Below are 55,207 nucleotides of genomic sequence, written 5' to 3'. Positions count from 1 at the left end.
TTGAAAAGTGGCCGGCGCCAAAGGGGTGGGAGCTGTGGGTTTTTGGCGCCGGCCGGCAGACATTCAGGTCCGCCGCCACTCGTATGTCGCCGATTCCCCGGCATGGCGTCATTGCGTGATCGCGGAAGGCGCTAACTGCACCAAGGCCGGCGCTTGCCGGTCCAGCGCCTCGCCAATCCCTCGGAAATCATGATCTTGCCAATGTCGCGACCGTCGACCTCGATCGTCGCCAGTGTGCGGCCATAACGGTCCTTCAGCCTTCCATCCTGCGGATCACCTGGATGAACGGTAACCGGACCGCTATTCAAGAGATCAGCCAGTCGCCGCTTCGCCAGAAGTCCAAGCCGCAACTCGGCGTCGCAATGGAAGTCATGGATCTCCGGAGCATCGATATTGGCGATCCGTATGTGAATACCATCGAGCACGATGGTGTCCCCATCAAGAACGACGGGCCATCCGGACAGCAGCAATGCAGCAAAAACGAACGGCATGGAAACCCTCAATCGCAAGCCAAAGAAGTCCAGAAAAGTTAGACACTTTCAGACCTAAGCCATTGATTTTCAATTGGGCGTTAGACAGGTGCTGGCAGACTAAGTGGTTGATTTTAAACGGATACTTTAGGAGTCAGAGTCCGTGGGTCTACCGTTAACCTATTCCCCAGCAGGCGCGGTCATGGATCGCGCGGGCCGAGCGGCTGAGCCGCTTGAGCGCTGCCTTGTAGCCGCCAGCGGAAAATAGTCAAGCCTGCTTGGCGGTTCAATCGCTCGGTTTTGTCGGTCGGTTTCAGACGCGACGCTTCGCAGTGCTCCCAGGCGCGGACATGAAATCCAATCTCGCACCTAGCTCTCTGTCCGGCTGAACTGCGACCGCTCGAAAAACAGCACCACGCCCAGGCCCAGAAACAGCGGGATGATGAGATAAAACAGCCGGAACACCAGCAGCGCCGCCAGCACGCCGACCGGGGCCATGTCGGATAGCCCGGCCAGGAACACCACCTCGAACACGCCAAGCCCGCCCGGCGCGTGCGAGATCTGGGCGACCGAGAACGAGACCAGGAAGACGCCGAGCACGACGAAATAGCCGGGATTGTTGGCCTCGGGCAGGGCGAAGAAGATGATCGCGGCCGCCGCCAGCAGCTCGATCGGGCCGATCAGCAATTGCCTGACAACGATCGGCAGTGCCGGATAGTGCAATTGAAAGCTGGCGATCTTCAGCGGGCGCAGATGCAACGCGCTGCCGAAAATATAAGCGGCGACGAGGATCAGCATCGCTATGCCGGCCGCCTCCGACAGGCCGTGATGGGCGATGCCGGAAAACCGGTCGATGATCTCAGGCTCGAACACCAGCACGAGGCCGGAGGCGAGGATAGTCGACAGCACGAAGGTGATCCAGCAGATCGCCACCAGCACGCCGACATCCTGGCCGGTCAGCCCCCTGGTGCCATAGGCGCGGTAGCGGATGACGGCGCCGGAGAACACCGAGCCGCCAATATTGTGCGACAGCGCATAGGTGGTGAAGGAGCACAGCGTCACGAACAGCCATGACACCCGCTTGCCGATATGCAGGAGCGCGATGTGGTCGTAGCCGGCGAGCGCGGCATAGGCGATGACGGAACTCACTGCCGCGAGAATCCAGCCCCGGGCTGGGATGGCGGCAAGCCCGTCCCAGACATCGTCCAGCGAAATGCCGCGCAGTTCGTGCCACAGCAGCAGCAGCGAGAAAACCACCGCGGCGATGCCGACGACCGGCCAGAAATAGCGTCTCCAGTTCATTGCCTGACTGCCATGCGTTGCCTGTCCGCTTCCTTTTCTCCTGGTGGTGGGAGACCGGCCGCCCGGATTCTTCCGCTCATTTCAGAAATGCCTCATTGAAGCCGGCTATTCAACCGCGAACACTTGTCGCGCCGCCACCGGCAAGATCCGCCCGCACCGAAAGCGGCGCAAAGGCGCCGGCAAGCGGGCATCGGTTTCGACGGGAGATCGTCTCCGCCAGCACCGCGCTAGCAATCCAGCCTTGCGGGTACATTACGCGACGGGGCGGAAAAGGCGTTTCGCGCCCCGGTCGGCAAAATTCAGATGCGGCTCTTGGTGATCGGGCACAGCGCTGTTACTCTGGCGGCAACTTGAAACATGCCAAAGCGCCTGCTGCGTCCGTCATCGGTTCGCGCGGCGCCGGAAGGAACGACAGTGGAAGACCGCGACACCGGCGCAGGCGCGCCGGAGGTGGGCGCGTCCAGCGCTTCCCTAGGGCCGTCAGGCTCGGGGACAGCCGGTTGGCAGCAACGCCGCCCGACGGAGCCTCGCTCCGCCGACGGGCAGGCGGGCGACGCAACCCATCACCAGAAGGGCAAGCCCAAGAAGCGGCGCAAGCGAAGGCGTGGGCGCAAGGTTTTTGCGCGCGACGAAGCCCCCCAGGACAATCGATCGCCAAGTGACAATCGATCGCCAGGTAAAGCGGCCATTCCGGCTTTGGAGTCGAAGCAGCCGACGGCGCCGGTGATCTCGCCCGTCGCTCCCGCACCACGCCCCGAACAGGGCGCCCGCCGGCCGCCGGCGCACGAGCTTCCTGTCTTCGCGGCGCTCGACCTCGGCACCAACAATTGCCGGCTGCTGGTCGCGGTGCCGACACGACATGGTCAGTTCCGTGTCATCGATGCCTTTTCGCGCATCGTCAGGCTGGGCGAGGGGCTCACCGCCAGTGGCCGGCTTGGCCAGCCGGCGATGGACCGCGCGGTCGAGGCGCTGAAGATCTGCGGCGACAAATTGCGCGGCCGCAAGATCAGGAAGGCCAGGCTGATCGCCACCGAAGCCTGCCGCACAGCCGAAAACGGCGTCGAGTTTCTCGATCGCGTCGAGCGCGAGGCCGGCTTGAAGCTCGAGATCATCGACCGCCAGACCGAAGCGCGGCTGGCGGTGTCCGGCTGCGGCTCGCTGGTCGAGCGCGGCACGCAAGGCGTCGTGCTGTTCGACATCGGCGGCGGCTCCTCCGAAATCGCGCTGATTGACCTCACCGGGCGCCGGTCGCCGCGGCTCGCCAACCACATCGTCTCGTGGACGTCGTTGCCGGTCGGCGTCGTCTCGTTGGCCGAGCGCTTTGGTGGCCGCACGGTGACGCGCGAAATCTTCAACGCAATGGTCGACGATGTCGCCGGCCGGCTGGCCAGCTTCGACGGTCGCGACCGGCTGAGCCACCTCAAGGCCAGCCCCAATTTCCATCTCCTGGGCACTTCTGGAACGGTGACGACACTGGCCGGCGTTCACCTCGATCTCGAGCGCTATGATCGCCGCCGGGTCGACGGGCTGTGGATGGACCGCGACAGCGTCGACCGCATGGTCGAGAGGCTGGTTGGTTGGGACTTTCAGCAGCGCTGCGCCAACCCTTGCATCGGCGCTGATCGCGCCGATCTGGTGCTGGCCGGTTGTGCTATATTGGAAGCGATCCGCGCGGTGTGGCCGTCGGAACGGCTGCGTGTTGCCGACCGTGGCCTGCGCGAAGGCATATTGAGCGAGCTGATGGCCGATGACGGCGTCTGGCGCAATGATGGGCGTGGCCGTTAAATGACCAAGAAACCGGAAAAACCAGGCTCGGCCAGCATTCGCGTGCTGAAGACGCGGATCAAGAAGAAGAGCGGCCTGAAGGAATCGTCGCGCCGCTGGCTGCAGCGCCATATCAACGATCCCTATGTCCAGCGCTCCAAGGCCGACGGCTACCGATCTCGCGCGGCCTACAAGCTGATCGAGATCGACGACAAGCATCATTTGCTGAAACCCGGCATGAAGGTCATCGATCTCGGTGCCGCCCCCGGCGGCTGGTGCCAGGTGGCGGCCGCGCGCACGAAATCGACGGCCGACAAGCCCCACGTTATCGGCATCGACTATCTCGAAATGGATGCTGTGCCCGGCGCACCGGTGTTGTTGATGGATTTCCTCGATCCCGAGGCACCGCAAAAGCTGGCCGAGGCGCTGGGTGGCGATCCCGATGTCGTGCTGTCCGACATGGCGGCACCGACGACCGGCCACAAGCGAACCGACCACATCCGCACCATGCATCTGTGCGAGGTGGCGGCCGATTTCGCGCTGTCCGTATTGAAGCCGGGCGGGCATTTCCTGGCCAAAACCTTCCAGGGCGGCGCCGAAAACGAACTGCTCTCGATGCTCAAGAAGAATTTCCGTTCGGTGCACCACGTCAAGCCGCCGGCGTCACGCGATGAATTTGTCGAGCTTTATCTCCTGGCGAAGGATTTCAAGGGGCGAGAGTCCGGTCCGCCGTCAGGCGGATCGGAACGTCCAGTGGACGTTCCGAAGGACTCGAGCGCCCGGAGCCAAAGCGACGGGCCGGGGGACGACGACAACTGACAAGGCAACTCACCGCCGGTCCGCCTCCAGATGAATCGGAACGTCCAGAGGACTCAAGCGCCCGGAGCCATAGCGAAGGGCCGGAGGACGGCGAGGACTAGCGTCGGGCGGGGTAGTTATTTCCCCGCCGTACTCACCGGTTCCAGCGTCTTGGGTGTGGTCAGCCGGCCATGACCGGACACGGCGTTGCCGGCATCGGGCGCCATCCGCATGAACGACAGCGCCGCAAGCGCCGAAATCGCGGCGACGATGAAGAAGGCGGTATGGAAATCCGCCAGCATCAGCGATCCGCCGTGAATGCTCGTCGACACTTCCAGTATGCCGCCGGCAACCGCGACGCCGAGCGCGATCGACAGTTGCTGGAAGACAGCGGTGATCGGCGTCGCCTTGCTGGTGTCCTCGGACGAAACCTCGGCATAGGAGAGCGCATTGACACCGGTGAAGAACATCGAGCGGATGAAGCCGCCGACCAGAAGCACGGCCAACATCAGCAGATAGGGTGTATCGGGCGTGAAGAAGCCGTTGATGGCGATCGACGCCGCGGCGACCAGGGAACCCACGATCAACACACGGCGAAAACCCGCGACGCGAAAGATCAGGGCGGTGACGAATTTCATGCCGATGGCACCGATTGCCGAGACGAAGGTGATCATGCCGGACTGGAACGGCGTCATCCCGAAGCCGATCTGGAACATCAGCGGCAGCAGGAAGGGCACGGCGCCGATGCCGATGCGAAACAGCGAGCCGCCAAGCACCGAAGAACGGAACACCTGGTTGCGGAACAGTTCGAGCGCCAGCAGCGGGTTTTTGGCGCGGCGCGCATGCATGAGGTAGAGCACGCCCGACACCAGGCCGACGGCCACGGTGATAAGGCCGGTCGCCGGCGGCAGATAGGGCAGGCTGACCACCGACAGGCCGAACACCACGCCGGATGCCGCCAGCCCGCTCAAGACGAAGCCGATGAAATCGAGCGGCGGCGTCTCCATCGATTCGGTCTCCGGCAGGAAACGCGTCGCCAGCCAGATGCCGATCAGGCCGATCGGCACATTGATCAGGAAGATCCAGTGCCAGGTGAAATAGGTGGTGATGAAGCCGCCGATCGGCGGGCCCACCAGCGGCCCGACCAGTGCCGGAACGGTCAGCCAGGACATGGCCGCGACAAGTTCACTTTTCGGTGTCGCGCGCACCAGCACCAGGCGTCCGACCGGCGTCATCATGGCGCCGCCGATGCCTTGCAGGAAGCGTGAAACCACGAAGGCAGGCAGCGAACCGGAAAGGGCGCAGGCGACCGAACCGGCGATGAAGACCCCGATCGCGGCGCGAAAAATGTTCTTGGCGCCGAAGCGGTCGGCCATCCAGCCGCTGATCGGAATGAAGATCGCCAGCGAGACGAGATAAGCGGTCAGCGCCAGCTTGAGCGCGATCGGGCTGGTGTGGATGTCGACGGCGATCGCCGGCAGCGATGTCGCAATGACGGTCGAATCCATGTTTTCCATGAAAAGTGCGACCGCCAGTATGAGCGGGATGGTGCGATTCACGAGTGTGCCCGTTTCAACATTTTTGTCGGCCCAATTCTCGTTCAAAACGGGGGCAAGCCGATACATGGGGGCGGTTATCACGACTGGCCACCAGTGTCGTGTTAATTTGCTGTCACTTTTGTGCGACCGCAACCTCGGGTGGCACAATCAACTGTTCTAAGAGGCCGTTGTGCAACGCAACGATCGGCTTTTCATCGGCGTCGCGACGTGGTACCAGCCAGCGCCAATCCTGAAAGGGAATAACGAGTCGGCGCTGTCCATCACGGTCCAGCGCCTTTCATGCATTCTAAGGACTGGCCATGGCAAAAATCATTGAAACGTCCACCGGCGCTCTGGCGCTGACCTTTGACGACGTGCTGCTGCAGCCGGGTCATTCCGAGGTCATGCCTGGCGAAACCGATGTGCGCACCCGCATTGCCGGCGACATTGACCTCAACGTGCCGATCCTCTCCGCCGCCATGGACACCGTCACCGAGGCGCGTCTTGCGATCGCCATGGCGCAGGCCGGCGGCATCGGCGTCATCCACCGCAATTTCTCGCCGGCCGAACAGGCCGAGCAGGTTCGGCAGGTGAAGAAATTCGAATCCGGCATGGTGATCAATCCGGTTACCATCGGCCCCGATGCCACCCTTGCCGACGCGCTGTCACTGATGCGCACTTATTCGATCTCGGGCATTCCGGTGGTCGAGAATGGCGGCACCGGTGGCCAGAAGATCGGTCGGCTGGTCGGCATCCTGACCAATCGCGACGTGCGCTTTGCCTCTGATCCGGCGCAGAAGGTGTACGAGCTGATGACCCGTGAGAACCTGATCACGGTCAAGGAGAATGTCGACCAGGACGAGGCCAAGCGGCTTCTGCATCAGCACCGCATCGAAAAGCTTGTCGTTGTCGACAAGGCGGGCAACTGCGTCGGCCTGATCACGGTCAAGGACATCGAGAAGTCGCAGCTCAACCCGCACGCCACCAAGGATGCGCAGGGACGCCTGCGCGCGGCCGCCGCCACCAGCGTTGGCGACGACGGCTTCGAGCGCGCTGAGCGCCTCATCGATGCCGGCGTCGACCTTCTGGTGATCGACACCGCTCATGGCCACTCGCAGCGTGTGCTCGATGCCGTCACGCGGGCGAAAAAACTTTCCAATTCTGTCCGCATCCTGGCCGGCAATGTCGCGACCGCCGAGGGCACGCAGGCGCTGATCGACGCCGGCGCCGACGCCGTCAAAGTCGGCATCGGCCCGGGCTCCATCTGCACCACCCGCATCGTTGCCGGCGTTGGCGTGCCGCAGCTTTCGGCCATCATGTCGGCGGTCGAGACGGCGCACAAATCAGGCGTCTCGGTGATTGCCGATGGCGGCATCAAATATTCCGGCGATCTTGCCAAGGCGCTCGCCGCCGGTGCCAGTGCTGCCATGATCGGTTCGCTGCTGGCCGGTACCGACGAAAGTCCGGGCGAGGTCTATCTGCATCAGGGCCGCTCCTTCAAGGCCTATCGCGGCATGGGCTCGGTCGGCGCCATGGCGCGCGGCTCGGCCGATCGCTACTTCCAGGCCGAGGTGCGCGATACGCTGAAACTGGTGCCGGAAGGCATTGAAGGTCAGGTTCCCTACAAAGGACCTGTGTCTGGCGTGCTGCATCAGCTTGCAGGCGGGCTAAAAGCCGCTATGGGTTATGTCGGTGGCCGCGACCTTGCCGATTTCCGCGAACGCGCCACCTTTGTGCGCATATCCAACGCCGGACTTCGTGAAAGCCACGCCCATGACGTCACGATTACCCGCGAAAGCCCGAACTATCCCGGCGGGCTCTGATATCAAAAAATTGTTGTTTTGATTTAGGTAGTTAAGGCGCACCTTGAGCGGCGCCTCAATATGTGTCAGCAGATAGTCAGCGTTTCGATCGAGAAAAGCAGTCTCTAGCGTTTGGACGTGTCCAAACCGAGCATGGATCGCTGATGGCTTGTTGGGTTACGAAACCGAAGCGCGAGCTCGACACTGCGGCGGTATGCCGGCGCTATAGGATCTCCGACGGCGCCCTGGAGCGGAGAATTGACAGCCGCACGTTGGGCTTTCCGCAACCGCACCTCCGCGGCCGGCGTCGGTTTTGGTGGGAGAGCGAACTGGACGCCTTCGATGCCAGGAGCGCCTCGGCGTCACTGGCGTTTCGTCCAGTGAGCGCCCACAACACGGCGGTTCCGTGAAGCATCAGCAAAGGGTCGCCGAGAAACCCAAAGCTACAAAACCTCCCATCGCGACTCGGGGATCACTGGTAAAACTACCAGTGAGCGGCCTTCGAGCGCGCCGCAAGCTTTACAGATTTTACGCTCGCGGGCGCGCGCGGGGGTGAAGCGTTCTCGTTACCCGTTGTCCGACCGGTGCAGATAGGCTGACGGGCCTCTTATAGACCGGGCCTCCGGCCGGCGTTCGTCAGATACAGATCGCGATTGGGAATAGACATCGCCCATTTCCTTGGCTGCCTGCTCCAGCAACCGCAGGAGCAGTTTGCCGTTGCCTACCTCTTCAGCCTTCTCCCCCAAGCGCTGCAGAGTGCGAAGGCGCACAGAACGGTGGCTGACGCCGATGAGTGCGGTTTCCTTGATGAACCTCGCTCGGGCTTCTTCAAAGATCGCCCGCCATTTTGCCGCCAGGTTCTTGCCGGCGCGCTTTGTCGGGTCGAAAAACTCAACGCTCTGGCGGGTGATCTGCTCGCCGAACTCTTTTTTGACGGCCTCGGCGACCTCCGACGGCGAGTCGAAGCATGCGAGCCGTTGGACTGTAAAGGCTTTCGCTGCTTCGGAGAGCTTTGCCGTGGCCATGTGATCTACCGATTCCGTCAGGTAAGGTCAGGCAAAAATAGCATTGTCCGGCCTATTCGGAAAGCCGACGGCTCACTGTCAATGTTGACAGTGACGTCGCCTGTGATCCGATCACAGGTGGCGCCGGCGGCATACGGTCTTAACCGGTGCCGCGAAGGAACGGGTTCTCTTATCCATGCTCACTGGCGGCGTCGCAACTACCGCCTTGTAGTGCCTCACGGTACGGGATGTCCGTACTTTTTGGGTTGACTTTCTACGGAAGTTCCGTAGTTTGGGCCATGCATACAATCGTTGAAACGCCTGCATACCTTTCCGCTGCCCACGCTGCCGGCATGTCCGAAGAGGAGCGGACAGAGGTTGTCCAGATTCTTGGAAGCGATCCTCAGTTCGGCAAGGTGATGAAGGGCACTGGCGGCTGCAGGAAGTTCCGTGTCGGCGGTCGCGGGCATGGAAAAAGTGGCGGCTATCGGATTGTGACCATTTTCGGCGGCGAGGACATTCCTGTGTTCCTCCTGACCATATTCGGCAAGGGCGAGAAGGACAATCTATCGAAGGCTGAGCGCAATGACCTTGCAAAGCTGACGAAGATCCTGGTCGACACCTACGGAAAGAAGGGAAAAACGAAATGAGCAAAAGCGCGTTCAACAAGATCAAGGCCGGCCTCGATGACGCCATCGCTTTCGCTGAGGGCGATACTGACGGGGCCGTTATCCATGTGCCTGAGAGGGTCGACGTCCGCGCGATCCGCAAAGTTCTGCACCTCAACCAAGAGGCGTTCGCATCTCGGTTCGGGTTTGGGCTCGCTCGCCTCCGCGATTGGGAGCAGGGTCGGTCCGCGCCTGATAGCGCGGTGAGAGCATACCTCACCGTCATCGAGAAGGATCCCAAGGCCGTAGAGCGTGCTCTTGGGGCCGCCGAGGAAAACTATGCCGAGGCGCGCCTAGCCGGCTGAGCGCCGCGCCGCCCTCAAGGCTCCTCACGCCCTTCACCGAATACCCTATCGATGACGCTTCGGTCGCGTGCGCCGTGCACATAGGTGGCCATCAGCAGCTGCTTGGACTTCCACCGGCCTTTGTCAGCCGTCGTGGCGACGTCGACACCATGGCGCACGATCATCTCGGTGGCGAAGCTGTGCCGGCCTGGCTGGTGCGTGCCGAGATAGGGGATGCCGGCCTTTTCGCAGGTCTTGCGGATGATCGCATAGATGGACCAACGATGCTGAAAGCCGAAGACACGTTGCCCGTCGATCGACCCGGCCCCGCCTGCGCAATTCTGCGCATGGGCGGCTTCAGCCGCGGCGCGCATGTCGCGTAACTCGAGCACCAGCTCGCTGGTGAGGTCACCCTGGCCGTCGTCACCATTTTTCATTTCGCGGAACGTCACCATCTTGCCATCGAGATCGACGTCGCGCCATTCCAGCCGGATCGCATCGCCGATGCGGGCGCCAGTCTGGAAGAGCATAAGCATCAGCGTTCCGACCTTTGGCACCTCGCAATGGGCCCGGAACGCCTCAAGGTACGATCGATCGACGGCTTGGCGCGGAGGGGTGTCTGGCCGGCGCGCATCGCGATCGCGCTTCATGAACCCCTTGATCTTGACCGGGTGGCACTTCCCGGCGTCGGCGGCGTGGTTGATGATGGCTTTCGCCGGCGTCACCACCTGGCGGTTCCAGGTCGTGTAGACCGCCGTCGGGTAAAGCACCTTCGCGGCTTCCCGCACGCCATCGCCGGTCAAGTCCGAGATCCTGATGTCGGCGAAGTGCTCCAGGATCGGAGCTATGAAGCGCTCGTCTTTACCTGCGTCGAGGTAGAGGTTCACCGCGGCGGCGAACGTGAATAGCGTCTTCGGGTCGGCATGAATGGCCTCCGCCGCGTCGGCCTCACGTCTTATGCGGATCTTGGTGGCTTCGGCTTCGTCAGCCGTGCCTGTGCTTTCATGAACTCGCGACTTGCCGGCCTTGGTGGTGACCGAACCGGTAAGCCACCAGAATCGGCCTCGCTTGTAGATCGTGAGCGGCATGCTGATTTTCCCCATTTGAATAGCTCGTCGAGCTGCTGCGGCGAGATGAGCACCTGCTTGTCGACGTAGTAGCAAAGCCCGGCGTTGATCGCCTTCGCGCGGAGCGTCCTGGAAGACATGCGGATGCCGCGCGCCGTGAAGCGCGCGGACCAATATTCCGGTGGCTGAGCAGCCATGAGAACTTCGGGCTGCAGGGCGGCCGCAGCAACGCGGGCGGCGGCCTCTGGGCCGAGTCCTTCGAGCAAGAGCGCGACGTAGGCCTCGGCCGTCCTGACCGCCTTCTCGGCGATGGTATAGCACTCCCCTAGTACGGGAGTGCTCACGAAGCGCTCCAGCCTTCCAAGTAGGGCAGCGCCTGCTTCATAAGATTGAGCATCACCGGCTCGGCGTCACTGTCCTCGCCGATCTGCAGTGCGAGCCGGAACGCCGCCAAAGCACTCTCCCGCGTTGTCGCTGGCGTGCTCCAGGCAGCCAGGACGTTGTCGGGCCCGTGCAGAAGGCTCTGCATCGCATCACGGTCCTGTTCCTCGCTCAGGTCCTCCGGCAGGTCATCGTAGGCCGCGCCGGCGAAGATGTATTGGTTGATCGCGGCCAGAAGCGGATCGCCTGTCTGGGCAACGAGGGCGGAGTTAGTTGCAGCGGCGGCCATCATGCGTCCTCCAACACGCGCGGCGCCACGGCAGCAGCGCCGAGTGGCAGGCGGGGAAACCGGACTGGAACAACGGCCGGCTCAAGGTCGGCGTCGCGCTCTCCGCGGGCCAGGAAGGCCGCGACGACCGGGTCGCGGGCGATTTGCGAGAGTGTTATACGGAGGTAAGCCATGGTCGAAAATCTCCTTTTCGCTTTGGTCAGGGCCGATCAGGTGTGCGACCACTTGATCGGCTCGCATCTTTATGACACTGTAAAGTCATGAAGTCAATTGATAACGTTAAAAAGTCGAAAATAGGCCGCCCAGCCGTCGACACCGAAGCAGTCACCTTGCGAATGGAACGCTCCGTTCTCGATCGCCTTGACGCCTGGCGCGCTATGCAGCGGCCGATTCCAACAAGGCAGGAGGCGATCAGGGGAATGGTCTCCGCGCATCTTGCCAGCGTGGATATTTTGAAGTCAGCGGACGACATTTAGCGTGCCCGCAGTGTAACCAATTTGGCACCAGCGCACCGATTTGGTGGACGTTCGACTGCGAAAGGGAACTGCCGCGATGATCCGGCTGAACGTGCAAGAAACCGAAATTGACGGCGCTATGCTCGACAATTGGAACGCTCGAATCGATGAAGAACAGCAAAAGTCGCGGGCGGCTGTCAGCGATTTCGTCATAGGGGTCGAGACCGGCGATTTGCGGCGTATCATGTCGACTCTCGGATCGCTCGATTATGGCGAGATCAGCGGTGGTGGTTGGCGCCGCGCCATGATTAAAGTGAGCAGGCTGCGAAACGTGCCTGACACCGTGCGCGCGTTCTGGCTTTCAGTATGGTTGGAGAACGGCGATCATATTCGCCAAGAGACGGGCAATGATCACGCCCTGGCGGGTGGGTTGCGCGCTCTGCTGCCTCCGTACACCGGGCCCGCGGTTCGCCTCTACCGGGGCGACAGCGCGTGGAATAGACGGCGCCGCACCTATGGTTTGTCGTGGTCGTCCGACAAGGTTGTGGCCGAAAGCTTCGCCCTTGGTGACATCTGGCGCTCCCACCAAGGCGGTAGCGTCCTTCTTGAGACGCTTGCACCTCCCGAATCTATCATTTGTGCGTCCGATGACTTCGGGGAATCGGAATACCTGGTCGATCGCCGTCTGCTGCGTGGCGTCACAGTCCTCTCGCGCCACGCGTACCTCGCCATTGGCCGGGATCGGACAGGCAACGTGTAACCAATTTGGCACCATTGGTGCCATTCTGGCTCGTCTTGCGCGCCTGCTTGCGTTGCGCGATTGTGACCTCTCCGGATGGGGGGATCTAATCTATGTGGAAATATCTGTTGCTGGCACTGCTTGCGGCATCGCCGGCCAAAGCCGAGGACGAAACCGTCAACAATGCTTTTCGGCTTTGCAAGGCGATCGACAGCATGGAGCTCGCCAGCGCGCGCTGCTCGGTGAGCGGCTGGAGCTCGTCGGTGACCACCACCATTGACATGAACAGCGAAGCAGCGCGCGAGCTGTGCGGCAAGATCGCTGGCATGGTGCACCAGAATGGCATGAGTTTCAGGAGCGGATGGACACTCCAAATCGTCTCGCCCTACAGCAATGGCAACAGCATCGCCTACTGTAATTTGTGAGCTAAGCCGCCGCCGGCCGCCTTTCGATCAGGTTATTGTGGGATTTTCCCACAATAAGAGCGACGTGCTCAATCCCAGAAATTCTGGGATTAAACTCAGGCCGGCGTCGAGATCACTATCGGAAAATCCGACAGTGAAATTTCCGTTCCTAAGCGGGAACGGTTTTGCGGACCCCTCCGGAATCCAGGCGTAATCTCTTCCGGAATGCCGCCCCGGAGGGTATTTGGAAAGACTTCGCAACGGCGGTCGCAGATTGGTCGAAGTGGGGGTCTATCCAGTTTTGGATATACCCCGCGCCGTAAATGGCGGTGCCGTGGCGACTTCTTCGCGACATTCGGAATAGGCTTCTGCGCGAATGCCATTCTCTATCCGTTCACGGTGACATTGACAGAGGTTCGCGCAAAGTTTGATCCGTTAACTGCGGAGCAGAAAACGGTGGGTCTCTTCGATTTCTTCAAAAGAGGACGCGTTCCAACGGTCGAGTTCGATCGTTCGAAAGTCACCCAGGCCGTCCGAGCCGACCTCAGGAAAAACGTCGGTGAATTGAGTGATGTCGATCGGCGGCACGCTGGGGCGCTCTATGAAGCGGCGCTCGCCTCTATCGTCAGGGGGCGCGACCTTGGTGCCCTTACCTCGGCCATCGTCAACATGGACATCCCAGGAATGTCACGACTCCGGGCCGGGCAAATTGCACTCTCTTTGAACAGCAAAGCGACGGCGCTCATGGATCGCGATACCCTGATCGCGCTCGGTATAATTCACGCAATCTGGCTACACTCTGGCGCTCCGTGCGGCCTTTCCCGGGAAGGATCGCAGAACTATGACGCAATCCTTGCAGCCTCGCATAAGGCGGCGTCTGGCGCGAAATATGAGGTTCGAAAGGGCCTTTTGATAGATGGGAAACGTCAATGGCCCGGACGCGAAGATGGCTGCAAATGTGTCGGCAAGCCGGTTATCAAGGGGTTTTCGTAGGCGAAAAGTGAAAATGCAAAGCATCAAACTGGATGCCGTGCTCTCGCCAGTTAAGTCATTGTTTTTTATCGGTCGAAAATTAGTCAGGCCCAAGCTCGGCTCGGAAAGAGGGTTCCGAGTTCGTCGCCCACGTGGCTATGATTCTCAATATGCCCCCACAGGGCACATTCAGTCCCTTTCGAGCCGATTGAGCGAGCGAACGTCAGCCCTCCCTTCCCCTTGGTGGCCGTGTAAATACGCCCCACACAGGCGTACTTGGACTTGGGCGTAGGCGATGCCGATCTGCCAGTGAGCAAACGTCTCACCGCCGAGACCGCGACCGCCGCGTTTTGGCTTATAGATGTGCCCCACGGGCACATCCAAATTCATAGCGACTGCCTCAATGAAGGGGGCGCCTGAAGGTGCCGCCGCTCGTCCTTCCAGGCGTCGCCTTTTGTAAATGTGCCCGTGGGGACACATTTAAATTCATCGCCACCGCTTCGATGAAGGGAGCGCCTTCCTTGCGTGCCCAATTCGCTGGCCGTTCCTCTGCCGCCGCGTTTCGTTTGGATATGGGCATGACCCATATTTGAACCAGCGGCGATCTCGACGCGCGGCAAAGGCGGTGCAACTTTCGCTCATTTGGCGGGTCGGTCTTAAGGGCGAAGTGGGAAAATCCCACTTCGGTCTAGTCCATGCTTCAGAGGGAGATGCACTCAAGCAGCATTTCCCATTTGCCGTTCGGCATCATCGATTCCAACTGAAAATCCATGCGGTTGACCTGCCACGTCCCGCACGCCGGCGAGAGGTCGCTCTTTATCTGGACCTTGCCCCAAAACTTGACGGCAGGATTGTAGAGTACCCGCGCTATGACCTGGGCCTCTTGGAACAGGGGATACGCTATCAGGCCCGTTTCCGGTGAAACCAGGACCGCATCGCCATCCCGCGCCTTGCCATGCGCCATGATCACCATCGTTCTTCGATCAATTGTGACACCGAAGCCGCCGTCTTGGGCGATTGCAAGGGCTTGCGTCCAGGCCGTGCCCGGATAGTACGGGTTCGAGAGCTTGACGTTCACGCCGGCATTCTCGAACGCAAATCCCATTTGGTCCGCCAGGTTTTTCATCATCTGGGCGGCATCGCCCGAGCCCTTGATGCTCAACGGCGTGACGGGCTTCACGGCGGCAAAATAGGATGGCGTCGAGCTCACCCGAAAACACGCGCCGGGCATCGCCTGGGCGTCAACGAAGGCGTAATTTATGTCGCCGGCATAGACCATGCTTAGGCCGCTCTCGGCGTCGCCGGCGAGCACGGTGATGTGGTTCTCGAACCGCTGGTTGATCTTTGTGCCGACCGTGGACAACTGATTCATCACCGAGAGCGGCATGCCCCAGATCGCGATTTCCGCCTGTCCCGAGCCATTCCCCGCGTTGACGACGTTGCACGATACGCGAAGTCCGGAGACCTCGGCGACATTGCCGCCGCCTTCAAATTGGCCGTTCGCCATCTCGAATTTGACGGTAATGAGCTTCTGCGTGAATGCCATTTCTTGCTCCCGCCCTCGTCAGTTCGACCATGTGGTGTCGAGGGGTTGATGCATCCCCAGCACGATCTTGCGCGCGCTCTCAAGTTGCTCAATCGTCATTGGATTGCCGATCGGCTCGCCTGTGACGCGGTTGTGGCATTGAGCAGCCGCGGTGCAAATGAGGATGAGATCAGCCGCCGAAAGGTCCGGCGGCTCATGAAAGAAACCGGCAAAGCCCCCCTCGACGGCCTTCGCCCAGATCCAAAGATCCTGGCTGTCGAACTTTTCAGCGGCCTCGCGAATGAAGAGAGTTAGCGGACTGGTATCGATTTCTGAAGCCATCACGCCAATCCGATATCTGACTGGTCAGAGAAAAGCCGCCGTCGCAGGGAGTTGCTGATGTCCGCTGCGATGCCGTTCGCATCGATCGCCTGGCTGTGGACCTCGACCTTGCCGATATGAGCCTCGACCGAGCTATTGGACGTCGTGGCATTGTGCGTGCTCGATATGCTGGACAGCGCAGCCGCCTTGGCACCTGTGAGCAACGCAGTTGGCGAGAGTCCGGGACGCCATCCTTCATGCCGCTGCATGGCGTCGAGCAGCCTGGCGCGCTGCTGCGGCGTGTATGCCGACATGCGCGTTCCCGAATCGCCGCCCATAGCCTTGATGTAGGCAGGCACATTATTTTCGGTTCCAGGCGCCCACCTCCCGATCGCTTGGCCGAGCGTGAGATTACGATAGCCAGGGCTGTCGAACAGCAGCGCCTCCTGGGCCTTCCGGCCGGTGTCATAGGAAGGGAAGATTGCGAAGCGACCGTCCGATCCTGTCGCACCATGGGCGCGAGCAAAGGGGCTGTATTCGACGTTGCCGGGGTTGTTGTTGCGCCAGGACCGGGAGCCGCCTTTGCGCGGCCCTGCCAAGGCGCCAACGTCGCCGCCGGCGGCGCCAGCCAGACCGCCGGTGCTGCCACCACCACCAAATGCTCTGCCGATGCCGCTGACAATGCTGCTCCAGAGGCCGCCGATGCCGCCGCCACTGTCCTGGCCGGGTCGGCGATGGTTTTGATTTTGCGGACCGCTGCCATCATAGTGTTTCATCCCTGTGATGGCGTCGATATCCCGGTCGGTATAATAAACGCCTTGCCCTTGCGGCGTGTCGCCCGACAGCGTGAGCATGGCAAGCCAGGGCGATAGCCTGCCCAGAAGGGCCGCCATGCCGGCGAGTAAACCTCCCCCTGCCGCACTGCCTGCACCGCCTACACCGGCTGCACCTGCTATCAAGCCGTAGGCAGCGGCCATCTTGTACATGTTGGCGAGCGCGCTGGTGAACTTGCTTCCAATCCAAAGGCCGAGCAGAATATCAGTCGCATTGTTGACGCCGCCGACCGCATTGACGGCCGTGGCGAGATAACCGAAGGCGGTTTTGGCTATCCCGGCTAGATGCTCCACGAAGCCGACGATGATCGGCCAGTGGCTGCTTACGAAATCGTAGACGGCCTTGAATGCATTTCCGATGCCGGTCCTGATCCACTCCTGGTTCGTGTCGACCCATTTCGACGTCTTGTCGATGATATCGAGGATGGCCGGCCCGACCTTCTCCAGGATAGCATTGCCAAGCGCTATCGCCTGCTGGGTCAACCCAACCCAGCTTTTCTGAAGCTTCTCCGACACGACGATGGCGGCATTGCTTGGATCCCGGTTGCTGATGGACTTGAGGAACGCATCGTAGCCGTTCTTCATATCCTTCAATCCGGCCTCGGTGGCCGGGTCGACGCCGAGATCCTGCGCCAGTTTGTGCGCCGTCGAAGGGTCAGTCTTTTGCAATTCCCTCAATGCATCGAGCGTCGTGGTGACGTAATTATTGATCCCGTGTTTCGTATCGATCTGCATGCCGGTCCATGCATGGAGCCTCGCCAATGAATCATTGTAGCCGCCGTGGGTGATGTCATAGAGCCCCTTGTTCATGCGCTCGAGCATGCCCGCTGCCCCTTCGGCAGACCCCCCGAACAGTTCCGCAGCGTGCTGCATCTCCGACAGGCGCTGCGGTGTTACACCGAGGTTCGAAGCAAAGCGGCCGAGCGCTGCGTCGGCATTGACGAGCGTGCTGGCGAAGTCGCTCAGCGCCCGCGAGCCGGTGAGCACGGCGAACAGTTCGAGCACCCGCCGGGTGATCAGGTTGACCGTTTCAGCAGCCCGCTTCGAGCTTTCCTCGACCTGCTTGCCGCCCTTTTGGAAGCCGACAACGGTCTTGAGCCAGGTCTCGGAGGTCTTTTTCTGCTGGTCGTTGAAATTCTTCGGGTCCAAGCCGAGTGTCACAATCAGGCTGTCAATTACGGTTGGCATCCTCGTCCCTCTTCCGCATCAGCATCATGTTGTGAGCATCGACCATCGCGACCTCGAGGAGGTCATGGACGTCCTCGATCGACAGCCACTCGTCTAGTTCCCTGTAAGAGGCGTTGCCCTTTGAGAGAACTTGACCGATTGCCCGGGAGACGTTTCCGTATTCGAGGAGTCGGACTCCGGTGACGGCGAGGTCGATGTCAATTTCGACGGCTCGCCTTTGGTAAAAAAACCGACGTGAAGGTTGATCACCTCCTGCCGCAACTGGATCAGCGTCGCGATCTCCTCGACGTCGCCCTCGATCAGCGGACGCTGGATGGCGGGATTGCGGGGATCGGGCTTGATCATCACGCATCCCATCATCTCGTCGAGCAGCGGCTCGGCCTCATCGAAGGCAATCTTGGTGAGCGCACGAATGCCGATGACGAAGACGCCCTGCATGCCCAGGCTCGCGAAATCGTCGGGAAGCTCGACGCCGGATCGCGCCACGGCGAGGAGCGCGCGCATTGCCCATTTCTCCGCCCGCGTCGCTGGCATTTCCGTGATGTGGAACGTCTTGTCCATGTCACGATCGTAGATCGTGATGTCGATCTCTTTACGCAATTTGCCTATCCTCTATGACAGTGTGACTTTGGCGGCGCACTCCGAAAGGCGGCCCCCCGAAAAAGGTCGCCCGCCAAAGTTGTGAGGAGATCATCGTCCTTTGGCGGGCTGGCGGGTGGCGACAGCAAGTCACCCGCCGGTCGGTCGCCGCGCTGCACACACGGCGACTCGATCTCGTTGTGGTTCGAAACGTCAGAGGCGAACATGGACATCGCCCCCGGACCTGCCTGTGGAAACGATCGCGACATGGTTCGCCACGATGTCGCGCATTCGGCCGTCGTAGGATTCTCCAGCGAGCGTGCCAGGCGTCATGTCGGCCCGGTACCGGTAGCTGCTCGAAAGCTCTTTCTGGCGGCCCGTTTCGATGAGCGCGATGGCAGCTCCGTCCCAGATGTTGAGGGGTGCCATGAGGTACGGCGCGACAAACTCGACGCCATCGCCGATCGAGCCGACGACGATATCGCGCGGGTGATCCGCGGCGCTGACAGGCACATGCTCAAGCAGCAAAGGCTTGCCGTTGAACGATGGTGCGGCTTTCGCCAGTTCGTCCGCATCGCGATAGAGCTTGTAGACCCGCTCGGGATCGAGGCCGAGCGCCTCGAAATCCGGGATCTCGCGGCCATAGTACGGGCAGACATTGGCCTTCGAGATCGGCGTCATCTTGACGCGCAGATGGCCGTCCTGGTCGAACGCGCGCACGCTGTTGCGGTCCATGGCCAAGATGGCGTTCATAGATTACGCCCCCCAGGGGAGCGGCGCGGAGGCGTCGCGTTTCAAGGCTTCAAAGGCCTGCACCCATTGATCATCCACCTCCGGCCTCGCCTCATCGAACAGGTCACCGTTCGCGGCGTTCATAACTCGATGGCTAGCCGGGGTCGGGAGCCCTGGAAAACATTCGCTATGCAAAAAATAGAGCTGCGCGCGAGCCTCGATCCACTGGCGATAGGCCTGCAGCGCTGCTTCGATCGTAGGCTCGATCAATGGGCGGATGACCTCGGCTGCGGCGGCCTGGAGCCGCTCGGCCGCGCGTTGTGTCGCTTGCCCCGGACTATGGTGAGCGGCCACGGAGGTGACAGCCGATCTGGCGGCATCGAGCACGTCCCGCGCCTGGTCTTCGCGACGCCGTGCCGCTGCCAGTGTTCCATCGGACGTCGCCGCGGCGCCATTCTTGGCGGCGGCGATCATTTCCTGAGTGAGGGCCTCACGGGCTCGTGCGACGCCGGCGACGGCGGCGGCAAGGTCGCTTTCGGCGGCGCGCACCATGTCCTTGGCACGGGCCAATGCCGCATCTTCGGCAGCCTGGATAGACTCAGCCTTCGCAGCCTCATCGATTGCTGCGGCAAGTCGTTGGCGCGCATCAGGTTGGCCGGCTGGATTCGGCTCGGCTATGGCAAGGGTGACCCTGGGAGATTTTGCGCTGAGCATGATTGCTTAAACCGTCCGCACCGCAGCTGCCCCAGGAAACATCGCGTAGAAACTTGCGGCGCCTTCCGCGGAGGCCCTTGGCGCAGGCCGATTGTCGCGCGGATAAGGATCCTGCTGGACCCGCGAGGCATACTGACCAATGTCCGATCGCATGAACGCATCCATAGCGGGTGCCGGGCGCTTCTCGTCGGGAAGGTCGCTGACGTTGTCTTCGGCCTCGGCGCCTTCGCCGCATAATGTCCGCTTCAGCGCCAGCCATTCGACATCGCTCAGCTCGCGTGCGAGTGCGACGAGGACGGCTCGATCCGTCGCCGGGAGGTCATCTTCGGGACTTGCATCGAATGCACCGCCCGGACCGAACTCGCTAATGGGAACGCCCTTTCGGAGGCGGGCGATGTGCGCCGGCTTCGATGATCCTGGACGCGCGCTGTCGGACGCGCCCTGGGGGTTCGGACGGATGAAGCGAGCGAAATTTCTCAGTTCGCGGTCGCTCAGCATTCGGAAAGTCATGGTGTTTCTCTCTTGGTCGGAGTGGTGAGGGAGGCCGGCGATCGCCGCCGCGCCTTTGCTTAGGCCGCTCGCGCCTCAGGCAGGCACCGCGTGAGCAGAGTTCGCAGCTGCTGCCGATCCTCGGCACTGATCCGGCCTCGTCGGATCGCTGTGGGCAGGATCGCCGCCAAGGCGATGTCGTGGCCGATTTCGGAGGCGTATTCCTTCAGCTCCGGCGTGGCCGCGAGGAAGGCATAGAGCGTCGGTCTCGATACTTGCAGCTCGCGGGCCGCGTCCGCCTTGCTGCCGCCGCATCGATCGAAGGCCGCCTTCACTGCGTCAACCGTAAGCTTGCTCATCTGGACTCAGCCTCGCTTTCAGGCAAGATGAGAAACAGATTTACACGAGATGACAAGCGAATATTTTCGCTTATCCCGGAATTTGTCAAAGATGCACAAAGTATATGTAACCAAATTGGTGGCATACTTCGAAGTGTAACCGAATTGGTTAAAGCCGATCATCCTGAACAATCCGAACACTCACGGGCGCGCGGGCGCGCGAGCACCGGAGTGCTGGTCTTGCTTCGCTGAGGCGTGCTCTTTGCAAAACCGTTGGTAGGCGGCGGCGACGCGCGCCTTCTGCTCTGGCGTTCGCGATGCGACTCGATCTTCGAAGCCATCGCGCTGACGCTGCACGGCTCGCTCTTGGGCTTGGCGGATGAATTGTGCCTGGTTCATGAGTTCTCTTCCTCCATGAGCGGGCTGCAAGTGCTGACTGTATGCTGATACGATTCGTGTTCGTCGAAAAAATGCAAGCAAAAACGGATGTTTATGCACAGGACACGCGAAATGCAGTGTTATCTGCAGCTCGCGCGTCTCCCTCCAGAGCCACTTTTTCCAATCGCTTCCGGGTCTTTGCGCGGCTCCTGCTGCACCTTGGCCGACTTGCCCCCGCAAGGTCTCGGTCTGGGTATTGGTTTTGGTCTTGGTCTTGGTGTGTAATCACCGTGTGCACACGGTGTAAAACTACCGGAAAGATGGTGTGCGCACGGTCTCGACACGGTCTCGACACGGTGTCCTCACAGTCTCACTGGCCAACACCTTTGACGATCGGCGAAGCCATTAGCCGCGCTGTTCTGCCGATCATTTGTGCGACACTCTGAGATTTGCCGGCTGCCTTGGCTGCCTTCTCCATCGCTTTTAGCGCCTCCCGTTCGATGCGAGCGGCGTTCACCTCATCGAAGGCCATTACAGCCTTCTCGCGCAGGCGGTCGCTTTCGATCGCGACGAGCCGGCGACGCGTTCCGGTTGCATGATCGTCGTTGGCTGGCGGGTTGTGCCGAAACCATCGTTCGATCAGCACCACGTCGTGATCACAGTCGATCAGTCCCGCTGCGACGAGGTTGCGGATGACAGTTTGATACGCGGGCAGCGTCCAGCTGAGATCAGCGCAAGCATAGCCAGGCGGCAGCTCGTAAACGCCAGCGCTGGAGACGTGCGCATTGGTCAACAGATAGAGGTATCCCACCTTTTCTTCATCGGACAATCCTATGAAGCGGCGAGATCGCCAAACGGCCGGCGAGACCTTGGTGAAAGTGCGCTCGCTCATTCGGCGCCTCCCGTCTTGTAGCGGATTACGGCCGGCCCCCAGACCTCCTTCATCGCCTCCGCATCGCAGACGGCCAGCTCCTCGCATTCCCACACGCGGGCGAACATCTCGTTTCCAGCGTCATCCATCATCTCGACGAGAAACCAGCCGGCCGGATCGAAAAGGCGCTCGATCACGATCTCATAGACGCCTCGGATGATCCCGGTTTCGCAGCGGGCGAAGAAGGCCGCAACAGTGGGATCGACGAACATTTCTGAGAGCTTCATTGCGCCCTCCCAACGACGTGTTCGGCGATGGCGCGTGCCAGAGCCCACGAGACATTAAACCGAAGGTGCAGGCGCCGTGCTTGCAGCCCGCCGGCATTGCCTATATCGTCGGTGCTGTCGATTTTGCCGGGAAGCAATTCGATATTCTGAAGACCCGTCGCCTTGCCCGCGGCGGGTTTTCGCGTTTCACGAGGCTGCATCGACGCCTCCTGTCCGAATGGCATTGGCCAATCTGACGGCCGCGCGATGATGGCTTTCGCGTATCGCCTCGCAGACCTCGATCGCGGTCAGGCCGAACATCGCTTTGAGCGCTGGCACCAATGGTCGCGGCCGTTCGGCTGGCGGAACGGCGCTTAGGAAGGCGGCCGCCTCGTCGATTGCTGCGCTGCTCTCGTGGTCGAGGCCGGTTGTTCCGCCCGTGGGCATGTCGAGCGCGATCATTTGCGCGCTCCGCTTCCGCGCGTCGGGTTCGGATGATGAAGGCGCTTCAACAGCCATTCGCGTGCCGTCGGCATGTGGATGATGATCTGCCGGCCGCGCTTGGCGAAGGGGAGGCCGTCGGTCCTTGACCGCATCTGGGCGACCTGGCGCTTCGTCAGGCCGTTTGCCTTGGCAAATTCGTCCTCGGTCGGCCATTCCTGGAAAATGTTGTAGTCCATGGCAAGCTCCTTTTCAGGCGCCCGCCGGAGCTCTCTCATGTGGGTTCAAAGCCGTCGGGCGCAGATCCTTCTGCGTTCCCGAGCCTCACACTGCATTCGGGCGCGCGCTTGCGCGTGCAAGCGCCCGAAAGTGCAATCAAAATCCGCATTGGACCGGTTAAGGCGCGTGTTATCCAGGCAGGTCCTCATGGGGAGGCTCCCGGGCAGGCGTGCGGCGGTTCGCTTTGATTGCCGAAATATCGGTGATAATTGATTCAAATACGTGAAAGAAACAAGGGGCATTCGTAGTTATTCACATGCGCGGGCGGAGCGCTTTCAGGCCCGCCGCTCCGGCAGTGGCAGGATCTCGGCGCCGTCGTTCACACTTGCGGCCTCGATCAGGTCGGCCGCGCGCGTCATCGCGGCGCGAAGCGGATCATCGGCGAGGTGCGCGTACCGCATGGTCGTTTTGTGGTCGCTGTGTCCCAGCGCTGCACCGATCATGGGCAAGGAAAAGCCGCCTCCGATCAGTGTGCTGGCGAAGCTGTGGCGAAGGTCGTGCACGCGAAGGCTCTTGATCTTCGCCGCCTTCAGCGCAGCGCCCCAGGCCGCCCTGATGTCGTTACGAAAGCCTTCCTTCGCGCGGCCTGGAAATACCCATTCCGAAGCCGGATCCTGTTGCTCCTGGATCGCCGACAGCACTTCCAGAACGGGAGCTGTGATCGGCAGATGGTGGTCCTTTTTCTGCTTTGTGGTGCTCGCCGGCTTGGTCCAGACTCCTCTCCGGAAGTCGAGTTGCTCCCAGCGCATCCGGCATGTTTCGCCGACGCGGGCGCCGGTCAGCAGCAACACCCGCATGATCGCTGCAGCCTGCCTGTCTTCGAGCGCATCGATCGCCCGGGCCAGGCTTTTCGTCTCTGCTGGGCTCAGATAGCGATCTCTTCCGGACAGGCTGTGTTTCTCGATCCCCGCGGCCGGGTTGTCGCCGGTGCGCCAGCGGCGATCGGGATGAGCGGCATAGCTAAAAAGCGTCGAAATGAGCGTGACAGTCTGGTTGGCCTGATGGCGCCAGCCGAGGCCCGTCAACTTCTTGAAAAGCTTTACGACGTCGGCCTGTGCGACTTCATCGATGCGCTTCTTGCCGAGCGCTGGCCGGACGTGATTCTTCATCGCGAGTCGGTAAAACTTTCGGCTTGCCGGCCGTAGCGCTGGCAAATGGTTGGCCTCGAAATCGTCGCACAGATCGTCGACGATCTTGTTGCGCTTCTTATCTTCATCAGCCTGGTGGCGTGCCACCTCAATCTCGCCCAAGGGATCACCGCCGAGGTCGACGACCTTCCGCAACCGCTTCGCCTCGAGCCGCGCCGCACTGACCTTCCAATCGCCGACGGCGCCAATAGTAAATCGCCGCTCTTTACCCGTGCCGCGTACGCGATAGTTGAAGACAAAACTGCGAGAGCCAGCCGAAGTGATGCGAACGCCGAATCCAGGGGTGTCGCCGTCCCAAACAAGGCGCTGCCCCTTTCCGGGACTCGGTAATTTCGCTATCTCTCTATCGGAACCGAGCGGTTTTGCCATTGCCTGCACTCTCCTATTCGAGCCGTGTCAGCGGTGTGTCAGCACAGGAAACGGTAGGTTGTAGCTTGTCAAAGGTAAATAGTAGAAACCATCGGCAGGGCTGCGGCACACATGAAAACAACGGTTTATAAGGATGGTGGCTCAAATCCCTTGCCGGACAAGGCTTTGATCGTGGCCGATTCCGCGAAAGCCCGAACTATCCCGGCGGAGCCTGAACAATACGGGCTCGGGCGTAGCCTGACCGCGACGATCCTGCGGCTGTCGCGTCATGCGGCGGCACTTTGTTTCCTGTCGGCGGCGGTTTTCATCGCCATGACGCTGCTGGAATTCTTCTATTTCCGCCAGTTGAGCGGCGGCTTGCCGTCGCTCGACATGCGCTATTTCGGCTTCACGCCCGACGAAGGCATGGCCTGGCTGACGGCGCTCGGCCGGCGCGGCAGTGAGATCATCCTGGTCTGGCATTATTTGACCTTCGACCTCTTGTTCCCGGCTTTGTTGTCGCTGACGCTGGTCAGCCTGATCCTGGCCACCGGCCGGCGCCTGAAGAATTTTCGGGTGCTGCCGGGGCAGGTGCAGTCGATCTTCGCGCTGGTGTTGGTGCTACCCTATACGATCGCCGACTATGCCCAGAACATCGCCGTGGCGCGGTTTCTGTCGGATTTCCTCTACGCCAATCCGGATTCGCTGTCGTTCGCCTCGGCGCTGATCGTCACCAAATTCGCGCTGTTCGCCATACCGGTCATCGTCATCGCGCTTTTCGCCTTGGTGGGCCAGAAACGCCAGGCTTGATGCCAAACAGGGCAGGGGGAATCCTATGAACCAGACCAGTATTTTCTGGCCGATGTTGGCGCATGTGCTGCTGATCTACATCGTCTACTGTGTTCTGGGCCGTCGCCGATACGGTGCGGTCAAGTCAGGCGAGGCCAAGGTCGGCCAGTACAAGGTGCGGTCGACCGAGCCGGCGTCCAGCGCCACGGTCGCAGCCAATCTCGTCAACCAGTTCGAACTGCCGGTGCTGTTCTATGTGCTGTGCCTGACGCTGCACGTCACCAATGGCGTCAACTATCTGACCCTGGCGCTGATGTGGATCTTTGTCGCCTCGCGCTATGTCCACGCCTGGGTCCACCTGACCAGCAACAATCTGCTGCTGCGCAACCGCTCTTTCGTCGTCGGCGCGGTGGTTATCCTGCTCGGCTGGATCTGGTTCGCGCTGCACCTGCTTGGCGCCGTCTGAGATAGGTTCACGCGGGGGTTGCGGTCCTCGACATCAAACGTGCCGCATAGATTTCGATCCTCCGTCGAAATCTATGCTCGACCGCCCATGCGACGAACGCAGCAACGGCCACCACGATGCAGAACGCTATGCCGATCCGGAGATACGGGGAGCCGATCCAAGGAGCCAGCCATCGTATCACCGCGACACCGACATTCTGGTGCAGAAGGTACAGGGGATAGCTGATCAAGCCGATGTAACTCACGCCTCGCCAGATCTTGATATCGCGCAACTGGACCCCAATGACACCAAGAATTGAAAGCGCCATGACCCACGCACTGAATGCTGAGCCGCCCCACAGCTTGATGACGGCCACGAGGCACCCGGCCATCACGACCATCTGTACAGCCCGGGTCGACCGCCTCGCCGCGATGCCCATCAAAAAGAACAGGCTGTAGGGGAAGAAAAAATACGGCGTGGCGATGCCCTTGAAGGGATAGATCAAGGCCTGATGGTCTCTCCACAATCCTGAAAACTGTGCAATTGCGCCCAGAACGGTAAAGCCGGTGAAAAGGGCGAGGACGCGATTTGGCCAGAGATAGAAGATGAGGCCGAACACAAAGTAGAATTTTGCTTCCTCGAGCAGCGACCAGTAGGCGCCGTCGACAAGCGGCGTTGGAACAAAAAGGCTACCCAGCTTGCGTTTTTCAGGCCATCGAGCGCTGAAACCTCTCTGCCTGGAAGACCCAAGGCCGCAACCACGACAAGTGTGATTGCGATACAGGCGATAAGCGCCGGCTCTAGCCGCGTAAATCTCCGCAGCCAGAACATCCACACGGTTCCAGCCCGCTCTGCTGTCATCGCGATGCAGTAGCCGCTGATAATGAAAAAGAGGAAGACACCAACCACCCCTTGCCACGGCAGCTCCATCTGGTGATCGAACCGGATGTAGTCGGGAGGAAAGCGCGACGTATAGTGGAAGATCAGAACCAGCATCACGGCGATTGCACGCAAGGCGTCAATCGCCTCGTATCGCCGGTTCTCGTCCTGATCCGAACCCATCGGCCAGAAGCCCCTACAGATCGAACACCGCTATCTTGCGTTTGTCGAACTTGATGCCGATCTCGCCGCGCACCAGTTTCAGCGCCTGTTCGCCGAACACGGCGCGCCGCCAGCCTTGCAGAGCCGGCACATCGGCCTCCTCGCCCTCGGCCGCGATGCGGTCGATGTCGTCGCTGGAGGCCAGCACCTTCGAGGCCACGCCCTGTTTTTCGGCGACGATCCGCAGCAGCACTTTCAACAGTTCCGCCGCGGCACTTGAGCCTTCCGGCGGCTGAAAATTCTTCGGCAGTTTCGGCATCTGCTCCTTGGGCAAGGCCAGCGCCGTATTGACCGCGCCAAGCAAGGCCGTCGCCGTCGAGGAACGCTCCCAGCCTTTTGGCGTGGTACGCAATTTGCCAAGGGCCGCCGCATCGCGCGGCGCCTGTTGCGCCACTTCGTAGATCGCGTCGTCCTTGAGCACGCGGCCGCGCGGCACGTCGCGCTCGCGCGCCTCGCGCTCGCGCCATGCCGCCACGGTCTGCACGATCGCCAGTTCCTGCGGCTTGCGCAACCGCATCTTCAGCCGCTTCCAGGCGTCTTCGGGATGTGGATCGTAGGTCTCGCGCGATGTCAGGACATCCATTTCCTCATTCAGCCAGTGGGCGCGGTTTTCCCGCTCCAGCTCGGCGCTGAGGTGCTGATAAACCTCGATCAGATGGGTGACGTCGGCCAACGCATAGTCGAGCTGCTTGTCGGAGAGCGGCCGGTGGCGCCAGTCGGTGAAGCGCGACGACTTGTCGAGCCGCGCCCCGGTGATGCGCTGCACGAGCTGGTCGTAGGAAACACTGTCGCCGAAACCGCAGACCATCGCTGCGACCTGAGTGTCGAAAACAGGGTGCGGAACGAGATCGCCGAGATGGACGATGATTTCGATGTCTTGCCGGGCGGCATGAAAGACTTTGACCACCGCCTCGTTGGCCATCAGCCTGAAGAAGGGCGCCAGGTCGATGTCTGGCGACAGGGGGTCGATAAGGGCGGTCACCCCAGGTGCGGCCATCTGGATCAGGCACAGGATCGGCCAGAAGGTCGTTTCGCGGATGAATTCGGTGTCGACGGTGACGAAATCCGACTTTTCGAAAGCGGCGAGAACGGTCTCGAGTTCTTTCTGGGTGGTGATGACGTGCATCAAATCGCTTTTGGCAGGAGTAAGGTCTTCCTAGATTTCAGCCGGCGGCGCTTTCGTCAAGCTTTGGCGGCTCCATCATCAGCTTCCTGGGCTATCGGAATCACCATTCCGCCTGGCCAGCCGCGCAAAAACGGTCGAGGTGCGCAACAGCGCGGTGAATCGGCTTCGCTTGCCAGCCGGCACACCGGACCGGGCTTGCATGCGGTATAGGATGACGGCGATGAAGACCGCATAGACCATGGCGCTGAACGCGAACAGCGCGCTCGGCCCGAAATACTGCATCGCGGTGGAGGCGGCGAAAGGGCCGCCAATGGCGCCGAAGGAATAGAACAGCATCAGTGCCGCGTTGATCAGCACGAACTCGCCGGTGTCGGCGCGGTCGTTTGAATGCGCCGCCGACAAGGAATAGAGCGGCATGGCGAAACAGCCGAAGATGAAGATGATGATGAAGTTGAGCAGTGGATTGCTGCCGGCGATGAACACCAGCGCCAATGCTGAAAGCATCGCGCAGCAGGTTGTGATCAACAGCACCCGGCGCCGGTCCCAGCGGTCGGAGAGATAGCCGAGCGGATACTGGATGATGGCGCCGCCAAAGATGCCGACGCTGACGAAGGTGACGACATCGGCGACCGACATGCCGATCTGCTCGGCATAGACCGGCGACAGCGTGCGGAATGCGCTGTTGGTAACGCCGACGGCAATGCAGCCGAAACAGCCGAGCGGCGAGATGCGCCAGACGCGCGCCAGGTCGAGCTTGACCTCCTCCGGCGGCGTCGGGTTGGAGCGGTCGCCGAGCGAAACCGGCACCAGCGACAGTGTGATCATGATCGACATAATGGCGAAGATGGTGAAGCCGCCGGCGCCGAAGACCGGGATCAGGAACTGGGCTGATGTCACCGAGCCGGTGTCGACCATCCGGTAGATCGCCAGCACGCGGGCGCGATCGTGATTGCTGACACCGGAATTCAGCCAGCTCTCCACGATCGTGAACAGCCCGGCGAAGCAGAAGCCGCCGGCAAAGCGCACCGCGCACCACATGACGGGATCAAGAACCAACACCAGCAGCAGCGTGCCGACCGAAGCGATCGCGGCCAACGCCGAAAATGCCCTGATATGGCCGACCGCCTTCATGATGCGGGTGATGGCCAGGCAGCCGAACAGGAAGCCGGCGAAATAGAAAGTGCCCATCAGGCCGATGTCGGAAGGGGAAAACCCTTCCTGTGCACCACGCAGCGCGATCAGCGTGCCCTGCAGGCCGTTACCGCCGAGCAGGATGCCTGCGGCGAGAAGGAGCGGGATCAGCGGGCGGATGGAGGACATGAAGAAGCAATCACGTATCGGTGATACCTTCTTGAACCATCGCCCGGGTCAATGCCAGCGCAATTCCGAAGCAATATCGATACCATCGGTCACGTCGAGCATGCTCAGGCCGAGCTTCGCAGCATGAGTTCGGCGTTGAGCAGGATGCGCCCGCTGCCTGGCTTGGTCGCGGAGTCTTCGTCCAGCCTCTCCAGCAGAAGTTCGATGGCCAGGCGGCCGATCTCATTGTAGTTCTGCGCAACGGTGGTGATCGGCGGGCAGGCGTAGCGCGACAGCGGATGGTCGTCGTGTCCGGCGACCCGCATGTCGCAGTCCGAGCCGTGGCCCACCTTCAGGCCCAGCTGATAGGCGGCCGCGATGACGCCGAAGGCGACACGGTCATTGGCGCAAAGCACTGTCTTGGTGGCAAAGCCCTGCGCCTTCAGGATGCGAAGCGCTTCGTCATAACCGAACTTCTCGAAATCCCATGACCGCGCATCGGTGACGGGCACGATTTCAGGCGTCATCTTGAACTGGTGCATGGCCTCGACATAGGCGTCCTGTCTGGCCGAGGCGTTGTTGTTGACCAAGGGCATGGCGAAGTAGCAGGGCGGCTCGCCGGACCGGCAGAGATAGTCGACGATCAGCCTGAAACTCTGCCTGTTGTCGGTGCCGACGAACGAGGAGGTCTCGTCAAGCGGCAAGTCGACATAGATCAGCGGGATGCTTGATCCGAGTTCCGCGAGAATCCGGTGGTGGGACTGCACGCCGAGCGGCGCGATGATGGCGCCGGCAATGTTCATCGATCTGAATGTCTGGATCGCCTGGTCTTCCATTTCGGCATGTCCGTCGGAAGACAGTACAAATGCCAGGAACCCGGCTTCGTTGGCGATCGTTTCGATGCGGCGCGTCAGCGCCATGTAGAACGGATCCGTCGAATTCGGAATGATGACGCCGAGGATGTTGCTGCGGCGGCGGTTGAGATTGACGGCGAACATGCTCGGCCGGAAGCCGGACTTCTTTTGCGCGGCCTCGATCACGTTTCGGGTGTTTTTCCGCACCGAGCCGGGGTCGTTGAAATATTTGGAAACGGTGGTGCGAGATAGGCCGACAAAGGCTGAGAAGTCCTCCATCGTCCTTATCGTCTTTGCCATCCGTGGGCTCCTTGTTCGAACTGCCGTCGCCACTGTCTACTTGAGTCACCTTTTCGCGGAAAGGAGGAGGAATGGGCTTTCCAGGTGCAGGGGGCTGCTTGTGGCCCACGGGCGCGGCTGTACTTTTTGAAATTATGGCTCCGCTGAAAACTGTACTTTCATTGTCGCAGGATCGCCGCTGCCTTTGGCAAAGAACGGCAGCAGTTCGGAAAGCGGCAGCCGGTGGCTGACAAGCCGCGCCATCGTGCCGTCGTCGCGTTTGAGGATGTCGAGCGCCTGGGGGATGTTGCGGTTCAGAGAATGTGACCCCGCCAGTCTGATCTGCCGGCGGAAAATCTCGAACGGGGCGACCGAGATCCTGGCATCGGGCGCGCAGACGCCGAAGACCAGTGCCGTGCCGCCATCGGCGGTGAAGCCGATCATGCCTTCGACCACCTTGGCGACACCGGTGGCATCGGCGACGAAATCGAAGCCGCGCGCCCTGGCGGCGAGTTCCTGCGATCCCGATACCAGCGGTTCGAGCCCGAGCGTCTGCGCGAAGGCGAGCCGCTGCTCGCTGATGTCGGCAACGGCCACGTTTCCCACGCCCTTGGCTTTGAGCGACAGCGCCAAAAGCAGGCCGATCGGCCCGGCGCCGAAGACCAGCGCGGTGCCGGGAATGCTTTTGCCGGCCTCGATGCCGGCGCTACCCAGACCGTTGAGCACGCAGGCGAGCGGCTCGGCAAGGGCCGCCGTGGCGAAGCCGAGGTCGCCGATACCGTGCAGATGATCGACCGCAACCAGGCTGAACTCGGCGAAGCCGCCATTCTCGGTCACGCCATAGGCTTTCAGCGAGGCGCACAGATTGGTCAGGCCTTTCCGGCAGGCGGGACAATGCCCGCAGGGGATGTTGGGATCGATGGCGACCCGGTCGCCGGGCTTCACCGCCAAGACATCGTCGGCGACCGCCTCGACAGTGCCGGCATATTCATGACCGGGAACCAGCGGAAACGCGCCCACGCCGTAGCGGCCATGCAGCACCTCGATATCGGTGTGGCAAAGCCCGGCCGCGCGTACCCGCACCAGCGCGTGCCCGGCTTTGATGCCGGGCATTTCGAGGTCCGCCATGCCGGCGACGCCGGCTGCGGCAAATCGGATGGCCTTCATGTCAGTCTCTCTCAATCTTGGGCTGCGAGCCTCAGCTCATCCAGTTGCCGCCATCGACATTGTAGGTCTGCGCCAGGATATAGTTGCTGTCGGACGAGGCCAGGAAGACGGCAAGCCCGGCAATGTCCTCTGGCTGGGCGAAACGGCCGATCGGGACGGACTTCGCCACCGCAGCCTTCTTCTCTCCCGGTTTCAAGCCCTCCCAGCGGGCAAAGTGGGCATCGACGACGTCCCAGTGCTCGCCATCGACGACGCCGGGTGCGATGGCATTGACGTTGATGCCGTGCTTGACCAGCGCAAGTGCCGCCGACTGCGTTGCCGAGATGATCGCCGCCTTGGAGGCGCAGTAAAGCGTTACCAGCGCCTCGCCGCGGCGGCCGGCCTGGCTTGCCATATTGATGATCTTGCCGCCGCGACCGCGCGCGATCATCACATTGGCGACCGCCTTCATCATGAACAGCGGCGCTTTGAGATTGATTTCAAACACCCGGTCATAACTGGCTTCGGTGATGTCGGTGATCGGTGCCATGTCGAAGATGGCCGCGTTGTTGACCAGGATGTCGATGCCGCCGAAGTCGCGATCGACCTCGGCGACGACCCTGTCGATCGCATCGAGGTCGGTGACGTCGAGCTTGACGGCGCTGACCGCCGGACCGATCGCGGCGGCGGCCCGCGTGGCGCGCTCGATGTCGATGTCGGCAATCACCACCTTGGCGCCTTCGCGCACAAAGGCTTGCGCGAAACCGAGGCCAATGCCGCGTGCACCGCCTGTTATGAGGGCAATCTTGTTCGTCAGCTTCATTTCAAATTTTCCCGAGTTTTCAAAAAGATGTGCGGCCGGCGCGGGGCCAGGGGAGGCACGATCCTGGAGCAGCCGCACTTTGATGAAAGCACGGAACCGCTCTGGCGGATCCGTGCGTCCTCCGAGCCTGCTGCAATGGGAGGTTTTTCAGGCCCGGATCACCAGGAGGCTGCATTTCCGCCTCTTGGCTCAGTATCGGGCTTGAGTTTCACTATTTGATGTAGCCTGCCTCCGTCATCGTCTTCTCCACCGAGGACTGGGCGCCATTGAGCGCATCATCCACCGACTGCTGGCCGGTCACCGCGGCGGCAATCGCCTGACCGACCTCGGTTCCGATGCCCTGGAATTCGGGGATGGCGACGAACTGGATGCCGGTATAGGGAACCGGATCCTTGGTCTGTTTGGTTGGATCGGCGGATTCGATCGCTGAAAGCACAGTGGCGGCGAAAGGTGCGGCCTTCTGGTAGTCGGGGCTGGCATAGGTGGACTTGCGGGTTCCCGGAGGTGCCGCGACCCAGCCTTCGGTCTCGCCGACACGCTGGACATAGGGTTTCGAGGTTGCCCACTTGACGAAGGATTTCGCCACATCGGCCTTCTTGGTCGAGGTCGGGATGGCGAGGCTCCATGCCCAGCCCCAGGCCGAACCGGCCGGCGTGACCGCCACCGGCGCCTTGGCGAAGGCGACCTTGTCGGCGACCTTGCTTTGCTTCGGGTCATAGACGCGACCCGCTGCGGACGTGGCATCGATCCACATGGCACAATGGCCGGAGGCGAACAGAGTTTGGTTCTCGTTGAAGCCGTTGGAGCTTATTCCCGGCGGTCCATCCTTCTTCATCGTGTCGACATACCAGCCGATCGCCTTCTTCCACGCGTCGGAATTGATCTGCGGCTTCCAGTCCATGTCGAACCAGCGGCCGCCGAACGTGTTCACCAACGTGCCGACAAAGGCCATGTTCTCGCCCCAGCCCGGCTTGCCGCGCAGGCACAGGCCATATTGCTCCTTCGACTTGTCAGTGAGCTTGTCGGCGAATTCCGTGATCTGATCATAGGTCGGCTGTTCCGGCATCTTCAGGCCGGCGGCGTCGAACAGATCCTTGCGGTAGAGCGTGAACGAGCTTTCGGCGTAGAAGGGCACGGCGTAGAGCTTGCCGTCGACCGTCAGGCCACTGCGTACCGGCGCGATCAGGTCGTCATAGTCGTAATCGCCGCCGAGATCGTTGAGCGAGGTCAGCCATCCGGCCTTGCCCCAGATCGGTGTTTCATAGCCGCCGATTGTCATCACGTCGAACTGGCCGCCCTTGGTGGCGATGTCGGTGGTGACCCGCTCGCGCAGGACGTTTTCCTCAAGCACCACCCAGTTGACCTTGTTGCCGGTCGCCTTCTCCCATTCCGGCGACAGCTTCTGCATGATGATCATGTCGCCATTGTTGACCGTCGCGACCGTGATCTCCTCGGACATGGCGGCACCTGCCATCAGCGCTGAAGCAGCGACCGACAGGGCGGCAATTCCAATAAACTTACCTCTCAGCATTTCGTCTCCTCCTTTACGAATGCGCATGTGCAAGTGAACATGCGTTCATATTGCGCTACAGGAAAGCCAAGTCAAGCGCATCATGGGTTGATTCTGGCGCGATGCGCCCGCTCTCCATAGGATGTTCGCCATTCAAGGCAATCAGAAACGTCGTATGAGCAGAGGAGTAAATGAACATGCGTACAGTTTTTGTTGACTTCGGCTTTGCCGCGATTTACCTCGGCTGCGGACAGGCGCTATCGTGCAGTGGGCGCGCCGTGATCGGCGTGTGGCTGGGGGAGAAGGAATTGCAGGAATGAACCGCCGAAGGGAGATCGCCTCCCAATTTACAGGGCCGACGATCGTCGCCGGCGAAATCCTGGTCGAGATTATGGCGACGGAGCGCGGTCTCGGCTTCCTCGAGCCGCTGACGCTGATGGGTCCTTATCCGAGCGGGGCGCCAGCCATCTTCATCGACCAGGTCGCAAGGCTCGGCGGCGGCGCCGGCCTCATCGGCTGCGTTGGCCGCGACGATTTTGGAACTATCAACCTGGAAAGGCTCCGGCGCGACGGCGTCGATGTCTCGGCCGTTGATGTCAGCGACCGCTACCCCACGGGAAGCGCGTTCGTGCGCTACAGGCCGGACGGCGGCAGGGACTTCGTCTACAACATCGCCGAATCCGCCGCAGGGCAGATCCACCTTACCGCCGAGGCGCGCCAGCTGTCGGACAAGGCAGGCCATCTCCATGTCATGGGGTCGACCCTGTCCGTATCTGGGCTGAAGGAGATCGTCGCCTATGCCGTGAAGGCCGTGCGTACCCGGGGCGGCTCGACCTCCTTCGATCCAAATGTGCGCAAGGAGCTGATCGACGGCGCCGACGGCGCGCAGTTTTCCGCGCTGGTCGACGATGCGGATCTGCTGCTGCCTTCCGGCGACGAGCTACTGGCCACGGCGGGCGTTGACGACGAACGCCAGGCGGTGACAGCGCTGATCGCAAGAGGTGTCGGCGAGATTGTGCTGAAGCGCGGCGCTGCCGGTTCTACCCGTTTCGGCGCCGACGGCAGCAGGATCGACTGTGCCGGCTTCCTGGTCGAGGAAGTCGACCCCACCGGAGCCGGCGACTGTTTCGGCGCGACCTACCTGACCTGCCGGCGCAAGGGGATGGAGCCTGCCAAGGCGCTGTTTTATGCCAATGCCGCCGGCGCCCGCAACGTCACGCGGCGTGGCCCCATGGAGGGCCTTGCCGGCTTCGACGTGCTTGACGATTTCATTGCCGGGACACAGCGAGCAACATGATGGCCAATCCGCTCGCAACGCTCGCCACCGCGCGCAGAAACGGATCGCCCTACGGCATCACCTCGGTCTGCTCGGCTCATCCGACGGTGATCCAGACGGCGATCAGGCGTGCCGTCGCCGACAAGGAAGCCATCTTGCTGATCGAGGCGACCTGCAATCAGGTCAACCAGTTCGGTGGCTATACCGGGATGACCCCGGACCTGTTCGTCGCCTTCGTGCTGGAGATCGCCAGCAAGGAAGGTATCGACCCCCAGCGCATTATCTTTGGCGGCGACCATCTCGGGCCCAACCCGTGGCGCGCCGAGCCGGCCGCGCAAGCGATGAGCAAGGCCGAAGCCATGGTCACGGCCTATGTCTGGGCCGGCTTCAGCAAGATCCATCTCGATGCGTCGATGGGCTGCGCCGGCGAGCCGGCGGCTCTCGATGACGAGACCATCGCGACCCGGGCGGTGCGACTGGCCAAGGCGGCTGAAAAGGCAGCGCCCGCGCGCGGTGGCGCATTGCCGGTCTACATCATCGGCACCGAGGTTCCAGCACCTGGCGGCGTCGATCATGCGATCAGCGAACTCAAGCCCACCGAGGCGGCGGCGGCCCGCCGCACCATCGAGGTGCATCGCGAGATCTTTGCCCGCGAAGGCCTGGCGGAAGCATTTGGCCGCGTCATCGCCGTGGTCGTGCAGCCCGGCGTCGAATTCGGCAGCCAGAATGTCGTTGCCTACAGGCCGGAGGCGTCGAAGGCATTGACCGGACTGCTCGATGAAGAGCCGTCGCTCGTCTATGAGGCGCACTCCACCGACTACCAGAGTCGCGCGGCGCTGACCGCGCTTGTCGGCAATGGCTTTCCGATCCTTAAAGTAGGCCCGGGCCTGACATTCGCCTTGCGCGAGGCGCTTTACGGGCTCGACCTGATCGCGTCTGAAATGGTTGCCGACTATGGCGACAGGTCGCTTGCCCGCACGATGGAGCGCGTGATGTTGGCAGCGCCCGGCCATTGGCACAGCCACTATCATGGCAGTGAAACGGGCCGCTATCTGCAGCGGCATTATAGCTACAGCGACCGCATTCGCTACTACTGGAACAACCCCACCGCGGCTGTTGCCGTCGGCCGTCTGCGCGAGGTTCTCACCGGCGTCAGCATTCCTGAAACGCTGATGCGGCAGTTCCTGCCGATGGTGCCGGCCGGGCTCGGACCCGCGGGAAGTCCAGAGGCCATTCTTCACGACGCGATTGGCCAGGTGCTTGCCGACTACGACGCGGCTTGCCGTGGGAACACCGCCTGAGCCCGTCCCCGTCGCTTGATGAGGAGACGCCCTTTTTTCACTCTGCGGCCCGCGCCAGTATCTTGTCCGGCGCTGGTTCGAGCGATTCGTCAGTTGGCGCCACAGGTTTGTCGGCGGTCGGCCGCCTGCCAAGCGATCCTGCGGTCAGCAAGCTGAGGACAATGAACGGGATGCCGATGCCAAAGGCCGAGCGGATGCCCCAATGGTCTGAGACGAAGCCGAGCAGTGGCGGGCCGAGCAGGAAGGCGACGAAGGAGATCTGCGACAGCGCCGCGACATTGATCGACGCAGGCCGATCCGTCCGCTGGGCCGCGGCCGAGATTGCCAGCGGGAAGAGGGCGCTGGTGCCGATTCCCAGAAGGGCAAAGCCCAGCATGGAAACGAACGGCATGGGCGAGAAGAAGACAAGCAGGACGCCGACCGCCATCAGCACCAGCAGCGCCCGCGCCACGCCGCTCGGCGAATGGCGGTCGACGAGACTATCGGCGAAGAAGCGCGTGGTTGCCTGGGAGAAGGCAAACAGCGCCACGGTGAAGCCGGCGACGAAGGGGCCGGAGTCGAACACCGTGCGCATATAGATGGCCGACCAGTCGATGCTGGCGCCTTCCATCAGCATGGCGGCGAGCGTCACCGCGACGAGGACAAGGATGGGCAGTGTCGGTCGTGCCAGCATGGGTGCCTTCTCGCCAGCGCCGGCGAAGCGGCTCGGTGCCGGCTGATAGCCGCCGAGGAACAGGGCCATCGAGAGCGCGACGATCGGCACGATCAGCGCCAGATGCAGTTGCGGCGATACTCCGAGATGCCCAAGCGCGGCGCCAAACAGGCCGGCGCCGAAAAAGCCCATGCTCCAGAACGAATGTGCACGGTTCATGATACGGCGCTTGACCAGGAATTCGGTCCGGTCGGCCTCGACATTGAGCATGATCTCGACGCTGCCGATCATCAGGCCGACTGGAAACAGCATCAGGAACAGCGCCAGCGGTCCCGGCGCATGCACGGCGATGGCATAGGCGAGCGCCAGCAGCGGGACCAGAACGAGCAACGCACGGCGGAAGCCGACGCGCTCGAGCAGCGGCGTTGCCAGCGTCAGCGCCGTCAAGGTGCCGATCGGCGTTCCGATCAGGCTGAGGCCGAGCGTGCCGTCCCCTATGCCCATGGCGTGTTTGATATCGGGCAGCCGCGGAAAGATGTTGCCCATGGCGAAGGAATAGATCGCGAATCCGGCATAGACGCGGTGTTGAGGGGCAAGGTTGAGGCCAAAGCTCATCGCGTTGCTTTCAAGGGAGAGAGGCGGGGCTTTAGGCAGCCCGATCAGCGACTTCTTGCATAAACGTGCAAAACATGCAAGAACGTGTACAAAGAAATAGGATCAGGCAATGCTCACCGATCAACGCCACCAGCTTATCCGCGACCGTCTTGCGGCGGAGGGAAGTGTGCTGGCCGGCGAACTGGCGAGCCATTTCGGCGTTTCGGAAGACACGGTGCGCCGCGACCTCAGGGAACTGGCAAAGGCCGGACAATGCCGCCGCGTCTATGGCGGCGCGGTTGCATCAGCGCCTTTCGCGACCATGCCGGTCAGCCTGCGCGCCAGCCATGCGGTCGAAGAGAAGACGCGGCTGGCCCGCGCGACCGTGGCATTGCTCGCGCGCGGACAGACTTTGTTCATCGACAGCGGCACGACCAACGCCGCAATCGTCAGGGCTATCCCGCGCGACCTCGATCTGACCGTCGCCACCAATTCACTCGAAATTGCCTCCGTGTTGTCCGACTATGCCCTGATCGAGCTGATTGTGCTGGGCGGCAGGTTCGACCGCCACCTCGGCGCTTGCGTCGGCTCCGACACGCTTGCCGCCGTCGCGCAGCTTGGCGCGGACCTGTTTATCCTGGGCTCGTGCGGTCTCGAGACATCGCGGGGCGTGACGGCTTTCGATTCGGCGGAGGCCGAGGTGAAACGGGCGATGGCCAAGAACAGCGCCGGCATCGTCATCGCCGTCACCAACGACAAGCTGGCCACCGCAGCCCCGTATCGCGTCGCCGGGGCCGAAACGATCCGCCATCTGGTGGTCGAGAAGACCGCACCGCCTGCGATCCTTGCCGATTTCGAACGCCAGGGCGCCGAAATCCATTTCGCCTGAAGGCTTAGCGGCATGCCGGGCGTGCCCGCTTGCCTTGACAAATCCGGCCTCCCATGCGCTTTTCGCGCAAATTTTGGGCCGGGCTTTGATGCTTTGGCCCGCAACCCAGCACCCCGGACTTTAGCAATGACCATGCACCGTTACCGCAGCCATACCTGTGCCCAGTTGAGAAAGAGCGATGTCGGCTCTTCCGTTCGCTTGTCGGGTTGGGTGCATCGCGTGCGCGATCATGGCGGCCTGCTGTTCATCGACCTGCGCGACAATTATGGCCTGACCCAGATCGTCGCCGATCCGGATTCGCCGGCCTTCAAGGTTGCCGAGACCGTGCGTGGCGAGTGGGTCGTCCGTGTCGACGGCGAGGTCAAGGCGCGTTTGCCCGAGACCAAGAACGCCAACCTGCCGACCGGTGAGATCGAGATATTCGCCCGCGAGATCGAAGTGCTGTCGGCGGCAAAGGAGTTGCCGTTGCCGGTATTCGGCGAGCCGGACTATCCCGAGGATATCCGGCTGAAATACCGTTTCCTCGACCTGCGCCGCGAGACGCTGCACAAGAACATCATTGCGCGGACAAAGATCATCGCCGAAATGCGCAGGCGCATGGGCGAGGTCGGCTTCACGGAATTCTCGACGCCGATCCTGACCGCGTCGTCGCCCGAAGGTGCGCGCGACTTCCTGGTGCCGTCGCGCATCCATCCCGGCACTTTCTACGCGCTGCCGCAGGCGCCGCAGCAGTACAAGCAGCTGATCATGGTTTCGGGCTTCGACCGCTATTTCCAGATCGCGCCTTGTTTCCGCGACGAGGACCCGCGCGCCGACCGTCTGCCGGGCGAATTCTACCAGCTCGACCTCGAAATGAGCTTTGTCGAGCAGGACGACGTGCTGTCGACCATGGAACCGGTGATGCGGGGCGTCTTCGAGACCTTCGCCAACGGCAAGCCGGTGACGCAGAAATTCCAGCGCATTCCCCATGATGTCGCCATGCGCAAATACGGCTCCGACAAGCCCGACCTGCGCAACCCGATCGAGATGCAGGCCGTCTCCGATCATTTTCGCGATTCCGGCTTCAAGGTGTTCGCCAACATCCTGGCCAACGACCCGAAGGCCGAAGTGTGGGGCATTCCGGCCAAGACCGGCGGCAGCCGTGCCTTCTGCGACCGCATGAACTCCTGGGCGCAAGGCGAGGGCCAGCCGGGGCTGGGCTATATCTTCTGGCGCAAGGAGGGCGACAAGCTCGAAGGCGCCGGCCCGCTCGCCAAGAACATCGGCGAGGAGCGCACCGAGGCGATCCGGCAGCAGCTCGGCCTTGCCGACGGCGACGCCGCCTTTTTTGTCGCTGGCGATCCGAAGAAATTCGTCTCCTTCGCAGGTGCCGCGCGCACGCGTGCCGGCGAGGAATTGAACCTCGTCGACCGCGAGCGCTTCGAACTGTGTTGGATCGTCGACTTCCCGTTCTTCGAATGGAACGAGGAGGAGAAGAAGATCGATTTCGCCCACAACCCGTTTTCGATGCCGCAGGGTGGCATCGATGCGCTGAACGGTGAGGACCTGCTCGGCATCAAGGCGTTCCAGTACGACATGGTCTGCAACGGCTTCGAGATCGCCTCGGGCGGCATCCGCAACCATCTGCCTGAAACCATGGTCAAGGCGTTCGAGACGGTCGGGCTGGATCGCGCCACGGTCGAGGAGCGCTTTGGTGGCCTCTATCGCGCCTTCCAGTATGGCGCGCCGCCGCATGGTGGCATGGCGGCCGGCGTCGACCGCGTTGTCATGTTGCTGGTTGGCGCCAAGAACCTGCGCGAGATCACCATGTTCCCGATGAACCAGCAGGCCTATGATTTGCTGATGAACGCACCTTCAGAAGCTTCGCCGCAGCAGCTTCGCGAACTGGCGCTGCGTGTCGCGCCGACCAAGAAGGACGCCTGATCGGGAGCTTCGGACGGCACTTCTGGCAACCGTCCGAACCGATTCTTTCGATTCGATAATCCAACAAAAAAGCCCGGCATCGCTGAACTGACCCCGTAAAGTTGGACTGTTCATTAGGCTGGTAGATTTAAGGGCTGGTTCCTGTATTGCACAGGGGCCAGCCCTTTCAGTTTCAGTTTGATGCGGCGGTGGTTGTAGTAGTCGATGTAATCCTCGATTGCGTGGCTAAGGCTTTGGACGGTGTCGAACGCTCCCGGATGGAAGAGTTCGGACTTGAGAATGGCGAAGAAGCTCTCCATTGGAGCGTTGTCGAGGCAATTGCCTTTGCGTGACATGCTCTGTTGGAGGCCTCTGACCTCCAGTCTGCGTTGGAATGCCGGCATCTGATACTGCCATCCCTGATCGGAATGCAGGATAGGCCGCTCGTACTCACCAAGCCGGTCGAGGGCTTTGGTCAGCATATTGTCCACCATTTTGAAGCGCGGCCGCTGTGCCGTCTCGAAGGCGACGATCTCGCCATTGTAGAGGTCCATGATCGGGGACAGGTAGAGCTTGTTGCCGGCCAGGCTGAACTCCGTAACGTCGGTCACCCATTTGCGATTGGCGTGATCGGCGCTGAACTTGCGCTGCAAGAGATCGGGAGCGGTCCGCCCAACTTCACCTCTGTAGGAACGATACTTCTTCGGCCTGACCAGCGACTTCAGTCCCATCTCAACCATCAGGTTCTGGACAGTCTTGTGGTTGACGCACCGGCCCAGCCGGCGCAGTTGCGCAGTCACGCGACGGTAGCCGTGGCGGCCCTTATGGCTATCGAAGATGGCCTTTATCGCCTCCTTCAGCGCCGCGTGGCGGTCTGGGCGCGAGGCTGTTTTCTGTCTGTAATAGAACGTGCTGCGCGGCAGCTTCGCCAACTCGAGCAGCCCCTCAAGCGGATGCAACGGCCTTAACGCCTGGACGGCTTGCGCTTTTTGGGCGCGCGTCCTTGCGTTAAGGCCTCCAGTTTTTTTAGGTAGTCGTTCTCCATCCGCAGCTGCTTCAGCTCAGCCAGCAGTTCTTCTCGGCTTTTGGCCTCGTCACTGGTCGCAACAGGCACTGCGGGGGCCGGCGGCTTCGACATGGGTCGTCCTCTGGGACGAGAGCCGAGCGCCTCTATCCCGCCCGCATGATAGCGCTTCTCTCAACCCGTCAGGCAACCAGCATTGCGGATATTGAACAACGCAGCAGTCTGGCGATATGACAGGCCTTCCTCCCACATCCGCTCAAGCACTGACAGCTTGAACGCCGCGTCGTAACGGCCGTACTTGAACGATAGTCCGGCATCGCCATGCGCCTGGTACAAAGCGACCCACTTGCGAACAGTCGCAGCGTCAACTCCATGGTTCGACGCCGCAATCGCGTAGCTCTCATCGCGTAAATAGCTATCGACTACCGATCGCTTGAAACGCGCACCGTGTCTGGACATGCAAAACCCCTGAAAGTTGTGTCCAACTTTCAGGGGTCAGTTCATCGCTGCCGGGCTTTTGCTTGAACTGAGGCCGCTTCGATCAGTCCTCGTTGGCCTTGACGCTGACGCCGAGCGTCTTGGGCAGGTCGAGCGGGTTGGACATGGCTCCCGCCATGATCAGCGCGAACGGCACCGCTGCCGGCGGTTCGGCCGAGATTTCGAGGCTCTTCGGATCGTCGAGATACTTGCTGACCGCCGCGGTCACCTGCGCCGTCAGCTCCGGATTGTTGAGCTGCGCCATGCCGAAGGGAACGATCGCCTTGGCCTGGTTGGCGATGTCCTTGGCCGACATGCCTTGCTGCTTGCCGACGTAGTCCAGCACCTTGCCGGTCAGCGAATCGTCGTCGAAGCGGATCGAGGCGCTGTTGAACGAAAGCTGCTGCAGCAGGCCGAGCATGGCCATGCCTTGCGCCGAATTATCGGCGCCTTCGGGCTGCGCGGCCATCTTCTTCTGCATATCCTGCAGCGACTTGACGAAGTCCATCGTGTAGCCGCCGAGGTCGAAGGTCATGCCGAGCGTCCCGGCGTTCTCGACCGAGATGTCGTACTTCGACAGCTCCATCTTGCCATCCGTCGGCTGCCAGGTGCCGGCTATCTCGAAATTGCCCGCGATGTTCTGGTAGCCGAGCGCGTTGATGACTTCCTTGGACTTGGGATCGTCGACCAGCGTCAGGTCGGCATTGAACTTTTCGGTGGTGCCGGTGAACTCCATCGCCTTGCCGTCGGCGGGCGGTGTGATCTTGATGGCAAGCCCGTCCATCGAGAAGGCGGTCTTGTCGGCGACCTTGACCGTCATGTTCGAGAGTTCGGCCGACTTGTAGATCATCAGCGCGCCGAGTGGGCCGGTGGCGCCATCGGCCGGAACCGTCATGTCGTGGATGACGAAGGGGCTGAGATCGAGGGTGACGCCGTCCTTGCTGTGTTCGAAGGCCGAGGTCGAAACGGTGCCGATCTCGTAACCGCCATTGGCCGCGGTGATGTTCTCGAGCTTGACGTCGCCTATGGTAAGGGCTTCCTTTTCGGACGCCGGCTTGATGGCAACGCCCTGCAGCACCATGCTGGTGTTGTCACCGGTCACGCCGGTCCAGGAGATGTCGACGCCCTGCGCAGCCAGCGTCGCCTTGAGACGGTCGGCAACCGCCGCGTCCTGGGCAAGGGCCGCATTCAGCGGCAATGTGAACAAGAAGGTCGAAAGAGCGAATTTCCGGAGAGTTGAGCGTTCGATTGTCATCGCGAGTTCCCTGAGAGAGTCCTGAAATTGTTTTTCAATTCTTCGCGCTTTCACCATTCCGTGACGAACTGGACGGGAAAAAGGCATTTCCCGCACAATGGTCAAAAATCACGGCGAAAGGCAAACCTGATCCCAACGCCATAGAAGAATGCAGTGAATCTGGCATGAAGATCGGGCCGTCAAGCGTTGTCGCGCTTCGCAATAGATGCGGCGTGTAACAGATTGATGTTGGCCGGCAAGCTCGACCTTGCGGTTTCATGTTGCACAAACGCGCGCAAGTCGACTGGTCCGGTGCGCGCCTCTTGCCGCGAATCACCCGCTCGGCTAGTCCCAGCCCATGGCAAAAAGGGTTTTGCCGCCTCAAGATGGCGGCGGCGATCACATCGAACCGATCGATCTGAAGAAGGCGCTGGAAGAGCGCTATCTTGCCTATGCGCTGTCGACCATCATGCACAGGGCGCTGCCGGATGTTCGCGACGGTCTGAAGCCGGTTCATCGCCGCATCATGCATGCCATGCGCCTGCTGCGCCTCAACCCCGACCAGGGCTTCGCCAAATGTGCCCGCATCGTCGGCGAGGTGATGGGCAAGTTCCACCCGCATGGCGACCAGTCGATCTATGATGCGCTGGTGCGGTTGGCGCAGAGTTTTTCGATGCGTTACCCCTTGGTCGACGGGCAAGGCAATTTCGGCAACATCGACGGCGATAACGCGGCCGCCATGCGTTACACCGAAGCGCGCATGACCGAGGTGTCGACGCTGCTTCTCGAAGGCATCACCGAGGATGCGGTCGATTTTCGCGCAACCTACAATGAGGAAGACGAAGAGCCGGTCGTGCTGCCCGGCGCTTTCCCGAACCTGCTTGCCAATGGATCATCGGGAATCGCTGTCGGCATGGCGACCTCGATCCCGCCGCACAATGCCGCTGAGCTTTGCGACGCCGCGCTTCATCTGATCGAGCATCCGGACGCGCCGGTGACGAAACTGATGGACTTTGTCCAAGGGCCTGATTTCCCGACCGGCGGCATCATCATCGACAGCCGCGCCTCGATCCTCGAAGCTTATGAGACCGGCCGTGGCGGTTTTCGCGTGCGGGCGAAATGGGGTCAGGAAGACCAGGGCAGGGGAACCTGGAACATCGTCGTCACCGAAATTCCTTACGGCGTGCAGAAGGCTCGGCTGATCGAAAAGATCGCCGAGCTGCTAATCGCCCGAAAACTGCCTTTGCTGGAGGATATCCGCGACGAGAGCGCCGAGGACATTCGTGTCGTGCTGGTGCCGAAGAGCCGCTCGGTCGATCCGGGCATCCTGATGGAATCGCTGTTCAAGCTGACCGAGCTCGAAAGCCGCTTCCCGCTGAACATGAATGTGCTGTCGCGGGGCAAGGTACCCAACGTCCTGTCGCTGAAAGGCGTGCTGAAGGAATGGCTGGAGCACCGCCGTGAGGTGCTCGTCCGCCGCTCGAAACATCGGCTTGGTGAAATCGAACGGCGCCTGGAGATCCTCGCCGGCTATTTGATCGCTTACCTCAACATTGATGAGGTCATCCGCATTATCCGCGAGGAGGATGAGCCCAAGCAAGTGATGATGGCGCGTTGGTCGCTGACCGATACTCAGGCCGAAGCCATCCTCAACATGCGCCTGCGCGCTCTGCGCAAGCTTGAGGAATTCGAGATCCGCACCGAGTTCGACGGCTTGAGTGCCGAGAAGAAGCAGATCGAGGCGTTGCTTGCCTCCAACGACAAGCAATGGGCGACCATCAAGTGGGAGGTCGCCAATGTTCGCCAGAAATACGGGCCGGAAACCGAAATCGGCAAACGCCGCACGCTGTTTGCCGACGCGCCCGAGCACGATCTGACCGACATCGCCCACGCCATGATCGAGCGTGAGCCGGTCACCGTGGTCGTCTCGGAAAAGGGCTGGCTGCGGGCGATGAAAGGCCACCTTACCGATTATTCGACCTTGACCTTCAAGGAGGGCGATAGCCTCAAGCTCGCCTTCCACGCCCAGACTACCGACAAGGTGCTGGTCTTCACCACCGGCGGCAAGTTCTACACCATCGGTGCTGATCGGCTGCCGGGCGGGCGCGGCCACGGCGAGCCGATCCGCATCATCGTCGACATGGACAATGACCAGGACATCGTCACCGCTTTTATTCACGACCCGAAGCGCAAGCTGTTGCTTGCCTCGCATGAAGCCAACGGCTTTATCGTGCCGGAAGAGGAAGTGGTCGCCAACACCCGCAAGGGCAAGCAGGTGATGAACGTCAAGGCGCCCGACGAGGCCAAGCGTTGCATCCCGGTCACCGGCGATCATCTCGCCATCGTCGGCGAGAACCGCAAGATGCTGGTGTTCGCGCTCTCCGAGATACCGGAGATGGGACGCGGCAAGGGCGTGCGGCTGCAGAAATACAAGGATGGCGGTCTGCTCGATCTCAAGCCGTTTACGCTTGAGGCCGGCCTTTCCTGGCAGGATTCGGCCGACCGCACGTTTACAAGGTCGCGCGAGGAACTGGCCGAATGGATCGGCGCCAGGGCATCGGCAGGGCGCATGGTGCCGAAGGGTTTCCCGAGGACGGGCAAGTTTGGTTGATGCTGCGATCTCCCCCCGCGTGGGGGAGATGGCCGGCAGGCCAGAGGGGGGCGCTGTCCCGCCTGCGTATCAAATGGACATGGCTACTACACTGGTCTCGGTTCTTGGTCGCCAAATACCAGTGTTGGCGATCCTTCACGCCCCCCTCTGTCCTGCCGGACATCTCCCCCACGAGGGGGGAGATTGGCAGCTTCATCATCACCAATTTGGACTATCGTCACGATTGCTGCACTATATCAGTGCATAAGCGGGAAGGTGTTTGGGAAAGGCCGGCGTTTGAAGGAAACCAAGATCCAGAAGCCGGAACGGCAGCAGCGTCTGTTTGGCCTGTCGACACCGTTGGGGTCGGCTGTCATTCCGCCGATTTCGGCGGCACGCTGGCTGCTGGTGCTGATCGTCGCCGCCGGCGTCTATTTCTTCCACGGCTTCCTGTTCCCGGTGCTGGCCGCACTCGTCATCGCCTTCGCCAGCTGGCCGCTCTATTGGCGGCTGCTTGCCGGTGTCGGCGGCAACCGCACCATCGCCGCTACCCTTGCCATCCTGTTCATCCTTGCCTTCCTGGTGATACCGATCGCGCTTGCCGGTACCTATGCCATCAACGAGGTGCGCGAGTGGGTTGGCTGGGCGATAGAGACCAACCGGCATGGTGCCGTGACGCCGCACTGGATCGCCACACTGCCTGTCGTGGGCGACTGGCTCAACGAGCAATGGACGACCAATCTCGGCCATCCCGGCGGCATCGGTGAACTGATCCAGCTGGTCAGTGGCGCCAATATAGGCAGCATCTATCGCGGTGCCCTTGCCGCTGGTGGCAGTGCCTTCGGATTGCTGCTCACTTTGCTGTTCATGATGATCGCCCTGTTCTTCGCCTATCGTGACGGCGAGCATTTCGCTGGCCAGATCGACCGTCTCGGCGAACGCATCCTGCCGACCCGCTGGGAGCGGATTTCGCGCGTCGTGCCGGCGACGATCTCCTCGACGGTGACCGGCATGACTGTCATCGCGATTGGCGAGGGGCTGGTGCTGGGCATCGCCTACTGGCTGGCCGGCGTGCCGTCGCCGGTGACGCTCGGTGCCCTGACCGGCGTCATGGCGCTCATTCCCGGCGGCGCACCTCTGTCCTTCACCCTTGTCTCGATTTATCTCGCCGCCAGCGGCTCGCCCATGGCCGGTCTGGCATTGTTCATATGGGGTACGGTCGAACTGTTCATCGTCGACAAGACACTGCGCCCGAAGCTTGTCGGCGGGCCGATAAAACTACCCTTCCTGCCGACCTTTTTCGGCCTGATCGGCGGCGTCAAGACCATGGGTTTCCTTGGCCTGTTCATTGGCCCGGTGCTGATGGCGCTGCTGGTCGCCATCTGGCGCGAATGGCTGCGCGAGGTGGAACTGGGCGACGAGATGGCCGCCGGCTCGGCCGCCGAAATAGATCCCGGCCCACAGATCGAGATCGTGCCGGAACCTGGCGCGGCGAAGAAGGCCAGCGCCTGATCTCGAAGCCTGTGGTACGCCTCAGACCGGATGATGCACCGCGAAGTCGCTCCGCCGCTTGCGGCCATCATGCAACTGCCAGAGCGAATGCGCTATCAACGTGACGATCAGGATCGCGCCGCCGATCAGGCTGTTGCGGGTCGGTGCCTCGGCAAAGATCATCCATACCCAGACCGGCGCCAGCACCGTTTCAAGCAGGTAGAACATCGCCACTTCCGGCCCCGAAATGTACTTCGGCCCGGCAGCAAGGCAGAAGAACGAGATCGGCATGATGACGGCGCCGTTGAAGATGATCCACCATGGTGCGTTCACGTGAAAGCCTTCGCCTGACACCATGAAGGCTGCCAGGGCCATCGGCAGAAGGACGCCGACAAGTGAGGTGAACCCCATGTCCTTGCCGCTGGCGCGCGAGATGGTGATGGCCACGGCGACGAAGAAAGCCGAGCAAAGCGCCATGAAGTCGCCGAACAGTTTGCCGGTACCGACCGACCCGCCGACGATGACGAGCACGCCAAGGATCATGATCGCCATGGCGATGATCGTCACCAACCGTGGCTTCTCCTTCAGGAATATCCAGGACAGCAAGCCCGCGAACACGGTGTTGAAGGCCAGGATGAACACCAGATCGGCCGTCGAGGTGTGATAGACGGCGGTGACGAAGGTGATCCCGGTCAACCCATAGCAGATCGCAACGATCAAACCGGACCAGCCAGGAATGAGCTGTGGAGCGTTCCGGCTCAGCGCCCGCCAGACAGACCAGATGACCATGGCCGCGACGAATGTGGTGCCGGTGCGCAGCAGCATGATCGTCCATGCGCCACCGTCGGCGAGGCGGATCAGCGGTATGTCTGATGTCAGCGTCAATCCGCCGAGAGCGGTCAGCAGAAGGCCCTTCTGGTGATCATGATGAGAGGACATGCAGGAACTTTCGCAATGAAATGCAGGCCGGCGGCTGGCCGGTGCGACAGCACACACTCTTCAGCCAACCGGCTGAAAGACCAGCATCGCCTGCCTTGAAACAGTTTAAGCGCGGATCGTGGAAAAACTCAGCGTGAAACCGCTTCGTTGGTGTAGCGCTCCCAGCCCTTGGGGCCGAGATGCTCCTGCGGCATGAAGCGCATCTTATAATTCATCTTGCGCGAGCCGTTGACCCAGTAGCCGAGGTAGACATGGGGCAGGCCCATCGCCCTGGCGCGGGCGATGTGGTCGAGGATCATGAACGTGCCGAGCGACCGCTCCTCGAAATCCGGATTGAAGTAGGAATAGACCATCGACAGACCATCGGCCATCTTGTCGGTGAGCGCCACCGCGATCAGTTCGCCCTGACCCTTGCCGGTGATAAAGGTGTCAGGCCCGCGCCGCCTGTATTCGATCACCTTGGTGTCGACATGCGTATCCTCGACCATCATGGCGTAGTCGAGCACCGTCATGTCGGACATGCCGCCGCGACGGTGGCGGGCATCGAGATAGCTGCGGAAAAGAGAATACTGTTCGGTCGAGGGCTCGGCGTTGTGCATATGGCCGACGAGGTCGGAATTGTGCTGGAGCACGCGCTTCATGTTGCGGCTGGCGGTGAATTCTTGGGCGAGGATGCGCACCGAGACGCAGGCACGACAGGTCTCGCAGGCCGGCCTGTAGGCGATGTTCTGCGAACGCCGGAAGCCGCCTTGCGTGAGGAGATCGTTCATCTCCGCCGCCTTGTCGCCGACCAGATGCGTGAACACCTTGCGCTCGAACTGGCCGTCGAGATAGGGGCACGGCGACGGCGCGGTCAGGAAGAACTGTGGCGACTGGGTCGGGTGCTGCGTCATCGAGCCTTGGAAACACTCCTTCGAGTCGCTCTACCTTTGGCGCGGAAAGCGAAAAATTCAACAGGATTGTGAAGGCGTCATCAGGAGAACGCCTTCACATTTGCGCCGATGCGCCGGTAACGCTTCCCTGAAATGCCCTTAACGGCCCGTGCGGCTGACCACCGTGCCGAGCAAAAGGTCGTGCAGCGTGCGCTTGCGGTCGGAGAACAAGGTCACCAGCAGGACCAGCGGCGACAGGATGACATTGCCGGCCCAGAACAGCACGGAATGGACGACCGCTGTGAGGCCGTCGATCGGCCTGCCGTCAAGCCGGTCAAGACGTATGCCCATCATCTTCATGCCCGTGGTGGCCTGGTCGGCGCTGCCCAGCGTGTTCCAGATGTAGAGGATAGCGACGGCCGGCACGAGAATGCCATACAGCATCCAGCCCAGGCCGAGCGTCAAAAACCCGAGGAAGAACACCAGTATGGCGAACACGACGCTGAGCAGCCCGACGATGACGTAGTCGAGCACGAAGGCCAGGATGCGCCGCGTGCGCACGCCCTCATAGGCTCTGACATCGTCAAGCCGGGTGTTGATGATTTCGCCGTCGAGAACGCGCGCGTTCATGTCATTTCCTCGTAACATGGCCCGACATAGGGTGCGGACCGCTCGACATTGAAATGGTGAAGGCCTGTGTCGGAATCAAGGTCGGGGTTCTCCCGGGGCGCAAGGCTCGAGCGACGCAGGACACAATCCGAATCGGTTGAATTTACCGTGCGGATAGCATTAGCTTGCTGCGGCGCAACAAAAGCGCTCAGGGGCAGAGGGACGGGGCACTATGGACTATGACATGCTGGTCATCGGCAGCGGCCCCTCGGGCCGTCGCGCCGCGGTGCAGTCGGCCAAGCTCGGCAAATCGGTGCTGGTGGTCGATCGCGGCCGGCGTCTCGGCGGCGTCTCGGTGCACACTGGTACCATTCCGTCGAAGACGCTGCGTGAGACGGTGCTCAATCTCTCGGGCTGGCGCGAGCGCGGCTTCTACGGACGCGGCTACAGGGTCAAGCAGGATATTTCCGTCGGCGACCTGATCGAGCGTCTGCACAAGACGCTCGATCATGAGGTCGAGGTGCTGCAGCACCAGTTCATGCGCAACACAGTCAAGAGCGCACGCGCCTCCGTAAAATTCATCGGCCCCAACAAGGTTAGCCTGACGGCCGACAATGGCGACTACAGCGAAGTCGGGTTCGCCCACGCGTTGATCGCGGTCGGCACAAGGCCGCACCGGCCGCGCGATGTGCCTTTCGACAAGACCCGCGTTTTCGACAGCGACGAGATGCTGGAACTCGGCCAGTTGCCGCGCACGCTGACGGTGATCGGCGGCGGCGTCATCGGTGTCGAATATGCGACGATCTTTTCAGCGCTCGACGTGCCGGTGACGCTGGTCGAGCCGCGCAACACCATCCTCGATTTCGTCGACCGCGAGATCGTCGACGATTTCATCCACCAGATGCGCGACCGCGGCATGACGATAAGGCTCGGCAGCGCGGTGAAGGAAATCCGCTCCAAGCCTGAAACCGCCGAAGTGGAACTGGCCGATGGCCGCACCATTCGTTCCGAGGTCGTGCTCTATGCCGCCGGCCGCACCGGCAATGTCGGCAGCCTTGGCCTCGATGTGGTCGGCATCGAGGCCGACTCCCGAGGCCGCATCAAGGTCGATCCGCAGACCTTCCAGACCAGCGTGCCCAACATCTACGCCGCCGGCGACGTGATCGGTTTTCCCAGCCTCGCCTCGACGTCGATGGAACAGGGCAGGGTGGCCGCTTGCCATGCTTTCGGCGTGGCCTTGCCGCCGCCGCCGGAAACCTTTCCCTACGGCATCTATGCGGTGCCGGAGATTTCGACCGTTGGCCAGTCCGAGGAACAGGTGCGCCAGAGCGGCGGCGCCTATGAGGTTGGCGTCGCGCGCTTCCGCGAGACCTCGCGCGGCCACATCATGGGCGTCGACACCGGCTTCCTGAAACTGTTGTTTTCGATCGAAACGCGCCGCCTGCTCGGCGCGCATATCGTCGGCGAAGGCGCCACCGAGCTTATCCATATCGGCCAGGCGGTGATCAATCTCGGCGGCACGGTCGACTTCTTCGTCAACAACACCTTCAACTATCCGACGCTTGCGGAAGCCTACAAGATCGCCGGGCTCGATGCCTGGAACAGGATGGGGCGGGGCTAGCCGTCCATCTGGTTGAGCAGCGCCAGCATCACGTCGGCTGACGGCATCGGCAGCACCGCCTCGATTTCCGCCGGCCTTACGCCGGCTATAGCATCGGCGTCACCCGCCACGGTGCCGAGCGGCCCGCGAAAACCATGCTTGGACCAGGCGAGTTGCTGGAGCGTCGGGCTGGTCAGCGCCTCCAGCAGCCGGTCAACCGCTGGGTCGATGACGATCAGCGGATGCGCGGAGTAGACCGTCGGTCTGGGATAGAGGATTTCCGGCTTGGCGCCGGCGCCGGCCTGCACCCGCTGCCAGCGTGCAGGATCGGCGAGCGCCCATTCGACCAGCTGGTTTTCGTAGCCGACCACCATCGGCTCGGCGCCAAGGCCGCCGGCGATGTACTGGTCGAACAGTTTTCCTGATGAGGACGATTTCAGGCCCATGCTGCGAAAGATCGCCTTGGCCTGGTCGCCGTGCTGGGCAAGCAGCTCCTGCGTCGCCACATCGCCGCTCATCAGGCTCAGCACCAGGCCGGCGAACATGAAGCCGGAATTGGAGCGGTTCGGGTCTGTGGAGACGATGCGCGCCCGGCCATAGAGTTCGTCGATGCCAAGGTCCGACCAGTTCTTGCCGGCGAGTATGGCATCGAGCAAAGCCTTGAGGTCAAGCTGGTTGTAGCCGCCCTTGCCAGCGACCGTGACCAGGCCGCTCTTTTTCAACCCTTCGACCACCGGCCCCCAAGTGTAGACGACAACAGGCGAGTTCAGCACCACCTGATCGTTGCGGATCGCCACGCCGCTCTTGCGGGCAAGATCGACCATGATCGAGGAGGATGGCCACAGGAACTGCGGTTTCTGCGACAACAATGCTGCTTCGCGGACCATCTCGACCGAGCCGGCGACGCGTGCATCAAGCTCCAGCCCATAGCCCGCCAGCGCATGAACGACATCCGGATCGGCCAGGAAGGCCTGCTTTTCACCGCCGATGAAGCCGAACAGATGCGCCTTGTTGCCCAGGTAGCCGCGGAATTCGGGGCGCTCTTTCAATGTCAGATAGCCGCCAGTGCCGGCGGCGGCGGCACCCAGCAGGCCCAGTCCAAAAGCGCGGCGCGAAATGGCCATCAGTGACCAATATCCTCTTTCAGCGACTCCTGAATGAGTTGCAGGTCAACGTCGAGCGTGCCGAGTTCGGAATCGGCCAGGCTGTCGGCATAATGCGTGAAGGCGTCTTGCAGCTTGGTGATCACCGCGCCGATATTGGCCAGCCGTGCTTGACTGGGCGCGCGCCGGGCTGCCAATGCGGCGTAGCCTTCCGACACCTCGGCCGCCTGCGGCACATAATAGGTGAGGAAGCGCCGCACGGCGGGTGCGCTCTCGGGCTTGGCTTCGACCCTGGTGATGACATCGGCGGCGATATCGGACAGGTTCTTCACCTTGGCCGCCATGTCCTTGTCGGAAATGGTCCGGGCGGTTGCGGCAAGGCGATCCGCCGCCGGCTGGGCCTGAGCCAGCAGTTCGCGCGCAAACGCAACCCGGCTGCCGCCAATCGAGTTCAGATCAAGGCCTTCGAACAGCTGGCGCGGCGCCAGCACGAAGACCAGTCCGGCAAAGACCAACGCGGCGATGACTGCCGACACCAGGAACGGAAAATGGGTAAGCAGGCTCAGCCCGACCAGCAGCGCCGCCGAGACGAGGCCCGCTACGATCCAGTTCCAGTCGTTGCCGAACAAGCCACGCATCCTAGCCGCGCATCTCAGTTGTAGCCACGGGCGGCGCGGAAGGCGCCTGCGAGATCGCCGCCGCCATCGAACACGCGCGCGGAGGTTGCCTGGGCGAGGTTGGCAAGCTGACTCTTGTCGGCGTCGCCAAAGGTGATGCCGAACACCGGTACGCGCACCGACGCATTTCGCCATTGGTCGAGGAAAGCGTCGGCGCTGCCGTCTGTCCGACCATCGGTCATGATGATGATGGCCGGCAGATATTTCGACAGGTTCGCGGTCGCGGTGATCTTCTGCAGCGCCTGTTGGGCGCAGGCATACATGTCGGTGCCGCCTCCAGCGTGCTGATCAGCAACATCAGCCAGCAGCTGTGCTTGGCCTGCGGCATCGCCAGTTGCTTCGAAATTGGCCCGCACGACACTGTCGAACGGCAGCACGAAGATGTGGTCGGACGGCGTCCATTGCACCAGCACCTCGCTGGCCTTTTCCGGTGTGAACAGCAACTGCGCGGCAGCCTGCAGCTGTTTCTCGCCCTTGTCTTCCATCGAGCCGGAGAAGTCGAAGCACAGCGCTGTCAGCGAAGGCTTGCGCAAGGCCTCCTGGTAGAGATCGAGCGCCTTGCGGATCACTACCGGTTCCGGCATGCGGATCGACGTCACCAGTTTGCCCGGATCGAAATTCCAGTCCGGTTCCGGCGCGGCCTGGATCGCCGAACCGCCAAGCGGCAGGCGCCTGCCGCTGTCGGCGATCCGTTTGCGCACCGCGTCCGACTGCAGATAGGCGAGCAGGTCGGTGAAGAACTTTTCGACGTCCGGACCGCGCCCATGGTCAATGAAGCCGAGCGGTGAATTGCCGACCGCAACGCCATCGGCCGGATAGACGGCATAGAGCAGTTCCTTGCCCATCTGCTTCAATTTGTCATTGGTCTCCTTCAGCGTCGCCTCATAGTTCCACATCGCATCGTAGACGGTGCCCTTGCTTGCGCTGTCGACATAGAGGTCGGCGAGCCAGCCCGACGAGCCGGACGAACGCTCGACGCCCTGCAGCAGGGCGCTGACCGTTTCACGCACATTCGGATTGTCGAGATCGCCGGGCTCGATCACTTCCTTGCCGCCAAGTGCGCTGGAGAGCATGGCCAGATAGGCGCTGGCGCCCGAATTGGACTGCGTCGCCGACGTCATCAGGAATTTGAGCTTGCCGTCCTTCACAGCGGCCAGGATGTCTTTCATGAAGACAGGTTTGCCGACCCAGCCGAGTTCGGCTGCCTTGGATTTGCGCACGCCCAGAATGACCGGCATCTGGGCGATCGAGGTCAAATTGCGCACCTTGCGGCCGGTGTCGAACAAATCGACCCACACGCTCGAGGCCGGCCAGACCGCGTCCTGGTCGAGGCCGGCGGGCCGTTGCAGCCCAAGGCCGATGTCGAGCGAGCCTTCATAGGCGAAGGTGCAGGTGGCGCCTTGCTTGGCGCAGAATTCCTGCACGATGGGTTCCAGCACCGTGTTTTCGGAACCGGAGACGATCGAGAATTGGACGTGGCTTGAATTGCAGGCGGCCAGCAGCACGGCGAAGGCCAGCAGCAGAACGGACGTCAGCGTCTTCGGCATGGCGGTTCCGATCAGCCTTGGGTCAGCGCTTTCTTCAGATCGAGCGTCATCTGGTCCATCTGCTTTTCAGCGTCGGCCCGCTTCTGGCGGCCCTCCTGCTGGACCTTCAGCACGCCTTGCACGGTATCGATGAGGTCGCGGTTGGCCTGTGCCAGCGTTTCGACATCGACAATACCGCGCTGCGCCTGCTCTTCGATAGAGATCGCCTGGTCCTTCATCATCTTGGAGGTTTGGCGGATCATCTCGTTGGTGGCGTCCGTCACGGTCTTTTGCAATTCGAGCGCCGACTTCTGGTTAGTCAGGCCAAGCAGGATAACCATTTTCTGCTTCCAGGCCGGCACGGTGAGCGCCGACGTCGCCTGCAAATTCTCGATCAGCGTCTCGTCACCGGACTGGACAATGCGGATCTGCGGCAATTGCTGGATGCCGAGCTGGCGCGCTTGCACCAGATAGAAGACGCGCTTTTCCAGACGGTCGAGCGCCTGCACGGCATCCTGATAGGTCTGCGCATCCAGCGTGCCGCCTACATCACCGCCAGCCGAATCCGCGGCGGTCTTCAATTTCGGCAACTCGTTGGCGCGATAGTCATCGATGAATTTCTTGCCCGCCTGCACATAGGCATCGAGCTTGAGGATCGAATCCTTGGTCTGCTCGTGCAGGTCGTCGAGCAC

General features: G+C 61.7%; 57 protein-coding genes and 1 pseudogene (1 of these 58 cut by a window edge). 19 read left to right on the top strand and 39 right to left on the bottom strand.

Annotated features, from left to right (window positions below; translation table 11 throughout):
* Positions 1-131: 131 nt before the first annotated feature.
* Both ACZYHG_RS26275 and ACZYHG_RS26270 read right to left on the bottom strand, forming a co-directional pair.
* Positions 132-491: a thermonuclease family protein gene (locus ACZYHG_RS26275; RefSeq protein WP_464611023.1), complete on the bottom strand. Its 360-nt coding sequence runs from the start codon at positions 489-491 to the stop codon at positions 132-134.
* A 348-nt stretch (positions 492-839) separates the two neighbouring features.
* Complete coding sequence (locus ACZYHG_RS26270; protein ID WP_464611022.1) at positions 840-1,772, bottom strand: lysylphosphatidylglycerol synthase domain-containing protein; 933 nt, start codon at positions 1,770-1,772, stop codon at positions 840-842.
* Between the two features lie 414 nt (positions 1,773-2,186).
* On the opposite strand from ACZYHG_RS26270, the gene ACZYHG_RS26265 reads away from it, so the two are divergent.
* Both ACZYHG_RS26265 and ACZYHG_RS26260 read left to right on the top strand, forming a co-directional pair.
* Positions 2,187-3,557 carry a Ppx/GppA phosphatase family protein gene (locus ACZYHG_RS26265; RefSeq protein WP_464614794.1) on the top strand — a complete coding sequence of 457 codons (1,371 nt, stop codon included), beginning with the start codon at positions 2,187-2,189 and terminating at the stop codon, positions 3,555-3,557.
* Positions 3,558-4,355 carry an RlmE family RNA methyltransferase gene (locus ACZYHG_RS26260; protein WP_464611021.1) on the top strand — a complete coding sequence of 266 codons (798 nt, stop codon included), beginning with the start codon at positions 3,558-3,560 and terminating at the stop codon, positions 4,353-4,355. It begins immediately after the preceding gene.
* Positions 4,356-4,471: 116 nt separating this feature from the next.
* Here ACZYHG_RS26260 and ACZYHG_RS26255 read toward each other — a convergent pair whose 3' ends face one another.
* Entirely contained in the window at positions 4,472-5,893 is a 1,422-nt protein-coding gene (locus ACZYHG_RS26255) for an MFS transporter (protein ID WP_464611020.1), read from the bottom strand.
* A 299-nt stretch (positions 5,894-6,192) separates the two neighbouring features.
* On the opposite strand from ACZYHG_RS26255, the gene guaB reads away from it, so the two are divergent.
* Positions 6,193-7,695, top strand: coding sequence for an IMP dehydrogenase (gene guaB / locus ACZYHG_RS26250; protein WP_464611019.1), 1,503 nt, complete (start codon positions 6,193-6,195; stop codon positions 7,693-7,695).
* 545 nt (positions 7,696-8,240) lie between these two features.
* Here the strand turns inward: guaB and ACZYHG_RS26245 are convergent.
* Positions 8,241-8,699 (bottom strand): DUF2280 domain-containing protein, encoded by a 459-nt coding sequence (locus ACZYHG_RS26245; RefSeq protein WP_464611018.1) that lies wholly within the window; start codon positions 8,697-8,699, stop codon positions 8,241-8,243.
* Positions 8,700-8,926: 227 nt separating this feature from the next.
* Here ACZYHG_RS26245 and ACZYHG_RS26240 point away from each other — a divergent pair, with 227 nt between their 5' ends.
* On the top strand, positions 8,927-9,328 hold the full coding sequence (locus tag ACZYHG_RS26240; protein WP_464611017.1) for a type II toxin-antitoxin system RelE/ParE family toxin: 402 nt from the start codon (positions 8,927-8,929) through the stop codon (positions 9,326-9,328).
* Complete coding sequence (locus tag ACZYHG_RS26235; RefSeq protein ID WP_464611016.1) at positions 9,325-9,651, top strand: helix-turn-helix domain-containing protein; 327 nt, start codon at positions 9,325-9,327, stop codon at positions 9,649-9,651. Before ACZYHG_RS26240 ends, ACZYHG_RS26235 begins: the two co-directional genes overlap by 4 nt.
* A gap of 14 nt (positions 9,652-9,665) precedes the next feature.
* On the opposite strand, the gene ACZYHG_RS26230 is transcribed toward ACZYHG_RS26235, so the two are convergent.
* From ACZYHG_RS26230 to ACZYHG_RS26220, 3 genes are all read right to left on the bottom strand, one after another.
* Complete coding sequence (locus tag ACZYHG_RS26230; protein ID WP_464611015.1) at positions 9,666-10,871, bottom strand: tyrosine-type recombinase/integrase; 1,206 nt, start codon at positions 10,869-10,871, stop codon at positions 9,666-9,668.
* A gap of 166 nt (positions 10,872-11,037) precedes the next feature.
* A complete protein-coding gene (locus tag ACZYHG_RS26225) occupies positions 11,038-11,370 on the bottom strand; it encodes a hypothetical protein (protein ID WP_464611014.1) in 333 nt (110 codons plus the stop codon).
* Positions 11,367-11,540 carry a hypothetical protein gene (locus tag ACZYHG_RS26220; RefSeq protein WP_464611013.1) on the bottom strand — a complete coding sequence of 58 codons (174 nt, stop codon included), beginning with the start codon at positions 11,538-11,540 and terminating at the stop codon, positions 11,367-11,369. Before ACZYHG_RS26220 ends, ACZYHG_RS26225 begins: the two co-directional genes overlap by 4 nt.
* 87 nt (positions 11,541-11,627) lie before the next feature.
* Between ACZYHG_RS26220 and ACZYHG_RS26215 the strand changes: the two genes are divergently transcribed.
* The 4 genes from ACZYHG_RS26215 (at position 11,628) to ACZYHG_RS26200 (ending at position 13,958) form a co-directional block, all read left to right on the top strand.
* Positions 11,628-11,843, top strand: coding sequence for a hypothetical protein (locus ACZYHG_RS26215; RefSeq protein ID WP_464611012.1), 216 nt, complete (start codon positions 11,628-11,630; stop codon positions 11,841-11,843).
* Positions 11,844-11,919: 76 nt separating this feature from the next.
* Positions 11,920-12,582: a hypothetical protein gene (locus ACZYHG_RS26210; protein WP_464611011.1), complete on the top strand. Its 663-nt coding sequence runs from the start codon at positions 11,920-11,922 to the stop codon at positions 12,580-12,582.
* Between the two features lie 92 nt (positions 12,583-12,674).
* Positions 12,675-12,986: a hypothetical protein gene (locus ACZYHG_RS26205; protein WP_464611010.1), complete on the top strand. Its 312-nt coding sequence runs from the start codon at positions 12,675-12,677 to the stop codon at positions 12,984-12,986.
* A 435-nt stretch (positions 12,987-13,421) separates the two neighbouring features.
* A complete protein-coding gene (locus ACZYHG_RS26200) occupies positions 13,422-13,958 on the top strand; it encodes a hypothetical protein (protein WP_464611009.1) in 537 nt (178 codons plus the stop codon).
* Positions 13,959-14,637: 679 nt separating this feature from the next.
* Here ACZYHG_RS26200 and ACZYHG_RS26195 read toward each other — a convergent pair.
* The 14 genes from ACZYHG_RS26195 to ACZYHG_RS26130 all read right to left on the bottom strand — a co-directional run bounded on the left by ACZYHG_RS26195 (position 14,638) and on the right by ACZYHG_RS26130 (position 24,408).
* The gene (locus ACZYHG_RS26195) at positions 14,638-15,483 is read right to left on the bottom strand and encodes a baseplate hub protein (RefSeq protein ID WP_464611008.1); all 846 of its coding nucleotides are present in this window, start codon (positions 15,481-15,483) and stop codon (positions 14,638-14,640) included.
* An 18-nt stretch (positions 15,484-15,501) separates the two neighbouring features.
* Positions 15,502-15,804, bottom strand: coding sequence for a hypothetical protein (locus tag ACZYHG_RS26190; protein WP_464611007.1), 303 nt, complete (start codon positions 15,802-15,804; stop codon positions 15,502-15,504).
* Entirely contained in the window at positions 15,804-17,804 is a 2,001-nt protein-coding gene (locus ACZYHG_RS26185; protein WP_464611006.1) for a hypothetical protein, read from the bottom strand. The genes ACZYHG_RS26190 and ACZYHG_RS26185 overlap by 1 nt, the downstream gene beginning before the upstream one ends.
* A gap of 93 nt (positions 17,805-17,897) precedes the next feature.
* Positions 17,898-18,404, bottom strand: coding sequence for a hypothetical protein (locus ACZYHG_RS26180; protein ID WP_464611005.1), 507 nt, complete (start codon positions 18,402-18,404; stop codon positions 17,898-17,900).
* A gap of 192 nt (positions 18,405-18,596) precedes the next feature.
* Positions 18,597-19,136, bottom strand: a complete 540-nt coding sequence (locus ACZYHG_RS26175) for a DUF2213 domain-containing protein (RefSeq protein ID WP_464611004.1) — start codon at positions 19,134-19,136, stop codon at positions 18,597-18,599.
* A 3-nt stretch (positions 19,137-19,139) separates the two neighbouring features.
* On the bottom strand, positions 19,140-19,685 hold the full coding sequence (locus ACZYHG_RS26170) for a hypothetical protein (protein ID WP_464611003.1): 546 nt from the start codon (positions 19,683-19,685) through the stop codon (positions 19,140-19,142).
* Positions 19,686-19,835: 150 nt separating this feature from the next.
* Positions 19,836-20,339: a hypothetical protein gene (locus tag ACZYHG_RS26165; protein ID WP_464611002.1), complete on the bottom strand. Its 504-nt coding sequence runs from the start codon at positions 20,337-20,339 to the stop codon at positions 19,836-19,838.
* Between the two features lie 59 nt (positions 20,340-20,398).
* Entirely contained in the window at positions 20,399-20,677 is a 279-nt protein-coding gene (locus ACZYHG_RS26160) for a helix-turn-helix domain-containing protein (protein WP_464611001.1), read from the bottom strand.
* Positions 20,678-21,404: 727 nt separating this feature from the next.
* On the bottom strand, positions 21,405-21,926 hold the full coding sequence (locus tag ACZYHG_RS26155; RefSeq protein WP_464611000.1) for a hypothetical protein: 522 nt from the start codon (positions 21,924-21,926) through the stop codon (positions 21,405-21,407).
* Entirely contained in the window at positions 21,923-22,192 is a 270-nt protein-coding gene (locus ACZYHG_RS26150; protein ID WP_464610999.1) for a hypothetical protein, read from the bottom strand. Before ACZYHG_RS26150 ends, ACZYHG_RS26155 begins: the two co-directional genes overlap by 4 nt.
* Complete coding sequence (locus ACZYHG_RS26145) at positions 22,189-22,392, bottom strand: hypothetical protein (RefSeq protein WP_464610998.1); 204 nt, start codon at positions 22,390-22,392, stop codon at positions 22,189-22,191. The genes ACZYHG_RS26150 and ACZYHG_RS26145 overlap by 4 nt, the downstream gene beginning before the upstream one ends.
* The gene (locus tag ACZYHG_RS26140; RefSeq protein ID WP_464610997.1) at positions 22,379-22,633 is read right to left on the bottom strand and encodes a hypothetical protein; all 255 of its coding nucleotides are present in this window, start codon (positions 22,631-22,633) and stop codon (positions 22,379-22,381) included. The genes ACZYHG_RS26145 and ACZYHG_RS26140 overlap by 14 nt, the downstream gene beginning before the upstream one ends.
* A complete protein-coding gene (locus tag ACZYHG_RS26135; protein WP_464610996.1) occupies positions 22,630-22,851 on the bottom strand; it encodes a hypothetical protein in 222 nt (73 codons plus the stop codon). Before ACZYHG_RS26135 ends, ACZYHG_RS26140 begins: the two co-directional genes overlap by 4 nt.
* Before the next feature lie 315 nt (positions 22,852-23,166).
* Complete coding sequence (locus tag ACZYHG_RS26130; protein ID WP_464610995.1) at positions 23,167-24,408, bottom strand: tyrosine-type recombinase/integrase; 1,242 nt, start codon at positions 24,406-24,408, stop codon at positions 23,167-23,169.
* Between the two features lie 237 nt (positions 24,409-24,645).
* Between ACZYHG_RS26130 and ACZYHG_RS26125 the strand changes: the two genes are divergently transcribed.
* Together ACZYHG_RS26125 and ACZYHG_RS26120 are read left to right on the top strand one after the other, a co-directional pair.
* Complete coding sequence (locus ACZYHG_RS26125) at positions 24,646-25,197, top strand: hypothetical protein (protein WP_464614793.1); 552 nt, start codon at positions 24,646-24,648, stop codon at positions 25,195-25,197.
* Between the two features lie 25 nt (positions 25,198-25,222).
* Positions 25,223-25,642 (top strand): MAPEG family protein, encoded by a 420-nt coding sequence (locus tag ACZYHG_RS26120; RefSeq protein ID WP_027028462.1) that lies wholly within the window; start codon positions 25,223-25,225, stop codon positions 25,640-25,642.
* A gap of 7 nt (positions 25,643-25,649) precedes the next feature.
* On the opposite strand, the gene ACZYHG_RS26115 is transcribed toward ACZYHG_RS26120, so the two are convergent.
* The 8 genes from ACZYHG_RS26115 to ACZYHG_RS26080 form a co-directional block, all read right to left on the bottom strand.
* The gene (locus ACZYHG_RS26115) at positions 25,650-26,126 is read right to left on the bottom strand and encodes a hypothetical protein (RefSeq protein WP_464610994.1); all 477 of its coding nucleotides are present in this window, start codon (positions 26,124-26,126) and stop codon (positions 25,650-25,652) included.
* Positions 26,123-26,683, bottom strand: coding sequence for an acyltransferase family protein (locus ACZYHG_RS26110; RefSeq protein WP_464610993.1), 561 nt, complete (start codon positions 26,681-26,683; stop codon positions 26,123-26,125). The genes ACZYHG_RS26115 and ACZYHG_RS26110 overlap by 4 nt, the downstream gene beginning before the upstream one ends.
* 13 nt (positions 26,684-26,696) lie before the next feature.
* On the bottom strand, positions 26,697-27,848 hold the full coding sequence (gene rnd / locus ACZYHG_RS26105; RefSeq protein WP_464610992.1) for a ribonuclease D: 1,152 nt from the start codon (positions 27,846-27,848) through the stop codon (positions 26,697-26,699).
* 78 nt (positions 27,849-27,926) lie between these two features.
* On the bottom strand, positions 27,927-29,168 hold the full coding sequence (locus ACZYHG_RS26100) for an MFS transporter (protein WP_464610991.1): 1,242 nt from the start codon (positions 29,166-29,168) through the stop codon (positions 27,927-27,929).
* Positions 29,169-29,272: 104 nt separating this feature from the next.
* Positions 29,273-30,280: a LacI family DNA-binding transcriptional regulator gene (locus tag ACZYHG_RS26095; protein ID WP_464614792.1), complete on the bottom strand. Its 1,008-nt coding sequence runs from the start codon at positions 30,278-30,280 to the stop codon at positions 29,273-29,275.
* 153 nt (positions 30,281-30,433) lie between these two features.
* Positions 30,434-31,447 carry an alcohol dehydrogenase catalytic domain-containing protein gene (locus ACZYHG_RS26090; protein WP_464610990.1) on the bottom strand — a complete coding sequence of 338 codons (1,014 nt, stop codon included), beginning with the start codon at positions 31,445-31,447 and terminating at the stop codon, positions 30,434-30,436.
* A 31-nt stretch (positions 31,448-31,478) separates the two neighbouring features.
* Positions 31,479-32,249, bottom strand: a complete 771-nt coding sequence (locus ACZYHG_RS26085) for an L-iditol 2-dehydrogenase (protein WP_464610989.1) — start codon at positions 32,247-32,249, stop codon at positions 31,479-31,481.
* A 211-nt stretch (positions 32,250-32,460) separates the two neighbouring features.
* Positions 32,461-33,780, bottom strand: a complete 1,320-nt coding sequence (locus ACZYHG_RS26080) for an ABC transporter substrate-binding protein (protein ID WP_464610988.1) — start codon at positions 33,778-33,780, stop codon at positions 32,461-32,463.
* 170 nt (positions 33,781-33,950) lie between these two features.
* Here ACZYHG_RS26080 and ACZYHG_RS26075 point away from each other — a divergent pair, with 170 nt between their 5' ends.
* Genes ACZYHG_RS26075 through ACZYHG_RS26065 form a run of 3 tightly spaced genes read left to right on the top strand, consistent with a single transcriptional unit; the run spans position 33,951 to position 36,336 of the window.
* Entirely contained in the window at positions 33,951-34,079 is a 129-nt protein-coding gene (locus ACZYHG_RS26075) for a hypothetical protein (RefSeq protein WP_464610987.1), read from the top strand.
* The gene (locus ACZYHG_RS26070; RefSeq protein WP_464610986.1) at positions 34,076-35,056 is read left to right on the top strand and encodes a tagatose kinase; all 981 of its coding nucleotides are present in this window, start codon (positions 34,076-34,078) and stop codon (positions 35,054-35,056) included. Before ACZYHG_RS26075 ends, ACZYHG_RS26070 begins: the two co-directional genes overlap by 4 nt.
* Complete coding sequence (locus tag ACZYHG_RS26065; protein ID WP_464614791.1) at positions 35,056-36,336, top strand: D-tagatose-bisphosphate aldolase, class II, non-catalytic subunit; 1,281 nt, start codon at positions 35,056-35,058, stop codon at positions 36,334-36,336. Before ACZYHG_RS26070 ends, ACZYHG_RS26065 begins: the two co-directional genes overlap by 1 nt.
* Positions 36,337-36,373: 37 nt before the next feature.
* Here the strand turns inward: ACZYHG_RS26065 and ACZYHG_RS26060 are convergent, their stop codons facing one another.
* Positions 36,374-37,603 carry an MFS transporter gene (locus ACZYHG_RS26060; protein WP_464610985.1) on the bottom strand — a complete coding sequence of 410 codons (1,230 nt, stop codon included), beginning with the start codon at positions 37,601-37,603 and terminating at the stop codon, positions 36,374-36,376.
* Between the two features lie 109 nt (positions 37,604-37,712).
* On the opposite strand from ACZYHG_RS26060, the gene ACZYHG_RS26055 reads away from it, so the two are divergent.
* Together ACZYHG_RS26055 and aspS are read left to right on the top strand one after the other, a co-directional pair.
* The gene (locus ACZYHG_RS26055) at positions 37,713-38,471 is read left to right on the top strand and encodes a DeoR/GlpR family DNA-binding transcription regulator (protein ID WP_464610984.1); all 759 of its coding nucleotides are present in this window, start codon (positions 37,713-37,715) and stop codon (positions 38,469-38,471) included.
* 132 nt (positions 38,472-38,603) lie between these two features.
* Positions 38,604-40,394, top strand: a complete 1,791-nt coding sequence (aspS, locus tag ACZYHG_RS26050) for an aspartate--tRNA ligase (RefSeq protein ID WP_464614790.1) — start codon at positions 38,604-38,606, stop codon at positions 40,392-40,394.
* A 113-nt stretch (positions 40,395-40,507) separates the two neighbouring features.
* Here the strand turns inward: aspS and ACZYHG_RS26045 are convergent.
* Both ACZYHG_RS26045 and ACZYHG_RS26040 read right to left on the bottom strand, forming a co-directional pair.
* Positions 40,508-41,856, bottom strand: a pseudogene (locus tag ACZYHG_RS26045) (IS3 family transposase).
* 82 nt (positions 41,857-41,938) lie between these two features.
* Positions 41,939-43,129 (bottom strand): hypothetical protein, encoded by a 1,191-nt coding sequence (locus ACZYHG_RS26040; RefSeq protein WP_464610983.1) that lies wholly within the window; start codon positions 43,127-43,129, stop codon positions 41,939-41,941.
* A 337-nt stretch (positions 43,130-43,466) separates the two neighbouring features.
* On the opposite strand from ACZYHG_RS26040, the gene parC reads away from it, so the two are divergent.
* Both parC and ACZYHG_RS26030 read left to right on the top strand, forming a co-directional pair.
* Positions 43,467-45,719: a DNA topoisomerase IV subunit A gene (gene parC, locus ACZYHG_RS26035; protein WP_464610982.1), complete on the top strand. Its 2,253-nt coding sequence runs from the start codon at positions 43,467-43,469 to the stop codon at positions 45,717-45,719.
* Positions 45,720-45,995: 276 nt separating this feature from the next.
* Positions 45,996-47,210, top strand: coding sequence for an AI-2E family transporter (locus ACZYHG_RS26030; RefSeq protein ID WP_464610981.1), 1,215 nt, complete (start codon positions 45,996-45,998; stop codon positions 47,208-47,210).
* 21 nt (positions 47,211-47,231) lie between these two features.
* Here the strand turns inward: ACZYHG_RS26030 and ACZYHG_RS26025 are convergent, their stop codons facing one another.
* The 3 genes from ACZYHG_RS26025 to ACZYHG_RS26015 form a co-directional block, all read right to left on the bottom strand.
* Positions 47,232-48,128 carry a DMT family transporter gene (locus ACZYHG_RS26025; protein WP_464610980.1) on the bottom strand — a complete coding sequence of 299 codons (897 nt, stop codon included), beginning with the start codon at positions 48,126-48,128 and terminating at the stop codon, positions 47,232-47,234.
* Positions 48,129-48,256: 128 nt separating this feature from the next.
* Entirely contained in the window at positions 48,257-49,021 is a 765-nt protein-coding gene (locus tag ACZYHG_RS26020) for an arginyltransferase (RefSeq protein ID WP_027057322.1), read from the bottom strand.
* A 138-nt stretch (positions 49,022-49,159) separates the two neighbouring features.
* Entirely contained in the window at positions 49,160-49,630 is a 471-nt protein-coding gene (locus tag ACZYHG_RS26015) for an RDD family protein (protein ID WP_464610979.1), read from the bottom strand.
* 211 nt (positions 49,631-49,841) lie between these two features.
* On the opposite strand from ACZYHG_RS26015, the gene sthA reads away from it, so the two are divergent.
* Positions 49,842-51,230: a Si-specific NAD(P)(+) transhydrogenase gene (gene sthA, locus ACZYHG_RS26010; protein WP_464610978.1), complete on the top strand. Its 1,389-nt coding sequence runs from the start codon at positions 49,842-49,844 to the stop codon at positions 51,228-51,230.
* On the opposite strand, the gene ACZYHG_RS26005 is transcribed toward sthA, so the two are convergent.
* The 4 genes in view from ACZYHG_RS26005 to ACZYHG_RS25990 are tightly spaced (at most 14 nt apart) and all read right to left on the bottom strand, a layout consistent with a single transcriptional unit that may run on beyond the window.
* Entirely contained in the window at positions 51,227-52,333 is a 1,107-nt protein-coding gene (locus ACZYHG_RS26005) for a hypothetical protein (protein ID WP_464610977.1), read from the bottom strand. The two genes, sthA and ACZYHG_RS26005, sit on opposite strands and share 4 nt — an antisense overlap.
* Positions 52,333-52,950 (bottom strand): 5-bromo-4-chloroindolyl phosphate hydrolysis family protein, encoded by a 618-nt coding sequence (locus tag ACZYHG_RS26000; RefSeq protein WP_464610976.1) that lies wholly within the window; start codon positions 52,948-52,950, stop codon positions 52,333-52,335. Before ACZYHG_RS26000 ends, ACZYHG_RS26005 begins: the two co-directional genes overlap by 1 nt.
* Before the next feature lie 14 nt (positions 52,951-52,964).
* A complete protein-coding gene (locus tag ACZYHG_RS25995) occupies positions 52,965-54,536 on the bottom strand; it encodes a substrate-binding domain-containing protein (protein WP_464610975.1) in 1,572 nt (523 codons plus the stop codon).
* Positions 54,537-54,547: 11 nt separating this feature from the next.
* Positions 54,548-55,207, bottom strand: partial view of a toxic anion resistance protein gene (locus ACZYHG_RS25990; protein ID WP_464610974.1) — the 3' portion only. It continues 420 nt past the right edge of the window; 660 of the gene's 1,080 nt are visible here — the last part of the coding sequence; its start codon lies off the right edge, out of view — the gene reads right to left on this strand; its stop codon occupies positions 54,548-54,550.

The organism is Mesorhizobium subarcticum, from assembly GCF_055456085.1.
Note: the sequence above shows the minus strand (reverse complement) of the source record. Positions and strands in the feature narration are given on the sequence as shown.

What these genes read in the sequence shown, in the direction of transcription:
- ACZYHG_RS26275 (WP_464611023.1), bottom strand. Translation starts at nt 491, where the DNA reads ATGCCGTTCGTTTTTGCTGCATTGCTGCTGTCCGGATGGCCCGTCGTT.
- ACZYHG_RS26270 (WP_464611022.1), bottom strand. Translation starts at nt 1,772, where the DNA reads ATGAACTGGAGACGCTATTTCTGGCCGGTCGTCGGCATCGCCGCGGTG.
- ACZYHG_RS26260 (WP_464611021.1), top strand. Translation starts at nt 3,558, where the DNA reads ATGACCAAGAAACCGGAAAAACCAGGCTCGGCCAGCATTCGCGTGCTG.
- guaB (WP_464611019.1), top strand. Translation starts at nt 6,193, where the DNA reads ATGGCAAAAATCATTGAAACGTCCACCGGCGCTCTGGCGCTGACCTTT.
- ACZYHG_RS26245 (WP_464611018.1), bottom strand. Translation starts at nt 8,699, where the DNA reads ATGGCCACGGCAAAGCTCTCCGAAGCAGCGAAAGCCTTTACAGTCCAA.
- ACZYHG_RS26240 (WP_464611017.1), top strand. Translation starts at nt 8,927, where the DNA reads ATGTCCGTACTTTTTGGGTTGACTTTCTACGGAAGTTCCGTAGTTTGG.
- ACZYHG_RS26235 (WP_464611016.1), top strand. Translation starts at nt 9,325, where the DNA reads ATGAGCAAAAGCGCGTTCAACAAGATCAAGGCCGGCCTCGATGACGCC.
- ACZYHG_RS26225 (WP_464611014.1), bottom strand. Translation starts at nt 11,370, where the DNA reads ATGATGGCCGCCGCTGCAACTAACTCCGCCCTCGTTGCCCAGACAGGC.
- ACZYHG_RS26220 (WP_464611013.1), bottom strand. Translation starts at nt 11,540, where the DNA reads ATGGCTTACCTCCGTATAACACTCTCGCAAATCGCCCGCGACCCGGTC.
- ACZYHG_RS26215 (WP_464611012.1), top strand. Translation starts at nt 11,628, where the DNA reads ATGAAGTCAATTGATAACGTTAAAAAGTCGAAAATAGGCCGCCCAGCC.
- ACZYHG_RS26210 (WP_464611011.1), top strand. Translation starts at nt 11,920, where the DNA reads ATGATCCGGCTGAACGTGCAAGAAACCGAAATTGACGGCGCTATGCTC.
- ACZYHG_RS26205 (WP_464611010.1), top strand. Translation starts at nt 12,675, where the DNA reads ATGTGGAAATATCTGTTGCTGGCACTGCTTGCGGCATCGCCGGCCAAA.
- ACZYHG_RS26195 (WP_464611008.1), bottom strand. Translation starts at nt 15,483, where the DNA reads ATGGCATTCACGCAGAAGCTCATTACCGTCAAATTCGAGATGGCGAAC.
- ACZYHG_RS26190 (WP_464611007.1), bottom strand. Translation starts at nt 15,804, where the DNA reads ATGGCTTCAGAAATCGATACCAGTCCGCTAACTCTCTTCATTCGCGAG.
- ACZYHG_RS26185 (WP_464611006.1), bottom strand. Translation starts at nt 17,804, where the DNA reads ATGCCAACCGTAATTGACAGCCTGATTGTGACACTCGGCTTGGACCCG.
- ACZYHG_RS26175 (WP_464611004.1), bottom strand. Translation starts at nt 19,136, where the DNA reads ATGAACGCCATCTTGGCCATGGACCGCAACAGCGTGCGCGCGTTCGAC.
- ACZYHG_RS26165 (WP_464611002.1), bottom strand. Translation starts at nt 20,339, where the DNA reads ATGACTTTCCGAATGCTGAGCGACCGCGAACTGAGAAATTTCGCTCGC.
- ACZYHG_RS26160 (WP_464611001.1), bottom strand. Translation starts at nt 20,677, where the DNA reads ATGAGCAAGCTTACGGTTGACGCAGTGAAGGCGGCCTTCGATCGATGC.
- ACZYHG_RS26155 (WP_464611000.1), bottom strand. Translation starts at nt 21,926, where the DNA reads ATGAGCGAGCGCACTTTCACCAAGGTCTCGCCGGCCGTTTGGCGATCT.
- ACZYHG_RS26150 (WP_464610999.1), bottom strand. Translation starts at nt 22,192, where the DNA reads ATGAAGCTCTCAGAAATGTTCGTCGATCCCACTGTTGCGGCCTTCTTC.
- ACZYHG_RS26145 (WP_464610998.1), bottom strand. Translation starts at nt 22,392, where the DNA reads ATGCAGCCTCGTGAAACGCGAAAACCCGCCGCGGGCAAGGCGACGGGT.
- ACZYHG_RS26140 (WP_464610997.1), bottom strand. Translation starts at nt 22,633, where the DNA reads ATGATCGCGCTCGACATGCCCACGGGCGGAACAACCGGCCTCGACCAC.
- ACZYHG_RS26135 (WP_464610996.1), bottom strand. Translation starts at nt 22,851, where the DNA reads ATGGACTACAACATTTTCCAGGAATGGCCGACCGAGGACGAATTTGCC.
- ACZYHG_RS26130 (WP_464610995.1), bottom strand. Translation starts at nt 24,408, where the DNA reads ATGGCAAAACCGCTCGGTTCCGATAGAGAGATAGCGAAATTACCGAGT.
- ACZYHG_RS26120 (WP_027028462.1), top strand. Translation starts at nt 25,223, where the DNA reads ATGAACCAGACCAGTATTTTCTGGCCGATGTTGGCGCATGTGCTGCTG.
- ACZYHG_RS26110 (WP_464610993.1), bottom strand. Translation starts at nt 26,683, where the DNA reads ATGGGTTCGGATCAGGACGAGAACCGGCGATACGAGGCGATTGACGCC.
- rnd (WP_464610992.1), bottom strand. Translation starts at nt 27,848, where the DNA reads ATGCACGTCATCACCACCCAGAAAGAACTCGAGACCGTTCTCGCCGCT.
- ACZYHG_RS26100 (WP_464610991.1), bottom strand. Translation starts at nt 29,168, where the DNA reads ATGTCCTCCATCCGCCCGCTGATCCCGCTCCTTCTCGCCGCAGGCATC.
- ACZYHG_RS26095 (WP_464614792.1), bottom strand. Translation starts at nt 30,280, where the DNA reads ATGGAGGACTTCTCAGCCTTTGTCGGCCTATCTCGCACCACCGTTTCC.
- ACZYHG_RS26090 (WP_464610990.1), bottom strand. Translation starts at nt 31,447, where the DNA reads ATGAAGGCCATCCGATTTGCCGCAGCCGGCGTCGCCGGCATGGCGGAC.
- ACZYHG_RS26085 (WP_464610989.1), bottom strand. Translation starts at nt 32,249, where the DNA reads ATGAAGCTGACGAACAAGATTGCCCTCATAACAGGCGGTGCACGCGGC.
- ACZYHG_RS26080 (WP_464610988.1), bottom strand. Translation starts at nt 33,780, where the DNA reads ATGCTGAGAGGTAAGTTTATTGGAATTGCCGCCCTGTCGGTCGCTGCT.
- ACZYHG_RS26075 (WP_464610987.1), top strand. Translation starts at nt 33,951, where the DNA reads ATGAACATGCGTACAGTTTTTGTTGACTTCGGCTTTGCCGCGATTTAC.
- ACZYHG_RS26070 (WP_464610986.1), top strand. Translation starts at nt 34,076, where the DNA reads ATGAACCGCCGAAGGGAGATCGCCTCCCAATTTACAGGGCCGACGATC.
- ACZYHG_RS26065 (WP_464614791.1), top strand. Translation starts at nt 35,056, where the DNA reads ATGGCCAATCCGCTCGCAACGCTCGCCACCGCGCGCAGAAACGGATCG.
- ACZYHG_RS26060 (WP_464610985.1), bottom strand. Translation starts at nt 37,603, where the DNA reads ATGAGCTTTGGCCTCAACCTTGCCCCTCAACACCGCGTCTATGCCGGA.
- ACZYHG_RS26055 (WP_464610984.1), top strand. Translation starts at nt 37,713, where the DNA reads ATGCTCACCGATCAACGCCACCAGCTTATCCGCGACCGTCTTGCGGCG.
- aspS (WP_464614790.1), top strand. Translation starts at nt 38,604, where the DNA reads ATGCACCGTTACCGCAGCCATACCTGTGCCCAGTTGAGAAAGAGCGAT.
- ACZYHG_RS26040 (WP_464610983.1), bottom strand. Translation starts at nt 43,129, where the DNA reads ATGACAATCGAACGCTCAACTCTCCGGAAATTCGCTCTTTCGACCTTC.
- parC (WP_464610982.1), top strand. Translation starts at nt 43,467, where the DNA reads ATGGCAAAAAGGGTTTTGCCGCCTCAAGATGGCGGCGGCGATCACATC.
- ACZYHG_RS26025 (WP_464610980.1), bottom strand. Translation starts at nt 48,128, where the DNA reads ATGTCCTCTCATCATGATCACCAGAAGGGCCTTCTGCTGACCGCTCTC.
- ACZYHG_RS26020 (WP_027057322.1), bottom strand. Translation starts at nt 49,021, where the DNA reads ATGACGCAGCACCCGACCCAGTCGCCACAGTTCTTCCTGACCGCGCCG.
- ACZYHG_RS26015 (WP_464610979.1), bottom strand. Translation starts at nt 49,630, where the DNA reads ATGAACGCGCGCGTTCTCGACGGCGAAATCATCAACACCCGGCTTGAC.
- sthA (WP_464610978.1), top strand. Translation starts at nt 49,842, where the DNA reads ATGGACTATGACATGCTGGTCATCGGCAGCGGCCCCTCGGGCCGTCGC.
- ACZYHG_RS26005 (WP_464610977.1), bottom strand. Translation starts at nt 52,333, where the DNA reads ATGGCCATTTCGCGCCGCGCTTTTGGACTGGGCCTGCTGGGTGCCGCC.
- ACZYHG_RS26000 (WP_464610976.1), bottom strand. Translation starts at nt 52,950, where the DNA reads ATGCGTGGCTTGTTCGGCAACGACTGGAACTGGATCGTAGCGGGCCTC.
- ACZYHG_RS25995 (WP_464610975.1), bottom strand. Translation starts at nt 54,536, where the DNA reads ATGCCGAAGACGCTGACGTCCGTTCTGCTGCTGGCCTTCGCCGTGCTG.